The following is a 57,671-nucleotide window of genomic DNA, read 5'->3' as shown; positions in this document are numbered from 1 at the left end:
GGCGGTACGGCTGGCGATCAGTTTGTCCCAGTCGAAGTGGTTGATGGTGGTGTCAAAGCCGTAGTCCGGGCCATACATATGGATAGCTTCACGGATTTGCGCCGCATGCCACATCACCTTTTTCGGTACACAACCTACGTTCACGCAGGTGCCGCCCAGCGCTTTGGCTTCAATCAGCGCACACTTCTGGCCGTACATGGCCGCGCGGTTGATGGAGGCGATGCCGCCGCTGCCACCGCCGATGGCGATGTAGTCATAATGCTTAGTCATAGCTTTTGTCCTTAATCGTGAATTGCCGCGATTGTATACCTGAAATCAATAGTTTCCACCGATGGCTGCGATTACTCCGGCACGATCCAACTGACGGAGGTATGACCCGTACCGGCTGGCACCAGCGTTTTGTGCAGCCACGGCAGCACGTTGTTCATCTGCGCTTCGAGCTTCCACGGCGGGTTAATGACGATCATGCCCGAGGCGGTCATGCCGCGCTGGTCGCTGTCCGGACGCACGGCCAGCTCGATCTGCAGGATTTTGCGGATGCCGGTGGCTTCCAGCTCTTTGATCATGCGCTTGATTTGCGCGCGCAGCACCACCGGATACCACAGGGCGTATGTCCCGGTGGCGAAGCGTTTGTAGCCTTCGTGGATACCGGTTACCACCGCCTGATAGTCGGTTTTGATTTCGTACGGCGGGTCGATCAGCACCAGGCCGCGGCGGGAAACCGGCGGCAGCTTGGCTTTCAGCTGCTGATAGCCGTCGGCTTTTTCCACGCGGGCGCGGCTGTCTTTCTGGAATTCAGAACGCAGCAGCGGGAAGTCGCTCGGATGCAGCTCGGTCAGCTGGATGCTGTCCTGCTCGCGCAGCAGCTGGCGGGCAATCAGCGGGGATCCCGGGTAGTAACGCAGCTGGCCGTTGCGGTTGAAGTGGTTCACCACGCCGATGTACGGCTCCAGCTCGGCAGGCAGGTCGTCCTGCTGCCAGATGCGGGCGATCCCTTCCAGATATTCACCGGTACGCTCGGCATGCTCGCCGCTCAGCTGATAACGGCCCGCGCCCGCGTGCGTGTCCAGATAGAGAAACGGCTTTTCTTTCTCTTTGAGCGATTCGATGATCAGGCTCTGAACGGTGTGTTTAAGGACGTCGGCGTGGTTGCCTGCGTGGAAGCTGTGGCGATAACTGAGCATGGGTAATGATATTCCGCTGAATTGACGATTTGCCACAGTTTACAGCAGAACGGCGCAGATTACCCGCAGGCCCGGTAAGCGCAGCGCCACCGGGCTCTTTTCCGCCACGTCTGGCATTGAAATCCTCTACACTTAACCCCATTCTAGATCGCATATGCACAGCGCCGGATGCGCGCTTCATTCACCTCTTTCAACAGGACAGCGTTTATGACCAATCCATTACTGACGCCTTTTTCGTTGCCACCGTTTTCTAAAATCCTCCCCGAGCATGTGGTTCCAGCGGTTACGCAATCGCTGGACAACTGCCGCGCGGCGGTAGAAAGCGTGGTCGCGCAGGGCGGGCCGTACACCTGGGAAAATCTGTGTCAGCCGCTGGCCGAAGTGGACGACGTGCTGGGGCGTATCTTCTCCCCGGTGAGCCACCTGAACTCGGTAAAAAACAGCCCGGAACTGCGTGAAGCCTACGAGCAAACCCTGCCGCTGCTCTCTGAGTACAGCACCTGGGTCGGCCAGCACGAAGGGCTCTACAAAGCCTACCGCGACCTGCGCGACGGCGATCACTACGCCGAGCTGAACACCGCCCAGAAAAAATCGGTCGATAACGCCCTGCGTGATTTTGAGCTGTCCGGGATTGGCCTGCCAAAAGAGAAGCAGACCCGCTACGGTGAAATCGCCGCGCGCCTGTCCGAGCTGGGCAACCAGTACAGCAACAACGTGCTCGACGCCACCATGGGCTGGACGAAGCTGATTACCGACGAGGCTATGCTTTCCGGTATGCCGGAAAGCGCGCTGGCGGCGGCAAAAGCGCAGGCCGAAGCGAAAGAGCAGGACGGCTTCCTGTTAACGCTGGATATCCCGAGCTATCTGCCGGTGATGACCTACTGCGACAACCAGGCGCTTCGCGAAGAGATGTACCGCGCCTACAGCACCCGCGCTTCCGATCAGGGGCCGAATGCCGGTAAGTGGGACAACAGCCCGGTCATGGCGGAAATCCTCGCCCTGCGCCACGAGCTGGCCCAGCTGCTGGGCTTTGAAAACTACGCCGACAAATCTCTCGCCACCAAAATGGCGGAAAATCCGCAGCAGGTGCTCGACTTCCTGACCGATCTGGCGAAACGCGCCCGTCCGCAGGGTGAAAAAGAGCTGGCCCAGCTGCGCGCCTTCGCGAAAGCGGAGTTCGGCGTGGACGAGCTGCAGCCGTGGGACATCGCTTACTACAGCGAAAAACAGAAGCAGCACCTCTACAGCATCAGCGACGAGCAGCTGCGCCCGTACTTCCCGGAAAACAAAGCCGTTAACGGCCTGTTTGAAGTGGTGAAGCGCATCTATGGCATCACCGCCAAAGAGCGTACCGATATCGACGTCTGGCATCCGGACGTGCGCTTCTTCGAGCTGTATGACGAGAAAAACGAACTGCGCGGCAGCTTCTACCTCGATCTCTACGCGCGTGAGAACAAGCGCGGCGGGGCGTGGATGGACGACTGCGTGGGCCAGATGCGTAAAGCAGACGGTTCCCTGCAGAAGCCGGTCGCCTACCTGACCTGTAACTTCAACCGTCCGGTGAACGGCAAACCTGCGCTGTTCACCCACGATGAAGTGATCACCCTGTTCCACGAGTTCGGTCACGGCCTGCACCACATGCTGACCCGCATCGAAACCGCAGGCGTCGCCGGCATCAGCGGAGTGCCGTGGGATGCTGTCGAGCTGCCAAGCCAGTTTATGGAAAACTGGTGCTGGGAGCCGGACGCGCTGGCGTTTATCTCCGGCCACTACGAGACCGGCGAACCGCTGCCGAAGGAGCTGCTGGATAAAATGCTGGCGGCGAAGAACTACCAGGCGGCGATGTTTATCCTGCGCCAGCTGGAGTTCGGCCTGTTCGACTTCCGCCTGCACGCCGAGTTCAGCCCGGAGCAGGGGGCGAAAATCCTTGAAACCCTGGCCGAGATTAAAAAGCAGGTCGCGGTTATTCCAGGGCCAACCTGGGGCCGCTTCCCGCACGCGTTCAGCCACATCTTCGCGGGCGGCTATGCGGCAGGGTACTACAGCTACCTGTGGGCCGACGTGCTGGCGGCGGATGCCTTCTCTCGTTTCGAAGAAGAGGGGATTTTCAACCGCGAAACCGGCCAGTCGTTCCTCGATAACATCCTGACCCGCGGCGGTTCCGAAGAGCCAATGGTGCTGTTCAAACGCTTCCGCGGGCGCGAGCCGCAGCTGGACGCGATGCTTGAGCATTACGGGATCAAAGGCTGATTGTTACGTGAAGATCTGCTTAGTGGATGAAACAGGCGCCGGAGACGGCGCCTTATCTGTTCTGGCCGCCCGCTGGGGGCTGGAACATGATGAAGATAACCTGATGGCGCTGGTGATGACACCAGAACATCTCGAATTACGTAAGCGCGACGAACCGAAGCTCGGCGGGATTTTTGTCGATTTTGTCGGCGGGGCCATGGCGCACCGGCGCAAGTTCGGCGGCGGTCGCGGCGAAGCGGTGGCGAAAGCGGTTGGGATTAAAGGAAGCTATCTGCCGGACGTGGTGGATGCCACGGCGGGGCTGGGGCGCGATGCGTTTGTGCTGGCGTCTGTCGGCTGTCATGTACGGATGCTGGAGCGTAATCCGGTGGTGGCCGCGTTGCTGGACGATGGTCTGACGCGTGGCTACGCGGACCCGGAAATCGGGCCGTGGTTGCAGGAACGATTGCAGCTGATCCATGCCTCGAGCCTGACGGCGCTGACCGATATCACCCCGCGCCCGCAGGTCGTCTATCTCGACCCGATGTTCCCGCACAAGCAGAAAAGCGCGCTGGTGAAGAAAGAGATGCGGGTGTTTCAGTCTCTGGTGGGGCCTGATCTGGATGCGGATGGCCTGCTGGAACCGGCTCGTCAGCTGGCGACGAAGCGGGTGGTGGTGAAGCGCCCTGACTATGCGCCGCCCCTGGCGGACGTTGCCACGACCAACGCGGTGACCACCAAAGGGCACCGGTTTGATATTTATTCGGGGACACCGGAATAAAAAAAGCCGGGTGGCGGCTTCGCCTTACCCGGCCTACATTTCGTGCCGCCTGTAGGCCCGGTAAGCGTTAGCGCCACCGGGCTTTTTTGCACTTACTCGTCTTCTTCGTCACGCAGCGGAACAATCAGCATATCCACGTGAACGGTATTAATCAGCTGGCGAGCGGAAGACATCAGCTTGCTCCAGAAGTCCTGGTGGTGACCGCACACCACCAGGTCCATGTCGTATTTCTTGATCGCATCAACCAATACCTGGCCCAGGTCGCCGCTGCCGCTCAGGGTTTCGGTAATCGGGTAGCCCGCGTTGGTGGACAGTTCGCTCAGGGCGTGGTGCGTCTCTTCGGAGATACGCTTCTGCATATCGCCCAGATTGACGTCGATCAGACCGGTGTAGAGGTCGGAGTAATTCACATCAACGTGAATCAGCGAAACTTTCGCGTTGTAGGGACGTGCCATGGATACCGCTTTATCAACCAGCACTTTGCTCTCCGGGGAGAGGTCTACCGCGATGAGAATGTGTTTGTAAGCCATAGTGTTACTCCTTCCTTAAGTTATCGATGACTAAATGGGAAAGCCGTCGTCTGATGCTTTCATTACGGCCCAGTTAAACATATTTTTCAAGCTTTGGTGTTGATAACGATTAACCTTGTGGCAAAAAAATTAACGGATCTCCTACACTATTAAATGAGCCGTTCGGATATTAAAACGCGAACCGGATCGACTTTTGGTCATTCTTTCACTGAACTGTCTGTCAGGGCATTGGGGTGCGGTAGCTCAGAAGCCTTGCTTCGTGGGCGGACGCCGGGGAGGATGTATGATTAGCACCGTCGCATTGTTTTGGGCGTTATGCGTAGTTTGCATAGTGAATATGGCGCGCTACTTCTCATCGTTACGTGCGCTGTTAGTGGTACTTCGTGGTTGCGATCCGTTGCTTTATCAGTATGTGGACGGTGGAGGGTTCTTCACCTCGCATGGACAGCCCAGCAAACAGATGCGTCTGGTGGGATATATCTACTACCAGCGCTACCGCGATCATCACGATGAAGAATTTATCCGTCGCTGCGAGCGCCTGCGTCGTCAGTTCATTTTGACCAGTGCCCTGTGCGGGCTGGTCGTCGTCAGCATGATTGCATTGATGATTTGGCACTGAGCATAAAAAAAGCGGGTCAGTTTCCTGACCCGCTTTTTTGTCGCCTTTACCGATTAAATCAGCTTCAGCGAAATCCAGTACAACCCGCCAGACAGCAGGATGGACGCCGGAAGGGTGAACACCCAGGCCATCAGAATGTTGGTCACGGTTTTGCGCTGCAGGCCGCCACCGTCAACAATCATGGTACCTGCCACGGACGAGGAGAGTACGTGGGTGGTGGATACCGGCATACCGGTGTAGCTCGCCAGACCGATAGACACTGCCGCCGTCATCTGCGCGGACATACCCTGCGCATAGGTCATGCCTTTCTTACCGATCTTCTCGCCGATGGTGGTCGCCACGCGGCGCCAGCCAATCATCGTACCGATACCGAGTGCCAGCGCGACCGCCATGATGATCCAGATTGGCGCGTACTCGATGGTATTGAGCATATCGCCTTTCAGTTTCTTCAGGAGACGCTGGTCGTCGGCATTCACGTCTGGCAGCTTCGCCACTTTATCCGTCACATCAGAGATGCACAGCATAATGCGACGCAGCTGACCACGCTGCTCAACGGTCAGTTTGTCATAACTTTCGATATTGCCCAGCATGCCTTTGGCACGTTCCAGCGCGTTAATCGCGTTTGCCGGATGGCAGTGGAATTCGCCAGGCGCGGTGGTTGCACCGGCTTCCGGAGACGGGATCAGCTGGTCAACGCCGGTCGCTTTTTTCAGCAGCTCAGGGTGCTGCTGGAAGTAGGTTTCAACGTTGTTGACCGCATCACGGGTCCGGGTGATTTCGTAGCCGGAGGCGTTCATGTTAACCACGAAGCCTGCCGGAGCAACGCCGATCAGTACCAGCATCACCAGACCAATGCCTTTCTGACCATCGTTCGCGCCGTGTGAGAAAGCCACGCCGATAGCGGAAATGATCAGGGCAATACGCGTCCAGAATGGCGGCTTTTTCTTGCCGTCTTTCTTTTCACGCTCTGCCGGCGTCAGGTGTATACGGGAGCGTTTTTTGGTATTGCTCCAGTAACGACGCAGGATGAAGATCAGCCCGCCCGCCACCACCAGACCCACGATAGGGGAGACGATGAGAGAGGCAAAGATCCCCAGTACTTTCGGGATATTTAACGCATCAACAACCGATGTACCGGTCATGAGGGCGTTGGTTAACCCGATACCGATAATCGCGCCGATGAGGGTGTGAGAACTGGATGCAGGCAGGCCGAAATACCAGGTACCGAGGTTCCAGATAATTGCAGCAAGCAGCATTGAGAACACCATAGCGAGGCCATGGCCAGAACTTACGTTAAGCAGCAGATCTGTTGGCAGCATATGCACAATCGCATACGCAACGCTCAGTCCGCCCAGGAGGACACCAAAAAAGTTAAATACCGCCGCCATAACAACCGCAAGCTGCGATCGCATTGCGCGAGTGTAGATAACCGTCGCTACTGCGTTTGCAGTGTCGTGGAAGCCGTTGATCGCTTCGTAAAACAGTACAAAAACCAGAGCAAGCAAGAGTAAAAGCCCGGTATGTAAATCCAGGCCGGCAAACAAATGTAGCATAGGACGTTACGCCATTTTGAGGACATGAACGCGGCGCATTATCCAGGACAAATGCGCAACGGGCAAAGTGAAATATAGACTTTTTTTGACATACCACCTGAATTGAGAAAAGTGCCTGAAAGGATAATCGTTAAATTTCAATGGAATGGCTTTGTAATATCTTTTTACGCTGGTGTGACCACAGAGGAAACTTTACAATCCGCGGCAGTTAACAAAGAGGGTTTTGACGTGGAAAGGTTTGATGCCGTGGTAATTGGCGCCGGTGCGGCGGGTATGTTTTGTGCGGCAATGGCCGGACAGGCGGGTCGTCGCGTGCTGCTGCTGGATAACGGTAAAAAGCCAGGCCGTAAGATCCTGATGTCCGGCGGCGGGCGCTGCAACTTTACTAACCTGTATGTTGAACCCGCGGCCTATTTGAGCCAAAACCGTCATTTTTGTAAATCTGCGCTGGCGCGTTATACCCAGTGGGACTTTATCGACCTGGTGGGTAAGCACGGTATCGCATGGCATGAGAAGACGCTGGGCCAGCTGTTCTGCGACGACTCCGCCCAGCAGATTGTCGATATGCTGGTGGCCGAGTGCGAGAAGGGCGGCGTGGTCATGCGCCTTCGCACCGAAGTGCTGGACGTTTCCCGCGATGACCAGGGCTACACGCTGCAGCTCAACGGTGAAACCGTCAGCGCCGATAATCTGGTGATTGCCAGCGGCGGCCTGTCTATGCCGGGGCTGGGCGCTTCCCCGTTCGGCTATAAAATCGCCGAGCAGTTTGGCCTGAAAGTCCTGCCTACGCGCGCCGGGCTGGTGCCGTTCACGCTGCATAAACCGCTTCTGGAACAGCTTCAGACGCTGTCTGGCGTGTCCGTTCCCGCCGTTATCACCGCCGAAGACGGCACGGTGTTTCGCGAAAACCTGCTCTTTACCCATCGCGGCCTCTCCGGCCCGGCGGTCCTGCAAATCTCCAGCTACTGGCAGCCGGGGGAGTTTGTCACGGTTAACCTGCTCCCCGATTGCGATCTGGATGCCTTCCTCAACGAGCAGCGTGCGGCGCACCCGAATCAGAGCCTGAAAAACACCCTGGCAATGCAGCTGCCGAAGCGTCTGGTAGAATGTTTGCAGGTGCTGGGGCAGATCCCCGACGTGTCGCTCAAGCAGCTTAACAGCCGCGAGCAGGAAACGCTGGTCGAGACGCTAACAAACTGGCGCGTGCAGCCAAACGGCACGGAAGGCTACCGCACGGCGGAAGTCACGCTGGGCGGAGTCGACACGAATGAACTCTCTTCCCGTACCATGGAAGCGCGCAACGTGCCGGGGCTCTACTTCATCGGTGAAGTGATGGACGTCACCGGCTGGCTCGGCGGGTACAACTTCCAGTGGGCATGGGCAAGTGCCTGGGCGTGTGCTCAGGCGCTGGCAGATGTCCGAGGACAATAAAGTTGTACACAAAGCACTAAAGTTGTAACCATTCTCAAAAAACGACGCTAATGTTGTATACTTACTGAATGTGTGGTTATAGGGTTGGAGACTATAAAATGCACATATAGGTACGTATCAATGTCGTTTTTAGGGTACGATCATGGCTAGGGGTAGGCGTCTCAAATCCTATTTGGATTATGAAAATGCGCTAGGTGACGGCATAGGAGTGGGCTATGGCCAAAGTTATCAGCCCTGGCTTAGAGCTCAGGACGTTAAATCCCGTGGAAACCGTTCGATAGTCTTTGGCCTTAAGACGTTTCGAAACCATCATCTCCTTTCTTCTGTCGAAAGTAACTTTTTCTATCTGGCTGAGTTTAATGACTCGGTGATTGATATCCGGGAACAATTCCCACTCTTTCCTCTCCGGCTTACCCAACAAATAGCAAATCATCTACATTTTCAACATCCTATGGTGAGGGGAGTAAGAGGAGTACCTGTCGAAGTTCTGAATGTTATGACAACCGATTTTTTACTGACCTTGAGAACTCCTGAAGGCGGACTTCGATACAAAGCTATAGCAGTAAAACATAACGAGAGCATACCTGAACGCGAAGCCCAAAAACTTGAAATAGAGAGGATGTTTTGGCAGTTGATTGATGTTGAGTTTCAAATTTATGTTGGCTCGGAACTCAATAACGTCGTCGGTAAAAACATTTGCTGGGCTACTTCTGTATTAAGAGATGGTTCTGAATTTTATGATAAATATCCTCTTGATAAAATCCTATGGAAGCTTAAACCAGATGTTTATCCCATAGTAGGACTACGTGCAATGATTTCATCAATCTTTGGGGTAGATGCACAAGAAGCGATGATGTTATTGCAGGCAATGATTGGATTAAAAATGATAAATGTTGATTTATCATATCCAATACTCGAAACCGGTCTGATAAAGATAATTTCCAATGACCACTATATAGGACTGAACGCAAATGGATATTATTAGGAATTCAGTCTGGCTCTCTCAAGGCACTGATTTGCTTGCAGAGGGACTTTACCGTGTTTTGGATTTTGACAGAAAGGTCGATTTGTTAATTTTGTTTAAAATAAAATCAGAAAGAACGGGTAAGCCAATCCCTTTCTCATTTTCAATGTTTAAATATTATATTGAATCAAATAGCATAACTTGTAAAGATTATATATATCCTTCATATATGTTAGTAGATGAGAAAGAATTAACAGATAAAGACAGAGGAAGGCGAGATGAAAATTACAATATCATTAAAGATCTTGTAGATGACAGAATGTTTCTGTTCGACTATGCATTACATAAAAAGTCGCACCTTTTAATGGATTACTCAAGAAATAAAAAAATATCACAATATACTATCAGAACGCTTCTGGCGTTGTATTGGCGACATGGGCAGGATATTTATGCATTGCTACCCGCATTCTCGAACTGTGGCGCCGCTGGGAAAAGTAGAATCAAACATGAAATTAAACTTGGGAATTCCAAAAAAAACAGAGCATTACCTAATGAACGATCACGTGTTTTCATTCTTAATGAAAGAGATATAAATAATATTAGAAAATCTCTCATTACGTATCATTATAAAGTTAACGGAGATACGATAAAGAAAACATTAGAGAGACATATTGATTTGTATTTTAGGGATGAAATTAAAACAGCAAACCTAGAAAATAGAGCTCCATATGTTCCTTCTTTAAAACAATTTTCATACTGGAATAAAAAACTCTTCACTAAAGATTTCTCGATAAATAAGAAGAACACGAAAAAAGAAATAGACCTCAAAATGCGGGCGCTTTTAGGTAGTGTGGCTAATACAACTGTTTTGCCGGGTGATGTTTTCGAAATAGACTCAACTGTCGCTGATGTACATCTTATTTCGAGTTTAAACAGACGAAAAGTCATTGGGCGTCCTACTATTTATACAGTGGTGGATCGTGCAACAAGAATGATTGTTGGCCTTCATGTTTCTTTATACCATGCTTCATGGCGAGCCGCCCGACAAGCGTTAGCAAATTGCTTTATGCCAAAAAAAGAATATTGTAGATTATTTGGAATCTCTATTACTGATGATGATTGGCCTTGTTCTCACATTCCATTAACATTGATGTGTGACAACGGGGAGATGATTGGTCTTAAACCTCAGGAAGAGATGACCCCCCTGACAAAACTTGAGTTTGCGCCAGTCGGTAGAGGCGACAGAAAAAGCATTGTTGAACGCTGTTTCGGCATTCTGAATGATGAGGTTATTCATAGGCTTATTGGAACAACACGAAGGGGAAAGATTGTTAAAGGAGAGCCAACACCGCAATCCAGGGCTTGTTTAACGATTCAGGAGGTCACGTCTTTACTGATTCGGGAGATACTTGCACATAATCAGAGAACGTATGAGGAACTGGCTTATATCAATCCCTTACTGATTGAAAATGATCTCGTAATATCACCAAAAAATAGTTGGATGATAAGCTTAAAGCACGGGAGATTCAGCGCAAGAGCCGTTGGGGCCGACGAAGTGATCGCACGATTGTTAATCCCTGTGAACGCTAACATTACCGCCGGTGGGATTCAGTACAATAATCTTTTTTATGAATGTGATCCTGAAATTGCATCAGGTGTCAGAGTATTTGGAAGAACCACTTGTGAAGCAAGAATAGATGACAATTGCGTAGATTATATATATGTAAGATTTGACAAAAATAGCATTTTCAAAAAACATTACCTACTTAAGAAAAGAGATGTATTTAAAGGGAAAGCTCATCTTGATACAGATGTAATGGCTGATTGGGTAGATACTCAAAAAGAAATTAATTTATTTACTCTGGATTCGCTCAGCAATATCAATAATAAAGATGAATTTAACAGGAAAGGTAACGAAAGATTAAATGAAATATACGAATCTCGCCGGGTACATGGTAAAGATATTAAAAAGAACAGGAAAAATGAACTTGATTCATTAGGGCGAACTCATGTTGCTAATGGAAGATCTGAACCCCTACTTCCTTCATCCAGTAATGTTCTGCTTTTGCCTGGCCGGGAGGAGAAACAAAGATGGTTAAAAGGTAAGAAGAAGACTGAGGACGCAGAATAATGAATCTTATACGGCGCGTTTCAGCGATATATAAAGAACAGGAGTTACCTGAGTATCGTGGCAATCCCTTAATTGAAGCACTTCCTGAAGCGCTTACGGAAGATGAAGTACTTCTGGAAATGAGTTATTTCCCCGAAATTGACGAAAAAATCCGCTGGACTGCCCCGGCGAATGTTAGAGAGCAGTATGTCGAACGTATAAAGAAATTCCGTTGCCCTCAAACCAATCTTATCCAGGCTTATAAGATGATCTTACGGGCACTTAGGGAAAGCTATGCAGCTCGTAATCCTTTAAAAAGCGGAACAATTCAATATCTTCATTACTATGGAAATGAGCGTCCTGATATTGAGCCAGAAAGTGGATATTTTAAATCCCAGGCTGAAACTATTACGATAGTTGGAATGAGTGGTTCTGGAAAAACTACCATGATTGAGCAAGTCATGGATCATTTCCCTCAGATTATAGAACACAGCAGCTATAAAGGAGTTTTTCCCGGCTTCAGTAAGCAAATTGTATGGGTAAAGATTAATTGTCCATACAATTCAAGTGTGAGAGACCTTTGTGAAGAGATTTTACAAAAATTAGATGATGCAATTGGTATTGAACGAACTACACCTGAGATTAGAAATGGTGCTCTGGCTCGCCAGATTGCACAAAGAATTAAATCATCATTTTTGGGTATCCTTGTTATTGATGAAATGCAGAGGCTTAAATTTTCAAGAACCGGGGGTGAGAGTAAGTTGATTGATTTTTTACATGAAATTGTAGATTCCATGGGGGTATCTATGGTTTTTTGTGGAAATCATCCTTTTGACGAGACGCTGACAAAGAAAATGAGAATTGCCAGGCGGGCAGAGTCTGGTGGTTACATGAAAATTAAGAATGTTAGATACGATTCACAAGACTGGCAATCGTTTATTCATTATTTATGGCCATTACAATGGACAAATGTTGAAACTCCATTAAATGATGAGTTAAACGAAAAATTATTCATTTTATCTAAAGGCAATATTGGATTGGCTCAGATGATTTATCGGGGGGCACAATTAAAGGTTATCGGTAGCGGCAATGAAATCATCACTGGCGCAGTCTTGTCGGCCTCTGTACCGGTACTCGTGAGTCATACGGAGGAATATAAGGATACTCCACTCCCGGGGGCCGCGACTGAAGATGAGGAAGCTAAATGGCTCTCTGCATCTAATGAGGGTGATGCTTCGGCTAAAATCATGGCAGAGAAGTCCCTAAAGTCTTTGATCCCTGGGGATATAGACAGGCCGCAGCACAAGGAATTCGTAGGAAAAATAGACGAGGTTTTGCGCAATTTCGACGAGAAAATACTGTCTCTTGACCACGATCTTGTTATCAACAGAACAGCTGAAAAGAAAAATACCTACGATGCTCTTCAGCGTTGCGGGCTTATAAATATAGATCCACTTAATAAATTGTAATGAGGTAACAGTTCGTAACGGTCAAAGAGAGGTGTGGGAAATGAGAATGTTGCCTGTTTTGCCTGATGAATCCTTGTTCAGCCGGTTTTGTCGGACAACTACCGTGTACGGTATGTCCCCATCTTCTCTGTTAACGATCATTTTCAACAAACCTGATATGAACGTCCATCCAATTCTCAATTCAGGATTAAAGGCTATTTCTCTTCATACATCCGAAAGTGCAGATCAGCTCTGGCATGAACAGACTTTACTCCCTCTTTTTGCCTGGGCACTACCAATCAGTCGTAATGAAATTATGGATTTCAACACGACCCCTGCCAGGCTTAATCGATTGTGCCGCCTTAGTAATTTTTCACTAGGGCAGCGCACACTATTGAAGTTTTGCCCGGTTTGCGCTCGTGAAGATACTTTTCATTATGGTGTTACTTATTGGCATCTGGCGCATCAGCTTCATGGGGTTACAACCTGCCATCGGCATCCGGTAGCGCTTGAAAGCATCCATGTCCCTTCTTCACCGCACATACGTATTGGACTGATGCCTCCTGTTTCGTATACAGAACAACTTAGCAATGAGATAGACTTCGATTTTGCTAAGTTTTGTTATGAGTCCCTAAATATAATCAGAAGAAAAGATATTACACACCCCAATTACATGGATGTACTTAAAAAGTTGAATTTATTATCATTGGATGGAAATTTAAAGAAAAATGTATTCTACGCACATGTTTATGCTAAGTGCCAGTTATTTGGGGAGGGTTCATCGGGACTTATACCAACATCCCTAACTGATTATCATTACTGGGAGCCTATACTCAAAGACAAATGTTGTCAGCATCCCACAAAGCATCTTTTGCTTTGTTATTGTTTGTTAAATACTTGCTGGCCAACGTATGCAGGAAGTCGTACTAATAAAAAGAAAGAAATCTTTAAAAGTCATAAGAAATACAGTTTTCATATAGTTGAAAATAATACTAGTGTTAGCAACCTTGGGAAGGAATTTAGTCGCAGCAGATGTTACATTAAAACACTTATTTATAAAAAATACCTGAGGGCGTTTAAGCGAAACACAAAAATTAATATATTCACTGAATTGCTTATCAAGTCTATGGCTGTAAGGGGGTTTAGTCTGGCATCCATAGCTGAGAAAAACTCATTATCGGAAGGAGCTGTATCCTCTGTAATTTCATCTTGTTACGGTTTATGCTCATGGCGAAAAAAATGAAAAAAAGATTCTTTAAGACGGCGTCATAAGCAGAAAATATTAAGATTTATACATAATCAATCCGTTTCTATAACACGAAAGTTAGTCAAAGAAAGTTGTTATGCAAGTTTCTATTGGCTAAATAAACATGAATGTGACTGGCTTAATTCCTGTCTTCCTAAAACAATACGATGCTATAAAAATAAAAGAGTAGACTGGAGCGAGAGAGATATTATCTCATCATCATTAATAAATGATGTTTTATCTCAGGGGCAGTACTCGATGTCACTTACAAGTCTAGATGCTTTACTGGGAGGGCATGGCTGGCTTTTGAAATACAGAGATAAACTACCAATGACAATGATACTTCTCAGAAAAATGGAACTAATTAAATAAGAGGGAGTTATATGGTTTACGAAAATGAATTGTGGCACAGTTTTCTTCTGCGTTCACAGATAATGTATAACTTATCCAATTGCAGGAACATAATATCAAAGCATGGCGCACTAAGGTACGATGCCTTTCCTCGTTTCGAACTGATTGATATGTACAAATTGCATAGCTTGCAGGATATATATGACATTCTTGCCACTAGAAATGGTTATATACTAACTTCCAATATAGTGTCGTTATCTTCTGGTGTTTACGGGTATTTTAACGCTGTTGAAGATGCCTGTCGGAAAAATTTTCACATAACTAATTCATATCCATTGGTAAACATCTCAAACATTCGTTACTGTCACAAATGTATTGTTGAAGATATACACTCTAAAGGCATTGGTTATCTGCGTCATAGATGGTTGTTTGAATCTAAATGTGCAGTTCATAGTACCAGTTTATATGAGGTTTGTTTTGATAACTATTTGAATGCAGTGAAAGGACTTAGTGACTTAATTATAAGTGGAATAAATCCTCATGGTTATTGTTCCCTTGTGGTTGACGTTTCAAACCCTTTCAAAAATCCAGTGTATATATTACCATGTGCACGTAATAAAATTTTAAAATGGATTTCGGACAATAAAAATATGCTGATTTACTTTCTCTTTGATCTCTTCAAATGTAAGTCGCATTCAAGTTTATCTAAGGTTATCGAAGTCAAGATAATGCATGATAGATATATTTCTGCGGTGTTCAAGATGTTAAGTGAAGTTAATTTTTGTAATTTCAACTCATTTATTTCTGATATTTTTGAGGACGTAAGTTATGCCTCTATCGGACTTGATGATTATTCTGTTAATGTGCATTTTCTCAGGCTAAGGGCTGCAGATTGTAAATTTTGCCAGTTGAATGGTAAATATTTTTGCTCACTTTACAATGTAAAACTTCTTCGCTAATTTCACTTCATTTATAAAATACTAAGAAAGCTAGTTAGATAAGGTTTTATATTTTGACTGGGGCAGGAATAAATTATCACTCATAGAGTTTCCCTGGGGGTTACCACCTGTGTATGATGCCGGTTAGCAACAACGTCTAAAAGACCTGCGATCACGTGGGTCCCTCTCCAGCAAAGGGGCAAGGGGTGCTATATAACGGTGTACTGCTTACCCAATACGGCCTTGTATTTGAAAGATGCCGCATCTTGGCAGGATTCGTATTACAGCCTATAGTCTGTTAATGAGCATTACAGCCTATATGCTGTAAATCCCTGCGTTATGCTTGTTAACTCGTCGATACGGAAGGTCACTTATGAACACTCAATACGCTTTGAAGACTTTGAATCAGTTACGTCCTGTTTTAATCGGCTTTCGCAAAGCCAATGGACTGACGCAAAAAGATGTTTCTGAACGTTTGGGTATAACACAGCAAACTTATGCCCGACTAGAGGCCAACCCTGCAAGTGCGGGTTTTGAGCGTTTGTTTAGGGTGTTCAGCGTCCTTGGAGTGGAGATCGTACTTTCATCCAGGGAACCATTGTCAGATGCAAAGCCCGAATACGGAGCTATGCACAATTATTCTTCACTTCCAGCCAGGCGGGAGAAATGGTGACGCCTGGCGCTTCCCGGTCTAATTTTTCTTCAACAAGATTAACCCCTTAGCGGCCTGAAGTATCAGGTTGCGATAGAGCCTTTCATTTCTTCTGTTATGTTAAATACACCATTTTGAGCTATTTCGCTCGGCCTTAAATTATCTCTTCATTCTTCAGTGAAAATTTTATGTCGATCACATTATCGATGAATTTAGGAAATAATCCGTAAATGAAAATCTATCTTCTTTTAAATTCATCAGTGTCAGTAGCAAATATTACGCATAAAAGAATGGTTATTATTATCATTTAAATTATAAAGCTCATGAGTCAATTCCAAAAAATATAATAAGCATTGAAATCATTACCCGTGATTCTGGAGTTTTAACTTTGCCATGTAACCAACCACAAGTTAGTTTCCGGTGTTTTGAGGGGCAGTAAAGTTCTGAAAGCGCGACCAGATCATAATCCCGAAATGTCGTTAAGATATTCTGAATAACGGTTATCCCTGCTTGTTGGCAGGCATTTGAAAATATATTTTGTATTCAGGTTGCAGCAAAACGCTTTCTTACACACAGGACTTCATATGCGGCTCAGAAAATTAAAACTGAAAAACTTCAGAGGCTACAGAAACTCTACTGAAATCATTATTGATGAAAGCATGACGGGTATTGTCGGTCGTAATGACTTTGGGAAATCAACGCTTCTGGAAGCGCTGGCTATTTTTTTTGAAACAGAAGGAATGAAGGCTGACAAGAATGACATGAACTGTTTCAGCCTAAGAGAAGGGGACGGCCGTTTTGAAATAGCCTGTGAATTTGATGACCTGCCCGATTTTATCATGATCGACGACAGGGTGCAGACCACGCTCGCCTCAGAACATCTGCTGAATGAGGACGGCAATTTTGAAATCGTCAAAACGTTTAAAGCAACGACCTCAGGAAAACCGGAGCAGACCTGCATCCGCTGCATCCACCCGGATGAGGAGCCCCTGAGAAATTTACTGGGCATGAAAATTTCTGAGCTCAAGGCGGTGGGAAAAGAAGTTGAAAAAAATGTGGCGGATAAACGCACTGCATCGTTATGGCGTCAGGCCATCAGGGAAGCCGCAGCCCCCTATACCTGTTCGGAAATTATGCTGGATGTCGATAAAGAGTTCGGAACCGACACAAAATCATTATGGGGTAAGATCCTCGATTTGCTGCCCACGTATGCGATTTTCAAAGCCGACAGGGAAAGCAGCGACGGGGATTCCGAAGCTAAAAACCCCTTACAGCAGGCCGTAAAAGACGCTCAGGCTGCGCTGCAGGACAAAATTACAGCGCTGGAAAATGAGATTCAGGACAGCGTCCTGGATGTCGCACAGAGAACGCTGGATAAATTACGTGAAATGGCCCCCGAACTCGCCAGTGAACTGACTCCACGATTTAAGGAGAAACCCAAGTGGACCTTCAATTTCACCCTGGACGGGGAAAATGGCATCCCCATCAATAAGCGCGGCAGCGGGATAAGGAGGCTTATCCTGTTGAATTTTTTTCGGGCTGAGGCTGAAAAGAATGTCGCGGGGACGCCCAGAAATGTGATTTATGCCATAGAGGAGCCTGAAACGTCACAGCATCCGAACTATCAGATGATGCTGATGAAAGCGTTACTGGCACTGGCAGGCCAGCCGCACCGTCAGATTATCGTCACCACCCATGTCCCGGCGCTGGCCGGATTAATCCCTGTCGAAGGCGTACGTTATGTTACCCGAAATGAGGCGGGTGAACCCGTAGTAAAAATGCCGGATGACGCAGTGCTGAAGGAAGCCACTGAAAGCCTGGGGGTGCTGCCAGAGACCGGTATGGAAAGGGCGCAGGGGATTGTTCTGGTAGAGGGAAAGTCGGATGTTACTTTCCTGAGGCATGCGGCCAGTTCATTAAAACAGTCAGGTGCGCTGCCAGCCTCTCTGGAGGACGTGAAAATAGTGCCAGTCCTCATAGGAGGGTGTGGTAGCGTCAAACACTGGGTTACATTGAATCTGGCCAAAGATCTGGGGCTTCCCTGGTGCGTATTTCTGGACTCCGATATTGGGGGAGACCCTGCACAGGTTCTGTCCATCCAGAAGCGTAAAAAAGAAGTAGAGGAGGCCGGTAAGGTATTTTTCGCTACGCGCAAACGTGAGATAGAAAACTATCTGTGCCCGGATCTTATCGAGGAAATTACTGGTGTAGCCGTCACGTTTACGGACACCTGTGACGCTAAAAAAATAATCGGCCGGGCTGTGGGAATGAAACCCGATAATGTACTAGATAAATTCTGGCCTCAGATGACATCAGAAAGAATCATCTCAAGATCAACCTATCATGACGGAACGCAGGAGAGAAGCGAGCTGGTTGAGATCCTGAGCGACATTGTATCCATGACGAGATAATGTATTAAATAAGCATCTCAGGTGCATATATTCCGGTCCTCAACAAAGGACCGGAGTACAGAGTAGTAAAAACCCGAAATTAATCGGGTTTGAATTATATAAAGATTAACCGACTCCCGCGCCCAGGAACGATGTAAAATCACGCTTGTCGTGACATTTCTACAATGTTTACTTTTGACTATCAAGCCATTTATTCATCTGCTCAATTTCACCTTTTTGAGCTTTAATGATGTCCTGCGCGAGCTTTCTCATTTTCGGATCTTTTCCGTATTTGAGCTCGGTCTCAGCCATTGCTATTGCCCCTTCATGGTGCGCTACCATGCCTTTCGCAAAAGCCTTGTCGGGATCGGACTCATTTACGGCAGCCATCATTTTGTCATGCATGTCTTTCATGCCAGCCATATATTCCTGTGACGAAGCCGAGGTAGACATATCAGTCATTTTCATTTCTGAATGTTCTGCTGAAATCGCTGGCAGGGATAACATTAATACTGCAAATAAAGTGTTTCTGGCTTTCATAAAAAATATCCTTTTAGCGTTGATGCCCGTTAACTGTAGCAGAATCTGATAAAAATGCCCCCTGTAGGGGGCAAAGATGTTGCCATATATCCGGTTACGGAAAAATCTATCAAGGAAATAAGGACAGCACAGATACTTCCCTCGCCGTCAGCCTGCACTGAGCATGCGACGATGCGCTTCGGCCATGGCCTGATGTGGGCCAGACTGACCGTTATTCATAAATTCATGGGCAACTGCAGCTCTTTCATGCTCATTCATTGCCGCTAATGACTTCGACGGCCCGGTAGGGGAAACGGTCTGACTTCCCATCATCCTCTGATGACTTTCCACCATTTTCTGGTGCGCATCCGCCGACCCGTTCGTCATGGTTTCATGAGCAATAATGGCCTGTTCATGCTGGTCCATACCGGCCATACGAGGTGCAGTCCCCTGGATCCCGACAGGAGCCGCAGCAGACTGCATCTGGTGAGCAGGTGCCTGTGCATTGTTGACCCGCTCATGGATATTCACGGTTTCAGTGGCCCAGGCCGAAGAAATTAAGCCAAAGCCCAGCAAGGATGCTAATACGATATTTTTCATGATAACTCTCCATTTCTTAATTAGTGATGTCCGGGGGAGTACAACCGGTGTTTTCAGTTCCATAACTGAAACAGGTTCGGAAGTGTTTATTTCTCCGGGAGGGGACTGGATATTCATTTCCTGGCGTCCACTGACGCCGGATATTGATAAAGCAATCCAGCCTTCCTGATAAGTTGCACTAATTATATCGAATGGCTTCTGTTTGCTGCATGACAGGCTAATGACATCTTTGTCATTTAAATCTTTATTCCCAGCACTGGGTGTCCGGAATCATTTTCTCCAGTCTGGGCACGGATAAGATAAAACGCGTTGAGTGTACGTCCGATTCCACCTGCACTCTTCCGTGATGTGCTTCCACGATTGACTTCACAATCGCAAGGCCGATGCCGCTGCCTTCTCCTTTTCGTTGTCTGGACGGATCCACCCGATAAAAACGGTCAAACAACCTTGATAAATGCTCTTCAGGGATTGGTTTCCCCGGATTTTCAATCACAAGGTCAAAAAAGCTCTCCTGCTCTCTTATTGAGACGGTGATTGCCTGTCCCTCCGGGGTATAACGCAGGGCATTGGATAACAGATTATTGATCGCCCTTCTGAACATTTGTGGATCTCCCTCAACCAGGCAGGGCATCCCGTTAAATTTGAGCGTGATATTGCGTTCTTCGGCCCAGGCTTCGAAAAACTCGAAGACTTTCATGACTTCCGCTCTGAGGTCAAACATGACCCTGTCAGGTATCAGCTGATTATTATCTGCCTGTGCCAGGAACAGCATATCGCTGACCATTTTGGTCATCCGGTTATACTCTTCAAGACTGGAATAGAGGACATCCTCAAGTTCCCTCTGTGTTCGATCCTGACTCAGTGCGATTTCAGTCTGCGTCACCAGATTGGTGATGGGCGTTCTGATCTCATGCGCGATATCGGCAGAGAAATTGGCCTGGCGGGTAAAGACATCCTCAATCTTTCCAATCATATGATTGAACGAGATAACCAGTTGCTCCAGCTCAATGGGAACGCGTGTCGGTTCCAGTCGCGCATCAAGATTCTCGGAGGTGATGTTTTTAATGGCATTGCTGACATTACGAAGGGGCAGGTGCCCCTGACGGACAGCGATTCGAATGATCAGAACAATCAACAGGCTTATCACGACGGCAATCGCAATCAGGTTCTTTTTCAGCGCATCGAGGTAATGGAGATGGAAATTAATGGATAGGCCAGTCAGCATGACATAGTTCTGCTGTTTGCCCTGAAATATCGCCTGACCAGAGGAGGCGATAATCCTGTATGTTTCCATCTTCATTTCGGACCCGGTATCCATCGGTCCCGCAGGATCCTCCACCGTCCAGAGAAAGACATCCCGTGCGCGGCTGTGCTCGCTAAAATCTGCTGAATTCACTGCCGGGCGTAGTGCCGCCCCCTGAGCTGAGCTAAAGAGCACTTCCCCCCTGGGATTGAGGAGCAAAAGGGCAACGTTGCGGTAGCTGGCAATTGATTCCTTTATTTTGCTTATTTTTTTATCATCCGGATCCACCGGGGACTGCAGTATACGGTTCAGTGTGGTGCTGATTTGTTGAAGATCGCTGACATCCTGCTCGGCAAAATGATTTTCAACAGAATGCAGCATAAACCAGGTGAATGCGATAAAAGCCAGTATCGTGGACAGGCTGATAAAAAAGGTCAGCCGCAGAGCGAGTGAGAAAGGGCGTCTGGAAGGTTTGCTATGCATCCGGGACCTCCAGCATGTAGCCCACGCCCCGGACTGTCTGGATCAGCTTTGTCTCGTAATCGTTGTCTATTTTAGCGCGGAGTCGCTTTACTGCGACATCGATCGCATTAGTGTCGCTGTCAAAATTCATGTCCCAGACCTGAGAGGCAATCAGGGAGCGGGGAAGAACCTCTCCCTGATGGCGAATGAAGAATTCCAGCAGGCTGAACTCTTTACTGGTGAGCACAATGCGGTTTCCGGCGCGACTGACTTTTCTGGATACGAGATCAATCGAGAGGTCAGCCACCTTAAACTGGCTTTCCGTGATCATCGTGTTTCCCCGCCTCAGAAGGGTTCTCACCCGGGCGAGCAGTTCGGCAAACGCAAAGGGTTTAACCAGATAATCGTCCGCACCCAGTTCCAGTCCTTTGACCCTATGTTCGATCGTGCCGAGGGCTGTCAGCAGTAAGACCGGCATACCCTTTCCGGCAGTGCGCAGCATGCGGATGATATCCCAGCCGTTCACATCAGGTAGCATGATATCCAGAATGACTAAATCATACTCGGCTGTCATGGCGAGATGATATCCGGTAAGACCATTATCAGCGTGATCCACTACGAACCCTGCCTCTGTAAGCCCTTTGCTGAGATATTCACCTGTTTTAATTTCGTCTTCGACGATCAATATTTTCATCTTGCTCCCCGGCTGGCTGCTAATGTCATTCTATTGCGCCCACGATCGTTATCAACGGATTACAGCAAAAATGACAACATTGTCATTATCCTGTCACCCGGCAAACAGAGAGCGTTAGGTAAAGTACCCCTATCAATACTCTGGACTTCATTTGAACCATTTACCAGGTCTGCCTGGACGAGAAGCGTTATGTTCAAATTAAAATTACTCAGCATTAGCACGATATTCATCCTGGCAGGCTGCGTGTCGCTTGCGCCTGAATATCAGCGGCCCGCAGCACCGGTACCCCAGCAGTTTTCACTGTCCCATAACAGCCTGACGCCAGCGGTAAATGGCTATCAGGATACGGGCTGGCGTAACTTTTTTGTCGATCCCCAGGTTACCCGGTTGATCGGTGAAGCTCTGACTAATAACCGTGATTTGAGAATGGCTGCCCTGAAGGTTGAAGAGGCCCGAGCCCAGTTCAACGTCACGGATGCAGATCGTTATCCCCAGCTGAATGCCTCATCCGGGATAACATACAGCGGTGGTCTGAAAGGTGACAAGCCGACCACACAGGAGTACGACGCGAGACTGGAGCTCAGCTATGAGCTCGATTTTTTCGGCAAACTTAAGAACATGAGTGATGCTGATCGCCAGAACTACTTTGCCAGCGAAGAAGCCCGTCGGGCCGTACACATCCTGCTGGTATCCAACGTTTCACAAAGCTATTTCAGCCAGCAACTGGCGTACGAACAACTTCGTATTGCGCGGGAAACGCTGAAAAATTATCAACAGTCCTATGCTTTCGTTGAGCAGCAGCTCGTGACCGGGAGTACGAACGTTCTGGCACTTGAACAGGCGCGAGGACAAATCGAAAGTACCCGCGCCGAAATAGCCAAACGAGAAGGCGATCTGGCTCAGGCAAACAATGCCCTGCAACTGGTGCTGGGAACGTACCGCGCACTTCCGTCAGAAAAAGGGATGAAAGGCGGGGAGATAGCCCCAGTAAAATTGCCACCAAATCTGTCTTCACAAATTTTGCTGCAGCGACCGGATATTATGGAAGCGGAATATCAGCTGAAAGCGGCTGATGCCAATATTGGCGCAGCGCGAGCGGCCTTTTTCCCCTCAATTACCCTGACCAGTGGTCTTTCCGCAAGCAGTACGGAGCTGTCCAGCCTGTTTACGTCAGGAAGTGGAATGTGGAATTTTATCCCTAAAATTGAAATTCCTATATTTAATGCTGGCAGGAATAAAGCCAATCTGAAGCTGGCTGAAATTCGCCAGCAACAGTCGGTGGTTAATTACGAACAAAAAATTCAGTCAGCCTTTAAGGATGTTTCCGACACGCTTGCGCTGCGCGACAGCCTTAGCCAGCAACTTGAGTCACAGCAGCGTTATCTTGATTCACTTCAGATAACTCTCCAGCGTGCCAGAGGATTGTATGCAAGTGGTGCTGTCAGTTACATCGAAGTGCTGGATGCAGAACGTTCCCTCTTCGCTACCCAGCAAACCATTCTCGATCTTACCTATTCCCGGCAGGTTAACGAAATTAATCTGTTTACCGCGCTGGGTGGCGGTTGGGTAGAGTAAATTTATTTAATTAATCAGGAAATTAAAATGCGTAATTCACTTAAAGCCGTTTTATTTGGTGCCTTCTCTGTCATGTTTTCTGCCGGTCTTCATGCTGAAACACATCAGCATGGCGATATGAATACTGCCAGTGATGCTTCGGTACAGCAAGTTATCAAGGGCACCGGTGTCGTTAAAGACATTGATATGAATACTAAGAAAATCACCATTTCGCATGAAGCAATTCCAGCGGTGGGCTGGCCTGCAATGACCATGCGCTTTACTTTTGTTAATGCAGACGATGCTATTAATGCCCTGAAAACAGGCAACCATGTCGATTTCTCGTTTATTCAGCAGGGCAATATCTCCTTACTCAAAAGCATTAACGTGACGCAGTCCTGATTGGCTGTCCGGAGCGATTACATCCTGTGCGCCTGTACATTCACATAGGTATATGTGTGAGTTAACCGTCAGGCGCATATGCCAGGTGTTTTGATTTTTTAGCGGAAAATTGTATGGCTTCTTTAAAGATAAAATATGCTGCAATAATTATCAGCAGCCTCATAGCAGGGGGGCTGATATCGGTTACTGCCTGGCAGTATGTAAACTCAGCACAAAAGACAGAAAAAACAGAACAAAAGGCACCGGAACGAAAGGTGCTTTTCTGGTATGACCCAATGAAACCGGATACCAAATTTGATAAACCCGGAAAATCGCCCTTTATGGATATGGACCTGGTGCCAAAATATGCTGATGACAGTGGCGATAAAAGCAGTGGCGGGATCCGTATCGACCCAACCCAGGTTCAGAATCTGGGATTAAAAACGCAAAAAGTCACGCGAGGAATGCTGAATTATTCTCAGACAATCCCGGCTAATGTCAGCTATAACGAGTATCAGTTTGTTATTGTGCAGGCGCGTTCTGACGGGTTTGTCGAAAAAGTCTACCCCATGACGATTGGCGATCATGTGAAGAAGGGGACGCCACTTATCGATATTACCATTCCGGACTGGGTGGAAGCACAGAGTGAATTCCTTCTGTTATCCAGCACCGGTGGTACTTCCACGCAAATTAAAGGCGTTCTGGAACGGCTTCGCCTGGCAGGTATGCCGGAAGAGGATATTCAGAGACTGCGTTCTACCCGGAGCATTCAGACCCGTTTTACCATTAAAGCACCTATTGATGGTGTCATTACTGCATTTGACCTGCGCACCGGCATGAATATTTCGAAAGATAAGGTGGTGGCTCAGATTCAGGGAATGGACCCGGTCTGGATCAGCGCTGCAGTGCCAGAATCTATCGCCTATCTGCTGAAAGATACGTCGCAGTTTGAAATTTCGGTACCGGCTTATCCGGATAAAACATTCCATGTCGAAAAATGGAATATTCTTCCCAGCGTGGATCAGACAACCCGTACGCTTCAGGTCCGTCTCCAGGTTTCTAATAAGGATGAGTTTCTCAAGCCGGGCATGAATGCCTATCTGAAACTGAATACCAGAAGCCAGGAGATGCTGCTGATACCAAGCCAGGCCGTTATCGATACCGGCAAAGAACAGCGCGTGATTACTGTTGATGATGAAGGCAAGTTTGTGCCGAAACAGATCCACGTTCTGCATGAGTCACAGCAACAGTCCGGCATCGGCTCCGGCCTGAATGAAGGCGATACCGTGGTGGTCAGTGGCCTGTTCCTCATTGACTCTGAAGCCAATATTACGGGCGCACTGGAACGTATGCGCCACCCTGAAAAAACAGAAAGCAGTATGCCAGCAATGTCTGACCAGCCTGTAAATATGCATTCAGGGCACTGAGGAGACGACGATGATTGAATGGATTATCCGGCGCTCTGTCGCCAACCGTTTCCTGGTCATGATGGGGGCCCTGTTTCTCAGCATCTGGGGCACATGGACGATTATTAACACGCCTGTCGATGCCTTGCCTGACCTGTCAGATGTGCAGGTCATTATCAAAACCAGCTATCCCGGCCAGGCCCCGCAGATTGTAGAAAACCAGGTCACCTATCCACTTACCACCACCATGCTGTCCGTGCCTGGCGCAAAAACCGTGCGTGGTTTTTCACAGTTCGGTGATTCGTATGTGTATGTCATTTTTGAAGACGGCACCGATCTGTACTGGGCCCGTTCCCGCGTGCTGGAGTACCTGAACCAGGTACAGGGAAAACTGCCCGCCGGTGTGAGTTCTGAAATCGGTCCGGACGCCACGGGGGTGGGCTGGATATTTGAATATGCCCTTGTCGATCGCAGCGGAAAACACGACCTTTCAGAACTGCGTTCTCTGCAGGACTGGTTCCTGAAATTTGAGCTGAAAACCATCCCGAACGTGGCTGAGGTCGCTTCGGTTGGCGGCGTGGTGAAACAGTACCAGATTCAGGTCAATCCGGTAAAATTGTCTCAGTATGGTATCAGCCTGCCCGAAGTGAAACAGGCCCTTGAATCGTCTAACCAGGAGGCCGGTGGCTCATCCGTTGAAATGGCCGAAGCTGAGTATATGGTCCGTGCCAGCGGTTATCTTCAGAGCATTGATGATTTTAATAACATCGTCCTGAAAACAGGCGAGAACGGCGTGCCGGTTTATCTGCGGGATGTTGCCCGCGTGCAGACCGGGCCTGAAATGCGGCGTGGTATTGCCGAGCTGAACGGCCAGGGCGAAGTCGCTGGCGGCGTGGTGATCCTGCGGTCGGGTAAAAATGCACGCGACGTTATCACGGCAGTGAGGGATAAACTTGAGACGCTGAAGGCCAGCCTGCCGGAAGGCGTTGAAATCGTGACCACCTACGATCGCAGCCAGCTCATCGACCGGGCGATTGATAACCTCAGTTCCAAACTTCTGGAAGAGTTTATCGTGGTGGCCATCGTCTGTGCCCTGTTCCTGTGGCACGTACGTTCTGCCCTGGTGGCGATTATCTCTCTGCCGCTTGGTCTGTGTATCGCCTTTATCGTCATGCACTTCCAGGGACTGAACGCCAATATCATGTCGCTGGGAGGGATAGCGATTGCCGTCGGTGCGATGGTGGATGCCGCCATTGTGATGATTGAGAATGCGCATAAGCGGCTTGAGGAGTGGGATCATCAGCATCCGGGTGAGCAGATTGACAACGCCACCCGCTGGAAGGTGATTACCGATGCCTCCGTTGAAGTGGGACCCGCACTGTTTATCAGCCTGCTGATCATCACCCTGTCCTTTATTCCTATCTTTACCCTGGAAGGTCAGGAAGGACGTCTGTTTGGCCCGCTGGCATTCACGAAAACGTACTCCATGGCGGGCGCGGCCGCGCTGGCCATCATCGTCATTCCGATTCTGATGGGATTCTGGATCCGGGGGAAAATTCCTGCAGAGACCAGTAACCCCCTGAACCGGGTACTGATCAAAGCGTATCATCCATTGCTGTTGCGGGTTCTCCACTGGCCAAAAACAACCCTGCTGGTTGCGGCCTTGTCCATTTTCACCGTTATCTGGCCGCTGAGCCAGGTGGGCGGTGAGTTTCTGCCGAAGATTAACGAGGGCGACCTGTTGTATATGCCGTCGACCCTGCCGGGTGTCTCTCCGGCTGAAGCTGCAGCGCTCCTGCAGACGACGGACAAGTTAATCAAAAGCGTTCCTGAAGTGGCCTCTGTATTTGGCAAGACCGGTAAAGCAGAGACCGCCACGGATTCCGCACCGCTCGAAATGGTTGAAACCACGATCCAGCTCAAACCTGAGGATCAGTGGCGTCCAGGCATGACGATTGACAAGATTATTGAAGAACTCGACAGGACCGTCCGTTTACCGGGGCTGGCAAACCTCTGGGTGCCGCCAATCCGTAACCGTATTGATATGCTCTCAACCGGGATCAAAAGCCCGATAGGTATCAAGGTGTCCGGAACGGTTCTGTCCGATATCGATGCAACGGCGCAGAGTATCGAAGCGGTCGCCAAAACCGTACCCGGCGTAGTGTCTGCTCTCGCAGAGCGACTGGAAGGCGGGCGCTACATTGATGTGGATATCAACCGGGAAAAAGCCTCCCGCTACGGAATGACGGTGGGCGATGTGCAGCTGTTCATCTCATCAGCCATCGGCGGCGCGACGGTAGGGGAAACGGTTGAAGGCGTGGCCCGGTACCCGATTAATATCCGCTATCCGCAGGATTACCGGAACAGCCCGCAGGCCCTGAAACAGATGCCGATCCTGACCCCGATGAAGCAGCAGATCACGCTGGGCGATGTTGCGGATATTAAGGTCGTTTCCGGGCCGACTATGCTGAAAACGGAAAATGCCCGTCCAGCCAGCTGGATTTACATTGACGCGCGCGGCAGGGATATGGTGTCGGTGGTTAATGACATTAAAACGGCGATCAGTCAGAAAGTGAAACTGAGACCGGGTACCAGCGTGTCATTCTCCGGACAGTTTGAACTGCTTGAGCATGCCAACAAGAAACTGAAGCTGATGGTGCCGATGACGGTGATGATCATCTTCATCCTGTTGTATCTGGCATTCCGCCGGGTTGATGAAGCCCTGCTGATCCTGATGAGCCTGCCGTTCGCCCTGGTTGGCGGGATATGGTTCCTGTACTGGCAGGGCTTCCATATGTCTGTCGCAACCGGAACGGGGTTTATCGCTCTGGCCGGGGTGGCAGCAGAGTTTGGCGTGGTCATGCTGATGTATCTGCGTCATGCCATTGAAGCGCACCCGGAATTGTCCCGTAAAGAGACGTTCACACCGGAAGGCCTTGATGAAGCCCTCTATCATGGTGCCGTACTGCGTGTCCGGCCGAAAGCCATGACCGTGGCGGTGATCATTGCGGGTCTGCTGCCAATACTCTGGGGAACCGGTGCAGGTTCAGAAGTCATGAGCCGTATCGCGGCACCCATGATTGGTGGGATGATCACGGCTCCGCTGCTGTCCCTGTTCATTATTCCTGCCGCCTACAAATTAATCTGGCTGCGCAGACATAAAAAAAGCGTGTCCTGAACCTGAAAGGGCACCCCCTGTGGGTGTCCTTCTTTACTGATTCACCCTGACGTCAGGGTTTAAATCGATAATATACAGAGGTGAGTATGAAAAAAGTGGTTCTGATGGCGCTGGCTCTCGGCCTTTCACTGCCCGCGATGGCGAGTGAAAAAGTGATTGATATGTACAAATCTGAAAACTGTGGCTGTTGTTCCCTGTGGGGCAAGGCGATGGAAAAAGACGGGTTTGAAGTACGAACTCACGTCATGAATGATCAGGCGCTGTCAGCCCTGAAAGAAAAGCATGCTATTCCTGCAGGACTGCGAAGTTGTCATACCGCGGTTGCCGGTAATTTGATCATTGAAGGCCATGTGCCTGCGACAACGATACATAAGGCAATGCAGTCTGGTTCAGGTATATACGGTCTCGCCACCCCCGGTATGCCAGCAGGAAGTCCTGGAATGGAGATGGGAGCCCGAAAAGAGGCTTACGATGTTATCGCATTCTCACCGGATGGAAGTAAAAAAGTCTTCCAGCGAATCGAATAGTCAGCGGAACGGCTGATAACGGGACGCCGGTAGCAGGCACTCCTGTGCCGGCGATATTCGTGGTAATCGCATCCATGACATACCCTGAAGACAGAAGATGCTTCGGTATGCATAAGGAGAGTTACTGTGAAAAATGACAATGCAGTGCAACACAACAACCAGACTGCTTCTGAGCAGACATTATCCCCGGACGAGGGCCACGTATTGCATAAGGTGAGAGATCCCGTGTGCGGGATGGCCATCCTGCCCGACAGGGCGCACAGCAGCATTCGATACCAGGACCATCAACTTTATTTCTGCTCCGCCAGCTGTGAGAGTAAATTTAAAGCCCATCCCGATCGTTATCTTACCGAAGATGCCAGTGAACATTCCCATCACCATCACCACGATCATCACGAAGTCAGCCCTGATCAGATAAAACAGCCTCACCACCAGGCGGAAAAAGAGAATTCTGAAGGTGTGTGGACATGTCCGATGCACCCGGAGATACGCCGCAGTGGTCCCGGAAGCTGTCCTGTCTGTGGAATGGCACTGGAGCCGCTCGTAGCTACGGCATCCACGGGGCCGAGTGATGAACTTCACGACATGACAAGACGCTTCTGGCTGGGGTTGTTGCTGGCGTTTCCGGTTCTGGTACTCGAAATGGGATCTCATCTGTTTCCCGAGTTGAGGAATACAGTACCGCCACAGTACAACACATGGCTGCAGCTGCTTCTGGCCTCCCCTGTCGTGTTGTGGTGTGGCTGGCCATTCTTCGCCCGGGCCGGAATGTCGTTACGTAACCGCTCCCTGAATATGTTTACCCTTGTTGCAATGGGGACCGGCGTAGCCTGGGTTTACAGCGTCATTGCAACCGTCTTCCCCTCCTGGTTTCCTGCATCGTTCAGAAACATGGATGGCCTGGTGGCCGTTTATTTTGAAGCCGCAGCAGTTATTACGGTGCTTGTTCTGCTGGGACAGGTTCTTGAGCTGCGGGCACGGGAACAAACCTCAGGCGCCATTACTGCGCTTCTGAACCTTGCCCCCAAAACCGCCAGACGGCTGGATCATGACGGTCATGAAACGGATATTAATGCGGAAGATGTCCTGCCTGGCGATAAGCTCCGCATCAGACCTGGAGAGAGTATTCCGGTCGACGGTATCGTGATCGAAGGCAAAACAACCGTTGATGAATCGATGGTGACCGGGGAATCTATGCCGGTTACCAAAACGGAGGGTGACCCTGTCATCGGGGGGACCATTAATCAGACAGGGAGTCTCATCATCCGTGCAGAGAAAGTCGGTGATGAAACAATGCTCTCACGAATTGTTCAGATGGTCGCTGATGCACAGCGTTCGCGTGCCCCCATCCAGAGAATGGCTGACAGCGTTTCAGGCTGGTTTGTTCCTCTGGTGATACTTATCGCGGTTGTTGCTTTCGTGATCTGGTCTGTCTGGGGGCCCGAGCCCAGGATGGCGCACGGTCTCATTGCGGCTGTGTCGGTCCTGATTATTGCCTGTCCCTGCGCGCTGGGGCTGGCCACGCCGATGTCGATAATGGTGGGGGTGGGCAAAGGAGCCCAGGCCGGGGTGTTAATCAGGAATGCCGAAGCCCTTGAGCGTCTTGAAAAAGTGGACACGCTGGTTGTCGACAAAACAGGCACGCTCACGGAAGGTTCGCCTACGGTGACAGGGATTATCAGTCTCAATCCGGGTGGGGAAACATCTCTTTTGCGTGTAACAGCCGCAGTGGAAAAAGGCTCGCAGCATCCGCTGGGTATGGCAGTAGTTAAAGCAGCACAGGAAAAGGGGATCGCAATACCCGCAGTCACTCATTTCGATGCACCGTCGGGTAAAGGTGTCTCAGGCGATGTCGAAGGTCAACGGGTTGTTATTGGTAATGAACTGGCTATGCAGGAAAACAGTATAGTTATTGATAATCAAAAGGCCGTTGCGGATACGTTGCGGATGGAAGGCGCTACCGTTATCTATGTGGCCACAGACGGGGACCTTGCAGGCCTGATAGCTATCTCGGATCCCGTGAAAACAACCACGCCGGATGCGCTTAAAGCTTTGCGTCAGGCGGGGATCCGCATCGTTATGCTCACCGGGGATAACCAGCTTACTGCTGAAGCAGTCGCACGGAAACTGGGAATAGATGAGGTTGAAGCCGGAATTCTGCCGGATGGCAAAAAAGCAGTGATAACCCGACTGAAAGAGTCTGGCCATGTGGTTGCGATGGCCGGAGACGGTGTGAATGATGCCCCGGCGCTGGCAGCGGCTGACGTGGGTATAGCCATGGGAACGGGTACAGATGTGGCAATTGAAAGTGCCGGAGTCACCCTTCTCAAAGGCGACTTGATGATACTGAACAGGGCCCGTCATCTGTCAGAGATCACCATGAAAAATATCCGTCAGAATCTGTTTTTTGCATTTATCTACAACGCACTTGGCGTGCCTGTGGCTGCAGGTCTGCTTTATCCTGTGTATGGAATACTGCTGTCGCCAGTTATTGCGGCGGCGGCCATGGCTCTTTCCTCCGTCAGCGTCATTGTGAATGCGTTGCGTCTGAAAAGTGTCAGGCTCGGGAAATAACACTGAGTGAAGGGTCAGTTACGAACAGAAGGAGTCCAGTATGAAAAGTACCACCTATGCGCTTATTGCTGTCGCCGCGATCGCGGCATTTGCCCTCCTGCGCGAACACTGGTCACATGTGGCAGGTTACTGGCCATATCTGTTATTGCTGGTCTGCCCGCTAATGCATCTTTTCCACGGCCACGGAGGGCATGGAGATCATCAACATCACGGAAGTGAAAACGATAAAAAAAATTAATCCGGCAGACGGGGCCGCGTCGCGGTCCCGTTATCAGTCCAGGTATCGTTCGTAGTCTCTGGCATGCGCAAAGGCATGCTGTTCGAGTTTGTTATCAGCGGGTGCCGCTGCCCGGAACGCCAGAGAGTTAACAGGGTTGTTATTGATGACCAGCTCGTAATGCAGATGAGGACCGGATGAACGTCCGCTGTTACCGGATAACGCAATAGCACCTCCCCGTGTAACCCTGGCCCCTTTAGTAACGAGTATTTTATTGAGGTGGAGATAGCGAGTTTTAACACCGGCTTTTCCCGTTACTTCAACAAAATATCCCATGGTACTGTTGTATTCGGCCCGGGTGATTTTTCCGTCGATGACGCTGACTATTTTCGTGTTCATGGGCATGGAATAATCAATGCCATTATGGGGACTCACTTTTCCCGATACCGGGTTAAGTCTTGCAGGATTGAAAGGCGAACTGAGTCTTGCTGTGGCCGGTAACGGATAATCGAGACTGCCTTTCCCGGAAGTATCGGAAAGGTTATAGAACTTTTTATCTGATATACGATACGCCGTGTAATTAAATGAACCGGACGTAAATTTATAGGCCACGACACGTGATTTTCCCGCTTTCTTTTGCAGTACGAGTTTTAATGATTCATTTTTTTTCAAATGCCGCAGATTAAACCGGGAAGGCAAGGAGCGCTGAAGAGTAGCGATCTCGTTCGATTCCAGCCCCGAGCGGGTGGCTGAAAGGTAGGCATTTTCTTTTACGACATCGGTAGAATACATTTACTGGAATTCGCCGTTAGCATGAACACTGCGGCGTATGCTAGGGGTTTTCAGGAGGCGTGTCATCTGTCAGTTAATCGGGAGCACCGTTGATGGTCGTCATTTTTGTAACATATCTTGTTTCCCGTTTGCTCCTGAAGCTCTGGGAACTGTATGACCAGCCCGACGGTGATGATTAACGGGACTGAAACAGGTTACGGCAGAGCAATATGGGGCTCATGTCCTGCTACGTAACCCGTCAGTAAAGCCCTGCTGCGCACCTGACGCTAAGCACTAACCCGCCTGCAGTTACCTGGTCGAATACAGCCCGCGAAGCTTTCTTGCCTGCGTCTGATGTGCTTCCGCACCGGCATTATTGACCTGCTCATGCACGAGAGCGGCTTTTTCTCCGGCATTCAGTTCGTTAAAAGAAGAAGACGAGGTCTTTGAATTTGCATCACTGCCGGACAGCATTTTTTTATGTTCCTCAATCATTTTCTGATGCGCATAGGACGCGCTGTTGTTCATAAATGAATGAGCAACAATGGCCCTTTCATGTTCATTCATTTCAGAGAATGAGGGCGTGTTGTTTTTATTAACCCTGTCCGGTAAGTTTTCATGCGTCGAGGAATTCACATGACTGACGGCTGAGGCATTATTAACAAATCGATGTGCTTCATGGGCAATATCACTGGACTGAGCAAAAGCTGCCCCACAAAATAAAGCTGTAAACGCAGTGGTCGTGATTAATATATTCATGTGTAATTACCTTCTGAGGTACATAAAAGATGTCCTTATGATCATATATAAAAATAATCAACCTGTGGGGAAGATGACGTAAATGTAATACAGCTATGTACATTACACGATTGTAATGAATTTGTTTCTTAAGGTGTGCTAGATTCATTTCATTGTAAGTGGATGAACCAGTAATTTAATTTAAATCGGTTCTCGAATTCTGTCAGTAACCATACTTTAAATAAGGGAATGCGCATGCTGTTGAAAACGTCTCGACGAACTTTCCTGAAGGGGTTAACCCTCTCTGGCGTAGCCGGAAGTCTTGGCGTATGGAGTTTCAATGCGCGTTCCAGTCTGAGCCTGCCAGTTGCCGCATCCCTGCAGGGTACTCAGTTTGACCTGACCATTGGTGAAACGGCCGTCAATATCACGGGCAGTGAGCGTCAGGCCAAAACAATCAATGGAGGCCTGCCGGGGCCCGTTCTTCGCTGGAAAGAAGGTGACACCATTACCCTGAAGGTCAAAAACCGTCTTAATGAACAGACGTCCATTCACTGGCACGGCATTATTCTTCCGGCCAATATGGATGGTGTTCCGGGGCTGAGTTTTATGGGCATAGAGCCTGATGATACCTACGTTTACACCTTTAAGGTTAAGCAGAACGGGACTTACTGGTACCACAGCCATTCCGGTCTGCAGGAACAGGAGGGGGTATACGGTGCCATTATCATCGATGCCGGGGAGCCAGAACCGTTTACTTACGATCGTGAGCATGTGGTCATGTTGTCTGACTGGACCGATGAAAATCCTCACAGCCTGCTGAAAAAATTAAAAAAACAGTCGGATTACTACAATTTCAATAAACCAACCGTTGGCTCTTTTTTCCGCGACGTGAATACCAGGGGGCTGTCAGCCACCATTGCCGATCGGAAAATGTGGGCTGAAATGAAAATGAATCCGACTGACCTCGCGGATGTCAGTGGCTACACCTACACCTATCTCATGAACGGGCAGGCCCCGCTGAAAAACTGGACCGGACTGTTCCGTCCCGGTGAAAAGATACGCTTACGGTTTATCAACGGCTCGGCAATGACCTATTTCGATATCCGTATCCCCGGGCTGAAAATGACGGTCGTGGCTGCAGATGGCCAGTATGTAAACCCGGTTACCGTTGACGAATTCAGGATTGCCGTTGCCGAAACCTATGATGTCATTGTGGAGCCTCAGGGTGAGGCCTATACCATCTTCGCACAATCCATGGACAGGACCGGTTACGCTCGAGGGACACTGGCCACGAGAGAGGGGTTAAGTGCTGCCGTTCCCCCCCTCGATCCCCGTCCTCTGTTGACCATGGAAGATATGGGTATGGGGGGAATGGGACATGATATGGCAGGAATGGACCACAGCCAGATGGGAGGCATGGATAACAGCGGAGAGATGATGTCTATGGACGGTGCTGACCTTCCGGATAGCGGGACATCCTCCGCGCCCATGGATCACAGCAGCATGGCCGGTATGGATCATTCCCGGATGGCCGGAATGCCGGGTATGCAAAGTCATCCTGCGTCAGAAACGGATAACCCACTGGTTGATATGCAGGCGATGAGCGTCTCTCCGAAATTAAATGATCCGGGTATTGGTCTTCGAAATAACGGAAGAAAGGTTCTCACGTACGCGGATTTGAAAAGCCGCTTTGAGGATCCTGACGGACGTGAACCTGGCCGTACCATAGAACTGCATTTAACCGGCCACATGGAAAAGTTTGCCTGGTCATTTAACGGAATCAAGTTTTCAGATGCCGCACCGGTGCTGCTGAAATACGGTGAGCGGCTCAGGATCACGCTGATCAACGATACCATGATGACTCACCCCATTCACCTGCATGGTATGTGGAGCGATCTGGAAGATGAAAACGGTAATTTCATGGTTCGTAAACACACAATAGATGTTCCCCCTGGTACAAAACGCAGTTACAGAGTGACAGCAGATGCGCTTGGCCGCTGGGCGTATCACTGCCATTTGCTCTATCACATGGAAATGGGAATGTTTCGTGAAGTCCGGGTGGAGGAATGATGCGAATGAAGAGAAATTTGAAGGCCATACCTGTTCTGGTCGCCGGTTTGTTTACCTCACAGCTTTCTATTGCGGCGGGCTCCGTCTCTGCAGATCCCCACGCCGGGCACGACATGTCTGCCATGCAGATGCCAGCAGATGAGAATTTCACTGAGATGACGTCAATGGAGCCCATTGTAACTGAGAGCAGAACGCCAATTCCGCCTGTTACCGATGCCGACCGGAAGGCTGCATTCGGCAATTTACAGGGGCATGCGATTCACGACAGTGCGATTAATTATCTGGTTCTGCTGGATCAACTGGAATGGCAACGGTCGGATAACACCAACAATTTCAGCTGGAGTGTTAACAGCTGGATTGGAGGCGACACAGATCGGATTTGGCTAAAGAGTGAAGGTGAACGAAGCAATGGGGAAACGGAGGCGGCTGAAGCGCAGTTACTCTGGGGACATGCGGTTGGCCCATGGTGGGATTTGGTTGCGGGTGTCAGGCAGGATTTCAGACCTGCTTCTGCCCGGACCTGGGCTGCTGTCGGTTTTCAGGGGCTGGCACTCTATAATTTTGAGTCTGAAATTACGGGTTTTGTCAGTAATGGCGGAAAAGCAGCCCTTCGTCTGGGAGGAGAATACGACGTTTTACTGACTAACCGGCTCATACTCCAGCCATCCTATGAGGTGAATTTCTACAGTCAGGATGATGAATCGCGGGGTCGCGGCAGGGGACTGACTGACACAGAGCTGGGGCTCCGGCTGCGCTATGAAATACGCCGTGAGTTTGCACCCTATATAGGCGTTTCCTGGAATCAACTTTACGGGAAAACATCCGATATGGCGAAAAGAGAAGGTGAGAAAGACCATCAGGTAGTATTCCTGGCGGGAGCCAGAATCTGGTTTTAACGCACTGATATAAAACACTCAACTAAACAGGTAAATAAAATGTCGATTTTAAATAAAGCCATTCTTACAGGTGGCCTCGTTATGGGCGTTGCTTTCTCTGCTATGGCCCATCCGGAATTAAAAAGCTCTGTGCCACAGGCTGATTCAGCCGTAGCGGCCCCGGAAAAGATTCAGCTTAATTTCTCGGAAAATCTGACCGTGAAATTCTCAGGTGCAAAATTAACGATGACGGGTATGAAAGGCATGTCATCACATTCTCCGATGCCGGTCGCGGCAAAAGTGGCGCCAGGCGCTGACCCTAAATCGATGGTCATTATTCCGCGAGAGCCTTTACCCGCTGGCACTTATCGTGTTGACTGGCGCGCGGTTTCTTCAGATACGCACCCTATTACCGGTAATTACACCTTTACAGTGAAGTAATATTATGAACGACCTGATTATGATTGTTATTCGTTTTCTTCTTTATCTGGATTTGATGGTAATATTTGGATTGCCATTTTTTCAGATATATGGAATAAGCGGTGTCAGACATGAAACCTATAACCTGACTAATTTCAGGTCGTTTATAACTTTTGCTGTTGTTACAGGCATCATTCTTACTGGCATTAATATGCTCCTGGTATCTAATGCCATGAGTGGAGTAACTGACCTCAGAGAATTATCCATCCATGTTATCGAGATGGTGATAGAAGAAACTGATGTGGGTATTAGCTGGATTGTCAGGCTCTGTGCCCTGTTTACCACACTCGGTGCTTTGTTCCTTTACACTAATAAGAGAGTATTGTCCTGCCTGCTGATGACGATGAGTGGGGGCGTGGCGCTGGCTACACTTGCCTGGGGAGGACACGCCGTTATGCATGACGGTCTGCATTACTATCTCCATTTACTGAGCGATCTGACCCATCTCGGCGCTGCAGGTGCCTGGACAGGTGCTCTGGTTGCATTTGCTATCCTGCTGATGCGCAGAAACGAGCATAATGCACAGAGCGTCATTGTGATATCTGACTCCCTGGCAAAATTTGCCACGGCAGGAACGGTGATTGTTGTAGCCCTGATCCTGAGTGCGCTGGTCAACTATCTGTATATTGCTGAGGGTAACTTAACTCCCTTATTCAACAGTTCCTGGGGGAGGATATTGCTTGCCAAGACGGCTCTGTTTGTTCTGATGCTTCTTCTGGCTGCAGCAAACCGGTTTCACCTGGGTCCCCGGCTTGAAGTTATGGTCAGGGAAGGGAATTATGATCGCAGCGTTGCCCTGATGCGAAACAGCATCCTGACAGAATTCGTTGTTGCGATTATCATTCTGGGCGCCGTAGCGTGGCTCGGAATGCTTGCTCCGTCTCAGGTCAGCTAGGGGACAGCCAAAGCTCATGCGTGAGATTTTTACTTTCATATCAGCGAGTTGACCATGCAGCGTATTTTAATCGTTGAAGACGAACAAAAAACAGGTCGTTACCTGCAGCAGGGACTGGTTGAGGAAGGCTATCAGGCCGATCTCTTTAATAATGGCCGCGATGGTCTCGGGGCCGCGTCGAAGGGACAGTATGATTTGATAATACTGGACGTGATGCTGCCTTTCCTCGACGGGTGGCAAATCATCAGCGCACTGAGGGAGTCCGGGCACGAAGAACCGGTCCTGTTTTTAACCGCAAAGGACAACGTGCGGGACAAAGTGAAAGGACTGGAGCTTGGCGCAGATGACTACCTGATTAAGCCCTTTGATTTTACGGAGCTGGTTGCACGTGTAAGAACCCTACTGCGCCGGGCACGCTCGCAGGCCGCAACAGTCTGCACCATCGCCGATATGACCGTTGATATGGTGCGCCGGACCGTGATCCGTTCGGGGAAGAAGATCCATCTCACCGGTAAAGAATACGTTCTGCTTGAGTTGCTGCTGCAACGCACCGGAGAAGTGTTACCCAGGAGTCTTATCTCGTCCCTGGTCTGGAACATGAATTTTGACAGTGATACGAATGTGATTGATGTCGCCGTGAGACGTCTGAGAAGTAAAATTGATGATGACTTTGAGCCAAAACTGATCCATACCGTTCGCGGTGCCGGATATGTCCTGGAGATCAGAGAAGAGTGAGGTTCAAAATTTCCCTGACCACACGCCTGAGCCTGATTTTTTCTGTGGTGATGCTTACGGTATGGTGGTTATCAAGTTTTATCCTGATTAGCACCCTTAATGGCTATTTCGATAATCAGGACCGCGATTTTCTGACAGGTAAACTTCAGCTCACCGAAGAGTTTCTTAAAACAGAGACGTTCAGGAACAAAACGGATATTAAGTCATTATCAGAAAAAATAAACGATGCGATGGTGGGGCACAATGGCTTATTCATTTCTATAAAAAACATGGAAAATGAAAAAATTGTTGAACTCTATGCCAAAAATTCTGTTGTTCCAGCGATCCTGCTTAATAAGTCGGGTGATATTCTCGACTATATGATCCAGACGGAAGAAAATAACACCGTGTACCGCAGTATCTCGCGGCGGGTTGCCGTGACGCCGGAACAGGGTAAAAGCAAACATGTCATCATTACGGTTGCCACGGATACTGGGTATCACACCCTGTTTATGGACAAACTCAGTACCTGGCTGTTCTGGTTCAATATCGGTCTGGTCTTTATTTCTGTTTTTCTGGGCTGGCTGACCACACGTATTGGTCTGAAACCGCTACGGGAAATGACCAGTCTGGCTTCCTCCATGACCGTACACAGCCTGGATCAGCGTCTAAATCCCGATCTGGCTCCGCCGGAAATCTCTGAGACCATGCAGGAGTTCAATAATATGTTTGATCGCCTGGAGGGGGCATTCCGGAAACTGTCAGATTTCTCGTCTGACATCGCGCATGAGCTGCGCACACCAGTCAGTAATCTGATGATGCAGACGCAGTTTGCACTGGCTAAGGAAAGGGATGTTTCGCATTACCGCGAAATTTTATTCGCTAACCTGGAAGAACTGAAAAGGTTGTCACGAATGACCAGTGACATGCTTTTTCTGGCACGTTCAGAGCATGGTCTGCTGCGGCTGGATAAACATGATGTGGATCTGGCAGCCGAACTGAATGAATTACGTGAGTTGTTCGAGCCCCTGGCAGACGAAACAGGAAAGACAATCACGGTTGAAGGAGAGGGCGTTGTTGCCGGAGACAGCGATATGCTCCGACGTGCTTTCAGTAACCTGCTTTCCAATGCAATCAAGTATTCTCCCGATAACACCTGTACAGCGATACACCTTGAGCGTGACAGTGACTGTGTGAACGTGATGATTACGAATACGATGTCCGGCCAGGTTCCCGCTAATCTGGAACGTTTGTTTGACCGGTTCTATCGCGCAGACTCATCAAGGTTCTACAACACGGAAGGCGCGGGGCTGGGATTATCAATTACAAGGTCGATCATTCATGCTCACGGCGGCGAGCTGTCAGCAGAACAGCAGGGGCGTGAAATTGTGTTCAAAGTGCGCCTGTTAATGGATTAATCCCGTTGTTCAGGAGAAACCTGGAAGGTGACAAAATTGTCATCATTCAGTCACGCGATAAACAGAGGCGGTTTTTTATAATTATTCATAAATCAGGAGCAGCGTGATAACACAATCACCTGGTTCCTGGAGTGATGATTAACCCGCCCTGAGATCAACTGCTTTCTCTGTTATAAGCCATTGATTGTTTGGGTATGTAAACACCGGAGACCCAACCATGAAAAAGATTCTCGTATCATTTGTTGCCATTATGGCTGCCGCTTCATCTGCCATGGCTGCAGAGACAATGAACATGCATGACCAGGTAAATAATGCACAGGCACCTGCCCACCAGATGCAGTCATCTGCTGAAAAAAGTGCAATTCAGGGAGACAGCATGACAATGATGGATATGAGCAGTCACGATCAGGCCGCAATGTCCCATGACATGATGCAAAACAGCAATTCTGCTGCCCACCAGGACATGGCTGAAATGCATAAAAAAATGATGAAAGCTAAACCCGGAGCTACCAACGAAACAGCAAAGTCATTTTCTGAAATGAGCGAGCATGAGAAGGCCGCAGCTGTACATGAGAAGGCGAATAATGGTCAGTCTTCCGTTGTTCACCAGCAGCAGGCTGATAAGCATCGCAGTCAGATCACCCAGAATTAACCCGCAGCTCCACTTGTTAGACCCTCATTTGACGCCGAAGTCACTGGCTTACGCTCCCGTCCGGGAGCGTTTTTTTTCCCATATATCAAACTTTAACTCTGAAGAGGTGGAAGTATCTGACCAACACTGTCACGTAACGCCAGATAACTACAAAAACACCTTTTTCCTCCTGTAAATTGCAGTTCCTGCAAGAACATCAAGGCATAATGTTGGAACAGCGTGTGATACACACTTAGCATCATGTTTTGTATGTGTTTTTTTAAAACTTTACAACTTTAAAGTCTTTTTCAGGTTAAAGGATACAACTTTAATGTCTCTACACAGCAGAAGACAAGTGACATCAGCTCGCTGCCACTCGTCACGCTTGGCTTTACGAGCTGACGGTGGTGGCATCCGTCACGGCCAGAATATTGCCCGCGGCCACGGTCCCCATCTTGATGTATGACGCGGCGGTAACGCCGCCAATATGCGGTGAAATCACCACGTTTTCTACGGACTGCCAGAGGTGCGGCGCCGTCAGCGGCTCCTGGGTAAAGCTGTCCAGCGCTGCGCTGTGCAGCGTGCCATCCCGGAGCGCCGCCAGTAACGATTCACTGTGGATCAGTCCACCGCGTGCCGTATTGACCAGAATGGCGTTCCGCTTGCAGTGTGCGAGCGCCTCGCTATTGATCATGCCCCGATTCTCATCGGTTAGCGGACAGTGCAAAGAGATGACATCTGAACGGGAAAGAAGTCCGGTCAGCGTCTCTGCACGTTCGCACAGGGCAGGCATCGATTTAGCATAGGGATCGTAAGCCAGCACCTTCATGCCGAAGGCATGACCAATAGTTGCCACGCGCGAGCCGATAGCGCCCAATCCGATTAGCCCCAGGGTTAATCCCTCCAGCTCAATGGATTTATGCGTCGCCTTATCCCAGTGCCCGTCTCGTAACCGCTTGTCCAGAGGCACCACGGACTTTGCGCAGGCGAGGATCAGCGCCCAGGTATGTTCAGCCACTGCCGCCGCGTTTGCGCCTGGGGCCGCGCGGACGGCGATATTGCGCTCGGCCGCTGCCGTCTGGTCTATCACATCGATCCCGCTTCCGTGCTTGGAAATAACCTGCAGAGCCGGGGCGGCATCCATGACTTTCGCGGTGATCCGGCCGTAACGAACCAGAATCGCCACGGGATTGTGTCGTTTACACAGCGCGATCAGGTCATCTTCTGTCGGCTGGCGGCCCGCAAACACCACCTCAAAGCCCTGCAGCATCACCATGGCCTGCTCCGCCAGGTCGCTTCCGGTAACCAGAATTACGTCTTTGCCCCCCATCACAGCGTCTCCCCGTCAGCTAACATACCTGCCTTACGAAGCGCGTCATCAAGCCAGTGTGGACGCAAATCGCCTTCACGGATGGCGGCAAGACGCCGGGTCTCCATCTCCAGCTTTTCTTTTGCCAGCGCGATAACCTGCTGAACCTCATCGCGCGGGATGACGACCACGCCGTCGATATCCGCGACAACCAGATCCCCGGCCTGAACCGTCGCCCCGGCGACTGAAATGGGATGATTAACCCGGCCAGAAATTAACTTTGTCGGACCGCAGGGGTTCAGACCGGCAGAAAAGACAGGGTAGTGACCTTTGCTCAGGGAATCGGCGTCACGTACAGCACCGTCAATAATGATGCCCGCAATGCCGCTCGCCTGAGCCTGAGTGGCCATGATTTCGCCCAGCAGCGCGCAGCTCAGGTCGCCTTTGCCATCGACGATCAGGACATCGCCGGGTTGCGCAACCGCCATCGCGGCATGAATCGCCAGATTATCACCCGGACGGACTTCCACGGTGATGGCCGGACCCGCAACGGACATGTGAGGAGCCAGCGGTTTGATGCGGCCGTGAAGCGTACCGCGGCGACCGGCGACGTCGGCCAGAATGGCTGCCTGATACTCGGCAGCCCGACGAACGTCCTCGGCAGAAACGCGTTCGAACTGGCGATTAATCGCTTTTTTTTCAGAAACGGACATGAATGCCTCCATATTGTTTTACTAAGTACAACGCAGGTGTACAGAACAAAACAACTATAGCGGTGTTGCTTTCCTTTTAGCCAGACCCGAGGTGGCGTTTGTGATGTAAACACGAAGTGACTCACAAAATTTGAGGTACACTCACTGCCGGGCTAACAAGGAGATAATGATGGGGAATGAAGGCGTTGTAGCGGTTGAAAAAGCGCTGGCTTTACTGGATTGCTTCCGTCCTGGAGAGGAGAGCCTGACGCTGACCGCGCTGGCACAGCTGTCGGGTTATCACAAAACCACGGTTTACCGCTTGATGAATTCTCTTGAACGGATGAATTACGTCGTCAGGCATGAAGACGGCAATTATGCGCTTGGCCCACGTCTGCTTTACCTCGGCAAGCTGTATGAACAATCTTTCCATCTTTCGCGGGTGGTTCAGCCAGAGCTTCAGGCCTTATCCCTGGCGTCTCAGGAGAGCGCCAGCTGGTATGTGCTGGAGGGCGGGCAGCGCCTTTGCCTGTTTCGCGCGGAAGCGTCGCACGGCCTGCGACACAGCAATCTTCCCGGCAGCCAGTTCCCGCTCGATAATTCGGCCATCAGTAAGGTCTTGCGCCACTGGGGGCTCAATGAGAGCCTGCCGGAGGGCGACGCTGAACTCCCTTTCTACACGTCAGGCGCACGCGATCCCCACACCGCGGCGTTTGCGATGCCTGTCTTCGGCGTTCACGACAAGCTGGTTGCGGCGTTAGCCCTGACCGGCCCCATCTCACGGCTGACGGAAGATCGTCGTGAGAAGGAGATAGGCCCGTTGATGAAGGCGGCGGCCAGCCGTCTGTCGCAGAAAATGGGAGCCAGTAAGCCCTTCTGTCAGCAGTTCTTTGGTGAAACGAGCGACGCGGCGGAAGAAAATCTTTAAACGCAGAAGCGGGACATGTGTCCCGCTTCTGTCATCATGAATGTGTGACCTGTTTTTCGTGTAGCTGAGCGTTGCGGGCCTGCCGTCCCATAATGAGTACCGCGATACCCCCGGCCAGGCACAGCACGGCCAGCGGAAGCATAGCCAGCGTGTGGCTGCCCGTTTGCTCGCTGATCATGCCGTAGGCATTTACCATGACCGCCCCGCCAATCAGGTTCGCGATGGCGCCAATCGCGGCCAGCCCTGCCGCCGCCGAGGAGCTGCTCATCCAGCCGGACGCCAGCGCCCAGAAAGGCCCTTTCATCGAATACGCGCCCGTCAGGATAATGCTCAGGATCGCGAGAGTGGCAAAGAGCGAGACGCTGACAAAGGCAGCGAACACGCCGGCGGCAATCATGAACAGCGTCAGCGCAGTATGCCAGCGGCGTTCATTGGTGCGATCGGAGTGTCGTCCCCAGACAATCATCAGAACCGATGCCAGACCGTAAGGAATGGCGTTAAACAGACCGGTTTGCAGATTATCAAGATGGAAGGATTTCAGCAGCTGAGGAGACCAGACGCTAATAGTGGTGCCCGCGGACGATGCGCCCGCGTAAATCAGCGCCATCAGCCAGATTTGGCGATGCTTCAGCAGCTGCCACGTCGTCTGGTGTCCAATGTTCTTTTGCTGGCTACGCTCGGTCTCAAGGGTGGTTTCCAGCCACTTTTTCTGTTCATCGCTGAGCCATTTCGCCTGATGAGGGCGATCCCGGAGAATAAACCAGGCCGCAATACCCAGCAGCACCGCAGGTAAGCCTTCAATAATGAACAGCAGATGCCAGCCGCGAAGACCCAGCCAGCCATCCAGCGACAGTATCAATCCGGAAAGCGGGGAGCCGATGAAGTTAGCGAGCGGGATGGCAACCATAAAGGACGCAATAATGCGCGCGCGGTAGCGGGCAGGGATCCACCAGGTCAGATACAGCACGACGCCGGGGAAAAAGCCTGCTTCCGCTGCTCCGAGAAGAAAACGGACGATATAGAGCGACGTGGTATTTTGAACCAGCGCCATGCCCATGGAGACGATGCCCCAGCTGATCATAATGCGCGGGATCCACAGCCGGGCGCCGACTTTCTGCATGGCCAGGTTGCTCGGCACCTCAAACAGGAAATAGGCCACGAAGTAGAGGCTGCTGGCGAAGCCAAACGCCGCTTTGCTGAGGCCAAGGTCCTCATTCATCTGCAGCGAAGCCATGCCGATATTCCCGCGATCGATAATGGAGACCAGGTAACTGACAATCAGAAACGGAAGAATACGCCAGATCACCTTCCGCATCGTCTCTCTTTCTATGTCCTCGGTGGCGGTCGCGCCGTTACGTAAATGTTCTGTCATTGTATCCTCGCAGGGTGTGTTCTTTGTTTTATTAGGTACAACTTGGTTTTATTAAACAAAACCACTATAGCGACGGCGCGTTCTTTTTATCCAGTTAATGGAAGGTTTAAATTATGTAAATAAGAGGTGACTCACAGATAGTGCGCTGCGGATATCGCTCAAGGCTGCTGGCCAGCCGCAAGCAGGACGTGCTGGCAGAGAAATAATCACGTAGCGCAATTATTGCACCAACTTTTCCTCTCCATTCAACTAAGCTTCGACCAGATGCCCCGCCGCGCTCGCGGGGCCATATCCCTTTTGGTCAGAGCACGTACCATGCAGCTACTCAGCATTATTATTTTGCTTACCCTAACCGTGGTCATTCATTCGCTGTGGATGTTTGGCGTTTTAAAATTCATCACGTTAGACGTCGATTCTGCGGTACGCATTGTTTTACGCAATGTCGGTATCGTTATCTCTATGATTTTCGCCCATCTCCTGGAGGCCGGGCTGTTTGCAGCCTTTTATTTTGTCATCGACGCGTTTAATGACTGGAACACCAGCTTCTATTTTTCACTGGTCAGCTACGCGACGGTAGGGTACGGCGACGTCACGTTACCCCAGCACTGGCGGCTCATCGGCGGGGTGGAAGGACTGGTGGGCGCGTTGATGGTAGGCTGGTCTGTGGCGGTTCTGGTCGCAGTGCTGCAGCGTTTGCGTGGCATGAGCGCCTAAACGGTAGATGTGCAATCCCCATCTGGTAAGGTAAAGTACACCCCTTACGCGGCCGTCGCGCTGCGGTTTTGAGGGTGGATGTGATAAACAGCCCACCCTTTTTCTCTGCTGGTTTACGCCAGCCTGCATGGTGCTGTGCTTTGCCTCTATAAAAGGGTTTTGTATGTCTGCTGCTCATCTCGGTTTCCCGACGGAAACCGTTGTTGTCTTTGTAGTGATGGCCGTTGGGGCGATGTTTATCGACCTCTTTATGCACCGTCACGATAAACCGATCTCGCTGAAAAGCGCCGCAATGTGGTCCCTCTTCTGGGTCATGATGGCGATGGCCTTCGCCGGGTTCCTGTACGTTCACCACGGCGCCGAGATGGCGAGCCTGTTCCTCACCGGTTATGCGCTGGAGGAGGTGCTCTCCGTCGATAACCTGTTTGTGATGATGGCGATCTTCGCCTGGTTCGGCGTGCCGGATAAGTACCGTCACCGCGTGCTCTACTGGGGCGTGCTGGGGGCGATTGTCTTCCGCGGTATTTTCGTGGCTATCGGCACCAGCCTGCTAAGTCTGGGGCCTTACGTCGAGGTGATTTTCGCGCTGGTCGTCGGCTGGACGGCGGTAATGATGCTCCGACGCAATGAAGAGAGTGACGAAGTGGAAGATTACTCGGGTCATCTCGCCTATCGCCTGGTAAAACGCTTCTATCCGGTCTGGCCGAAAATCAGCAGCAACGCCTTTATTCTGACGCAGAAAGAGGTGGATGCGGAGCTTGAAAAGCCGGAAAACCAGGACGTGATGGTTGGGCGCGTGAAGAAGGCGAAGCGCTATGCAACCCCGCTGCTGCTCTGCGTGGCGGTGGTGGAACTCTCAGACGTGATGTTCGCGTTTGACTCCGTGCCGGCCATTATCGCCGTCAGCCGCGAGCCGCTGATTATCTACAGCGCCATGATGTTCGCTATTCTCGGCCTGCGTACCCTTTACTTCGTGCTGGAAGCGCTGAAGCAGTATCTGGTGCATCTCGAGAAAGCGGTGGTGCTGCTGCTGTTCTTCGTGGCGTTCAAGCTGGGGTTAAATGCCACCGATCACTTCTGGCATCACGGTTACAGCATTGGCGCGACGGCCAGCCTGTTTGTGGTATTGGGCGTGCTGGCGCTGGGAATTATTGCGAGCGTGATGTTCCCGGGGAAACGAGAAGCCTGATGTACCGCCCGGTGGCGCTTTCGAATGTAGGCCGGGTAAGGCGCAGCCGCCACCCGGCAAAAAGGCTACTTGATGGGTGAATTCCGGCGCTTGCGCGGCGGGTGGAAGTGCCGCCAGTGCGGATCCTGCGCCGCCGCCAGCAGCTCGTGGTCACCGCGGGTGTCCCCCCAGGCGCGCAGGTGATAGGCGTTCAGATCGCCATACACTTTTTCCAGCCTGGCCACCTTCTGGGCGCAGCGGCAGTTATGGCCCGTGATGCGCCCCGTCAGCTTGCCGTCTTTCACTTCCAGCTGCGTGCCAATCAGCTTAATGCCCAGTTTGTCAGCCCACGGCTGGAGCACCAGCGCCGGAGACGCGGAACAGATGGTCACCTCCGCACCGGAATTCACCTCTGCCGCCACGGCCAGAACCCCTTCGGGGCGCATCAGCTTGCTCCAGTATTTTTCGCAAAACGCTTCCGCCTGCTGGCGCAACCAGTGTTCATCCACGCCCGTCAGGAACGTTTTGATCAGCACTTCCTTTAGCTCATCGCGCGTCAGCTTGCGACGCACGCAGTGGAGCGTGGGCAGCGCCATACGCACCAGACGGCCCGCGAAGTAGCGTTTCCCGAAGGCAAAGCGCAGGAAAGGAATAAAGCTGTCGTGGTGTGTTAACGTCCCATCAAAGTCAAAGACAGAGAGCACGCTGGATTTCGCCACCGTCTCGTCGGCAATCATATTGGTCATAAATACGTCTTAGCTGAAATACACATTCTGTGGATCAGTTTACCTGCTTTACCAGGACAGTCCTTACATCACCACCATTTTTTTCTCGATCTTGCGATCTCAAAGTGAGTCCATTTTTGGCCTCGATAAGAATTGGTGAAAAAACGATCTGTCTATATTATCGCCACATCGCACGATATTCAGGGGAACCCTTTGGCCCCCACAGGTAAGGAAAAACTCACTCACTACTGCTTTCTTGATATGACTCTTAGATCGTTTATTTCAATCCTGACGTTAAGTTTTGCGTCGTTTTCTGCATTCAGTTTTCAACTCCCCGCGTCGATGCTATCGATGAACAGTGCCCTGGCCGTCTCGCCAGCGAAATCTGCGCTGATGCAACAGGATACGGGCCCGCTGCGCGCGCGCATCCTTGATCAATACCAAAAGTGGAAGGGGACCCAGTACCAGTGGGGTGGAACCACGCGCCGCGGGGTGGACTGCTCCGCGCTGATGCAGCACCTGTTCAGCGATGTGGCGCATCTTAATTTACCGCGCACGACCGGCGAGCAGATCCACCGCGGGGTGCAGGTGACGCAATACCGCCTGAGGCCCGGAGATCTGGTGTTCTTCCAGACGGGTCCGAACCGCAGGCATGTCGGCGTGTATATTGGCAATAGCCAGTTTATTCATGCCTCAAGCAGCCAGGGCGTCACGGTCTCAACCCTGACGGATGCTTACTGGCAGGCGCACTACATTACTGCCCGTCGGGTTGCAGGCAGTGCGGCCTGACAGCCTCAGATGATGTCATCTACCACGCCGCCATCGACGCGCAGCGCCGCGCCCGAGGTGGCGGAAGCCTGGGGCGAACAGACATAAATCACCATATTGGCCACCTCTTCTACCGTGGCCGCGCGCTGGATCACCGAGCTGGGGCGGTTGGCCATCACAAACTCTTTCGCCAGCTGCTCCAGCGATTTACCGGTTTTTTCGATTTCATCCTTCATCATCTCTGCGAAACCGTCCGACATCGTTGGCCCCGGCAAGACGCTGTTGACCGTCACGCCGCTTCCCGCCACGAACTTCGCCAGCCCGCGCGCCAGGGAGAGCTGCGCCGTTTTGGTCACGCCGTAGTGGATCATATCCGCCGGGATATTGCAGGCCGACTCGGAGGAGATAAACACCACCCGTCCCCAGCCCTTTTGCACCATGCCCGGCAGGAGGGCGCGGGAAAGACGCACGCCGGACATCACGTTGGTCTGCCAGTAACGCTCCCAGGTCTCATCGTCGGTGGCATAGAAATCCTGCGGGCCGTAAATCCCGGCGTTGTTAACCAGAATATCGACGTTATTCGCCACCTTCAGCAGCGACTCGACCCCTTCCGCCGTGCTGAGATCGGCAATCGCGGCGCGCACCTGCACGCCCGGCACCACCTGCTGCAGCTGCTGAATGCCTTTATTCACCGATTCCGTGCTGCGGCCATTAACGATCACCTCGGCACCGCTTTCTGCCAGCCCTCTGGCAATGGCGAACCCGATCCCGCCGGTTGAGGCGGTCACCAGCGCCACTTTCCCCGTAAAGTCGATTTTCATCATCCGCTCCTTATCGTTTTAACGTTCGGACCTTAAAGCGTAGCAGGTGAGGATGACGGCTCCTGGCTAAAAAGGCGCAGCAGCGTCTCCACCTGCTCGTCAAGCGGGGCGAGGGAGCGCTTAACAATCAGGTGAAGCGGCGTCGCTCTGCGTGCACCGTGGCTCAGCGGCAGGCGTTTCAGGATGCCTTGATCCAGCTGGGTCTGGATGCGTTCCTCCGGCAGCCAGCCATAGCCGACCTGAGAGAGGACGGCCTCAATGGCGGCATCGATGGTGGAGAAGGTCCATGACTCACCGGCCGCGCGCGCGGCGGGCTGACTGTCCGCAATCTGAATGAGCGGCCACGGGCGTAGCATGTCGTCGTTAAGCGGCGCGTCGAGGTGAAAGAGAGGATGCTGATGGTGGGCCACGGCAACAAAGTCGATATTCATCAGCCATTCGCCGAGCCCGGTCATGTCCTGGCGGCGGGTGAGGACCATCACATCGGCTTCGTCGTTAATGGCATCGTCCCGGGTGTTTTCCAGCACCTCGGTGAGGCGTACCTGGGTTTGCGGATACTGCTGCTGGAACTGGCGCAGAATGGCAAACAGGCGGCGGCGCGGGAAAATGGAGTCCACCACCAGATCCAGCCGCGTGCGCATCCCGTTGCGAAGGGTCGCTGCGCGCGTCTCAACGTACGAAAAGGCTTTCAGCAGCGGTTTCACCTGGTTGAGCAGCAGTTCTCCTGCCGGCGTTAACACCGCCCGTCGTCCTTCCGGCACCAGGAGGGCCACGCCCAGCCGCTCCTGCAGCAGCGACAGGTTATAGCTCACCGAAGACTGGCTGCGGTGGGTCTCTTCTGCGGCTTTGGCAAAGCTGCCCGCCTCGACCACTCTTTCCAGTAAAGACCATTGTTCCAGCGTCGTCTTATGCATAATTTATCTAAAATTTGGATGAATTTGATTAAAACATAGCGTTATTCATTCAATTTTTGAAGGGGTACGATCGTCTCATCAAAACAAAGGAGACATCTTATGAACACCTTCGACAAACACGACTTAAGCGGCTTCGTTGGCAAACACCTTGTTTATACCTATGACAACGGCTGGAACTACGAGATTTACGTCAAAAATGAGACGACCCTGGATTACCGTATTCACAGCGGTCTGGTGGCCAACCGTTGGGTGAAAGATCAGCAGGCTTACATCGTGCGGGTAGGGGAGAGCATCTATAAAATTTCCTGGACCGAGCCAACCGGCACCGACGTCAGCCTGATTGTGAACCTGGGCGACAAACTGTTCCACGGCACCATTTTCTTCCCGCGCTGGGTCATGAACAACCCGGAAAAAACCGTCTGCTTCCAGAACGATCATATTCCGCTGATGAACAGCTACCGTGATGCGGGCCCGGCGTATCCAACCGAAGTGATTGATGAATTTGCCACAATCACCTTTGTACGCGACTGTGGTGCCAATAATGAAAGCGTGATCGCCTGCGCGGCCAGTGAATTACCGAAAAACTTTCCAGATAACCTGTAATAAGCGCGACAATTAACTAAATAGAAAAGTTCCCGGCTATTTCATATTATTTTGAAATAGCCGGGATTTTTTTTGTTTGTTGAGGATTGGTTTAAATGTTTCCATTTCAAAATGTTGCGGAAGATCACATCAAAAATATTTAATATAAAATTAACTTGTTGTTTTTCAATTGGCTGCTAGTTGTCTTATAGCGTTGTAAACGCTGTCTTAATTTTTCCCTAAGGAAAGAGAGCTACTTTGATATGAGTTTATGGTTCGTTGAAATAAGCGGGCTGGCATTTGGTTAATATCAAAAACATGCCATTTTGATTGCAAGGAAATTAATAATGAGTGATTTTCTGCCTTTTTCGCGGCCGTCGATGGGCGCTGAGGAAATTGCGGCGCTTCAGGACGTTTTGATGTCGGGCTGGATCACCACGGGGCCTAAGAATCAGCAACTTGAAGAGGCATTCTGTCAACTTACCGGGAACCAGCATGCGATTGCCCTCTGTTCAGCCACCGCGGGCATGCACGTTACGCTGATGGCGCTGGATATTGGCCCGGGCGATGAAGTTATTACCCCTTCCCAGACCTGGGTCTCCACGCTGAATATGATCGTATTGCTGGGCGCCACGCCGGTCATGATTGATGTGGACAAAGATACATTAATGGTGACGCCAGAAGCCGTGGAAGCCGCTATTACCCCGCGCACTAAAGCCATTATTCCCGTTCACTATGCCGGCGCGCCGTGTGATATCGACGCAATTCATGCCATCGGTGAACGTCACGGTATTCCGGTGATTGAAGATGCGGCCCATGCCGCCGGAACGTATTACAAAAACCGTCACGTGGGCTGGAAAGGAACGGCAATTTTCTCCTTCCACGCCATTAAAAACATGACCTGCGCGGAAGGCGGCCTGGTGGTCACGGATAATGCCCAGCTGGCACAGCGGATCCGCAGTCTGAAATTCCATGGCCTCGGCGTAGACGCCTATGATCGCCAGACGCACGGTCGCGCGCCGCAGGCGGAAGTGATCGCGCCGGGCTATAAATACAACCTGGCGGACATCAACGCCGCGCTGGCGCTGGTGCAGCTAGGCAAACTGAAAGAGGCCAACAGGCGCCGTGAGGAAATAGCGCAACGCTACCTGCGGGAGCTTGCCGATACGCCGTTCCAGCCGCTCACCATTCCGTCATGGCCGCACGTGCACGCCTGGCACCTGTTTATTATTCGCGTGGATGAAGCGCGCTGCGGGATCTCACGCGACACCCTGATGGCGGCGCTGAAAGAGAAAGGCATCGGTACCGGTCTCCACTTCCGCGCGGCGCACACCCAAAAATACTACCGCGAGCGTTTTCCTGATGTATCGCTCCCGAATTCTGAATGGAATAGCGCGCGTATTTGTTCTCTCCCTCTTTTCCCGGACATGACTCATGACGACACAACCCGCGTCATTACCGCACTCCATCAGCTTGCAGGACATTGGTATGTTCAGTGCACCGCCTGTACAAAAAGTATCCGTGGTCATCCCGGTTTATAACGAGCAGGAGAGCCTGCCCGAACTGATCCGCCGTACAACGGCCGCCTGCGACACGATGGACAAGGCCTACGAAATTCTGCTGGTGGATGATGGCAGTAGCGATAATTCCGCGCTGATGATGACCGAAGCCGCGCAGGCTGAAGGCAGCCACATCGTTGCCGTGCTGCTCAACCGTAACTACGGCCAGCACTCGGCGATTATGGCGGGGTTTAGCCACGTCACGGGCGATCTGATTATCACCCTGGACGCGGACCTGCAAAACCCGCCGGAAGAGATCCCGCGCCTGGTGGCCAAAGCCGACGAAGGCTATGACGTGGTCGGCACGGTACGTCAGAACCGTCAGGACAGCCTGTTCCGCAAGCTGGCCTCGCGCACCATCAACCGTCTGATCCAGCGCACGACCGGTAAAGCGATGGGCGATTACGGCTGCATGCTGCGCGCCTACCGCCGCCATATTGTCGACGCCATGCTGCATTGCCACGAGCGCAGCACCTTCATTCCGATTCTGGCGAATACCTTTGCCCGTAAGGCAACGGAAATCCCGGTCCTGCACGCCGAGCGCGAGCACGGGGAGTCGAAGTACAGCTTTATGCGCCTCATCAACCTGATGTACGACCTCATCACCTGCCTGACCACCACGCCGCTGCGTCTGCTGAGCGTGTTCGGCAGCATCATCGCCGTGGCGGGTTTCGCGCTGTCCGTTCTGCTGGTGGTGCTGCGCCTGGTCTTTGGCCCGCAGTGGGCGGCGGAAGGGGTCTTCATGCTCTTTGCCGTGCTGTTTATGTTCATCGGCGCCCAGTTTGTCGGGATGGGGCTCCTCGGTGAATACATTGGCCGAATCTATAACGACGTTCGCGCGCGTCCGCGCTACTTTATTCAACGTGTTGTCCGTCAGGAACACAAAGCATCTCAAGAGGAAATTCACCCATGAAAGCTGTTGTATTTGCCTATCACGATATGGGGTGCACGGGCACGCAGGCCCTGCTGGAAGCGGGCTATGACATTGCGGCAATCTTTACCCATCCGGACACGGCTGGAGAGAATAACTTTTTCGGCTCCGTGGCGCGTATCGCCGCCGAGCGTGGTATTCCGGTTTATGCGCCAGACGACGTCAACCACCCGCTGTGGGTGGAGCGCATCCGCGCCCTCGCGCCTGACGTCATCTTCTCGTTTTACTATCGCAACCTGCTCTCCGACGAGATCTTAGGCCTGGCCGCGAAAGGCGCCTTTAATCTTCACGGTTCTCTGCTGCCTGCCTACCGTGGCCGCGCCCCGCTGAACTGGGTGCTGGTGAACGGTGAAACGGAAACGGGCGTGACGCTGCACCGCATGGTGCGCCGTGCGGATGCGGGCGCTATCGTGGCGCAGCAGAAGGTCGCTATTGATGCGGACGACACCGCGCTTCAGCTGCATCAAAAGCTGAACGCGACGGCACAGACGCTGCTGCGCGATGCGCTGCCGGGCATCCTTAACGGCACCTTCAGCGAAACCGCACAGGACGAGAGCAAGGCAAGCTGCTTTGGCCGTCGCGCGCCGGAAGATGGTCGTCTGGACTGGAACAAACCGGCCCGCCAGCTGCACAACCTGGTGCGCGCCGTGACCGACCCGTGGCCGGGCGCCTACAGCTTTGCGGGCGTCAGCAAGTTCATCGTCTGGAAATCCCGCGTGCGTGACGACATTCCGGCGGCAAAACCGGGCACCGTCGTCTCCGTCTCCCCGCTGATTGTGAGCTGCGGCGAGCAGGCCCTGGAGATCGTTACCGGCCAAACCGACAACGGCCTGTACGTTCAGGGCACCCAGCTGGCGCAGTCGCTGGGGCTGGTGGCCGGGGCGCTGATCACCAGCGCGCCGGTGGTGGCCATCAAACGCCGCACCCGCGTGCTGATCCTCGGCGTGAACGGTTTTATCGGTAACCACCTGACCGAACGTCTGCTCAAAGACGATAACTACGAAATCTACGGCCTGGATATTGGCGCGGATGCGATCAGCCGTTTCCTCGACAACCCGCGCTTCCACTTCGTGGAAGGGGACATCAGCATCCACTCCGAGTGGATTGAATACCACATTAAGAAATGCGACGTGGTGCTGCCGCTGGTCGCTATTGCCACGCCAATCGAGTACACCCGTAACCCGCTGCGCGTGTTCGAGCTGGACTTCGAAGAGAACCTGAAGATCATCCGCGACTGCGTGAAATACGACAAGCGCATCATCTTCCCGTCCACCTCTGAAGTGTACGGCATGTGTACCGATAAGAACTTCGATGAAGACACCTCCAACCTGGTGGTCGGGCCGATCAACAAGCAGCGCTGGATTTACTCCGTCTCCAAACAGCTGCTGGACCGCGTGATTTGGGCCTACGGTGAGAAAGAGGGCCTGCGCTTTACCCTGTTCCGTCCGTTCAACTGGATGGGGCCACGTCTGGATAACCTGAACGCAGCGCGTATCGGCAGCTCCCGTGCGATCACCCAGCTGATCCTGAACCTGGTGGAAGGCTCGCCAATCAAGCTTATCGAAGGCGGGAAACAGAAACGCTGCTTTACGGATATCAGCGACGGTATCGAAGCGCTGTTCCGCATCATCGAAAACAAAGATAATCGCTGCAACGGTGAAATCATTAACATCGGCAACCCGGACAACGAAGCGAGCATTCGCGAGCTGGCCGAGATGCTGCTGGCCAGCTTTGAGCGCCACCCGCTGCGCGATAAATTCCCGCCGTTTGCCGGTTTCCGCGAAGTGGAAAGCAGCAGCTACTACGGTAAAGGGTACCAGGACGTTGAGCACCGTAAGCCAAGCATTCGCAATGCGAAGCGCTGCCTGAACTGGACGCCGACGGTGAAGATGGAACAAACCATTGATGAAACGCTTGATTTCTTCCTGCGCACCGTGGAGCTGTCGGAACAGGTCTCATGAAAAAAGTCGGTTTACGCATTGATGTCGACACCTTCAGGGGAACGCGTGACGGCGTACCCAAACTGCTGGAACTGCTGAGCAAGCACGGCGTGCGCTCCAGCATTTTCTTCAGCGTGGGGCCTGACAACATGGGACGCCATTTATGGCGTCTGGTTAAACCGGCATTTCTGTTCAAAATGCTGCGCTCGCGCGCAGCATCCCTCTACGGCTGGGATATTTTGCTGGCCGGCACCGCCTGGCCCGGCAGACGCATCGGCGCGGGTAATGAAGCGGTTATCCGCGAGGCGGCGCAGCATCATGAGGTGGGTCTGCACGCCTGGGATCACCATGCCTGGCAGGCCTGGGCGGGCGTCTGGGATATCCCGCGCCTGTCCCGTGAGGTTGAGCGTGGGATGCTGGAGCTGGAGGCCATTATCGGTCAGCCCGTGTGCTGCTCCGCCGTGGCGGGATGGCGTGCGGATCAGCGCGTCGTGAAGGCCAAAGAAGCCTTTGCGTTTCGCTACAACAGCGATTGCCGCGGAACCGGGCCCTTTTTGCCGCTGTTGGGCGAAAATCGCTACGGTACGGTGCAAATTCCGGTCACGCTTCCCACCTGGGATGAAGTGGTCGGGCGCGAGGTGAAAGCTGATGAGTTCAATCGCTACATCCTGGACCGCATTCATCGTGACGCCGGTACGCCGGTGTATACCATCCATGCCGAAGTGGAAGGGATTGCGTATCAGCATGATTTCGACGAACTGCTGACGATGGCCGCTCAGGAAGGCATTGCGTTTTGCCCGTTAAGCGAGCTGCTGCCAGACGACCTCAGCACCCTGCCCGTGGGCAAAGTGGTCCGCAATGAACTGGCTGGCCGGGAAGGCTGGCTTGGCTATCAACAAACCGTGAGTCCGGTCCAATGAAAACAGCCCGTTATGGCTTAGCGCTTCTCGCACTGTTTATCGTTTACTACCTCATCCCGGTCGATATCCGCCTGCTTTGGCAGCCTGATGAAACGCGCTATGCGGAAATCAGCCGCGAAATGCTGGCATCGGGTGACTGGGGTGTCCCGCATTTCCTCGGGCTGCGTTACTTTGAAAAGCCGATTGCCGGCTACTGGATCAACAGCATCGGGCAGATGCTGTTCGGGCACACGAACCTCGCCGTGCGCGCCGGGTCTATCTTCTCCACCGGTTTAGCGGCGCTGCTGGTCATCTGGATGGCCTGGCGTCTCTGGCGGGATAAGCGGACAGCCATTTTCTCCGGCCTGATCTTCCTGACCCTGTTCCTGGTGTATGGCATCGGCACGTATGCGGTGCTGGATCCCATCATCACCCTGTGGCTGGTGGCGGCGATGTGCAGCTTCTGGCTGGCGTCACAGGCCCAAACCGTTGCCGGAAAAGCGGGCGGCTATGTGCTGCTTGGGCTGGCCTGCGGGATGGGGGTGATGACCAAAGGCTTCCTGGCGCTTGCGGTACCGGTGATTGGCGTGCTGCCGTGGGCGATCGTCCAGAAGCGCTGGAAAGAGGTGCTGATTTTTGGCTGGCTCGCGATCCTGAGCTGCGTGCTGATTGTTCTGCCATGGGGGCTGGCGATTGCGCAGCGTGAGCCTGACTTCTGGCGTTACTTCTTCTGGGTTGAGCATATTCAGCGTTTCGCCCAGAGCGACGCGCAGCACAAAGCCCCGTTCTGGTACTACGTGCCGTTCCTGATCGCGGGTAGCCTGCCGTGGCTGGCGCTGCTGCCCGGCGCGTTCCGTCTCGGCTGGCATGACCGACAAAACGCGGGCGGCGGGTTCTATCTGCTGGGATGGGTGATAATGCCGCTGCTGTTCTTTAGCATCGCCAAAGGCAAGCTGCCGACCTATATCCTGCCGTGCTTTGCCCCGCTGGCGATCCTGATGGCGCGCTATGCCTGCCTCGCGGCGGAGAAGGGCGCCAGAGCGTTACGCATTAACGGCGGGATCAACCTGGCGTTTGGCGTTATCGGCATGGTGGCGGCGCTGGTGGTCTCCCCGTGGGGACTGTCTAAGCATCCGGTCTGGTCCTCGGTTGAACTGTATAAAGTGTTCTGCGCGGTGGTCGCGTTCCTCATCTGGGCCGCGGTCGGCTGGTTTACGTTCAGGCAGAGTCAGCAGCGCTGGTGGCTTGCGGCGCTCTGCCCTGCGGGCCTGGCGCTGCTGATCGGTTTTGCCATTCCTAACCTGGTGGTGGATTCCAAACAGCCGCAGTCGCTGGTCGACACCGTGCGCGAGCCGCTTCAGGACAGCCGATTTGTCTTGGCCAATAACGTGGGCCTGGCTGCGGGCCTGGCGTGGGAGCTGAAGCGCAATGACATCACGCTGTTTGGTCAGAGTGGCGAACTGCGCTACGGGCTGGATTATCCTGATGTGAAAGATCGTTTTGTCGGTAAAGATGACTTCGCGCAGTGGCTGGCTGAGCACCGTCAGCAGGGACGCGTATCGCTGGTGATTCTGCTATCAAAACGCGATGACCTTTCGCGGGCGAATTTGCCAGAACCGGACAGCCTGTATATCCAGGGCCGTCTGGCCTACCTGCAGTATCTGCCGAAGTGATGACCTGGATCTGGCTGATACTGGCAAGCCTGCTCAGCTGTGCAGGACAGCTGTGCCAGAAACAGGCTACCCGTCCGGCGAAAGCCGGGCGGCGTGGCGTGCATATCGCGCTGTGGCTTGGCCTGGCTCTGCTGGCGCTGGGCAGCGGGATGCTGGTCTGGCTGGTGGTGCTGCAGCGCCTGCCTGTCGGCATTGCCTACCCTATGCTGAGCCTCAATTTTGTCTGGGTGACGCTGGCGGCGAAGGTATTCTGGCGTGAAAACGTCGCCTCGCATCACTGGCTAGGGGTGGGGTTGATCA

General features: G+C 51.6%; 51 protein-coding genes and 1 pseudogene (2 of these 52 running past the window's edge). 36 read left to right on the top strand and 16 right to left on the bottom strand.

Annotated elements, in window-relative coordinates:
- On the bottom strand, positions 1 to 270 hold the 5' end (the start) of the coding sequence (gene gorA / locus C6A40_RS12475; protein WP_008503120.1) for a glutathione-disulfide reductase. Its footprint begins 1,083 nt before the window's first position; 270 of the gene's 1,353 nt are visible here — the first part of the coding sequence; the start codon lies at positions 268 to 270; the stop codon falls past the left edge of the window.
- A 71-nt stretch (positions 271 to 341) separates the two neighbouring features.
- Positions 342 to 1,184, bottom strand: a complete 843-nt coding sequence (locus tag C6A40_RS12470; protein WP_045336752.1) for a 23S rRNA (adenine(2030)-N(6))-methyltransferase RlmJ — start codon at positions 1,182 to 1,184, stop codon at positions 342 to 344.
- Between the two features lie 207 nt (positions 1,185 to 1,391).
- Between C6A40_RS12470 and prlC the strand changes: the two genes are divergently transcribed.
- Together prlC and rsmJ are read left to right on the top strand one after the other, a co-directional pair.
- Positions 1,392 to 3,434 carry an oligopeptidase A gene (gene prlC, locus C6A40_RS12465; RefSeq protein ID WP_021242152.1) on the top strand — a complete coding sequence of 681 codons (2,043 nt, stop codon included), beginning with the start codon at positions 1,392 to 1,394 and terminating at the stop codon, positions 3,432 to 3,434.
- A 7-nt stretch (positions 3,435 to 3,441) separates the two neighbouring features.
- Positions 3,442 to 4,194: a 16S rRNA (guanine(1516)-N(2))-methyltransferase RsmJ gene (rsmJ, locus tag C6A40_RS12460; protein ID WP_021242153.1), complete on the top strand. Its 753-nt coding sequence runs from the start codon at positions 3,442 to 3,444 to the stop codon at positions 4,192 to 4,194.
- Positions 4,195 to 4,286: 92 nt separating this feature from the next.
- Here the strand turns inward: rsmJ and uspA are convergent, their stop codons facing one another.
- Positions 4,287 to 4,724: a universal stress protein UspA gene (uspA, locus tag C6A40_RS12455; protein ID WP_003861223.1), complete on the bottom strand. Its 438-nt coding sequence runs from the start codon at positions 4,722 to 4,724 to the stop codon at positions 4,287 to 4,289.
- Positions 4,725 to 5,007: 283 nt separating this feature from the next.
- Here uspA and uspB point away from each other — a divergent pair, with 283 nt between their 5' ends.
- Positions 5,008 to 5,343, top strand: a complete 336-nt coding sequence (gene uspB / locus C6A40_RS12450; RefSeq protein WP_003861224.1) for a universal stress protein UspB — start codon at positions 5,008 to 5,010, stop codon at positions 5,341 to 5,343.
- A gap of 53 nt (positions 5,344 to 5,396) precedes the next feature.
- Here uspB and pitA read toward each other — a convergent pair whose 3' ends face one another.
- Positions 5,397 to 6,896, bottom strand: a complete 1,500-nt coding sequence (gene pitA / locus C6A40_RS12445) for an inorganic phosphate transporter PitA (RefSeq protein WP_008503116.1) — start codon at positions 6,894 to 6,896, stop codon at positions 5,397 to 5,399.
- A gap of 228 nt (positions 6,897 to 7,124) precedes the next feature.
- Here pitA and C6A40_RS12440 point away from each other — a divergent pair, with 228 nt between their 5' ends.
- The 8 genes and pseudogenes from C6A40_RS12440 (at position 7,125) to C6A40_RS12405 (ending at position 18,447) form a co-directional block, all read left to right on the top strand.
- Positions 7,125 to 8,327: an NAD(P)/FAD-dependent oxidoreductase gene (locus C6A40_RS12440; RefSeq protein WP_023294754.1), complete on the top strand. Its 1,203-nt coding sequence runs from the start codon at positions 7,125 to 7,127 to the stop codon at positions 8,325 to 8,327.
- Between the two features lie 142 nt (positions 8,328 to 8,469).
- Complete coding sequence (locus C6A40_RS12435) at positions 8,470 to 9,312, top strand: TnsA endonuclease N-terminal domain-containing protein (RefSeq protein WP_000090707.1); 843 nt, start codon at positions 8,470 to 8,472, stop codon at positions 9,310 to 9,312.
- The gene (locus tag C6A40_RS12430) at positions 9,299 to 11,422 is read left to right on the top strand and encodes a transposase (protein ID WP_000351437.1); all 2,124 of its coding nucleotides are present in this window, start codon (positions 9,299 to 9,301) and stop codon (positions 11,420 to 11,422) included. Before C6A40_RS12435 ends, C6A40_RS12430 begins: the two co-directional genes overlap by 14 nt.
- Complete coding sequence (locus C6A40_RS12425; protein ID WP_001049180.1) at positions 11,422 to 12,870, top strand: ATP-binding protein; 1,449 nt, start codon at positions 11,422 to 11,424, stop codon at positions 12,868 to 12,870. Before C6A40_RS12430 ends, C6A40_RS12425 begins: the two co-directional genes overlap by 1 nt.
- A 40-nt stretch (positions 12,871 to 12,910) precedes the next feature.
- Positions 12,911 to 14,467: pseudogene (locus tag C6A40_RS12420) on the top strand (TnsD family Tn7-like transposition protein).
- Positions 14,468 to 14,478: 11 nt separating this feature from the next.
- Positions 14,479 to 15,405 (top strand): hypothetical protein, encoded by a 927-nt coding sequence (locus C6A40_RS12415; protein ID WP_000262423.1) that lies wholly within the window; start codon positions 14,479 to 14,481, stop codon positions 15,403 to 15,405.
- A gap of 352 nt (positions 15,406 to 15,757) precedes the next feature.
- Positions 15,758 to 16,057: a helix-turn-helix domain-containing protein gene (locus tag C6A40_RS12410; protein ID WP_001097216.1), complete on the top strand. Its 300-nt coding sequence runs from the start codon at positions 15,758 to 15,760 to the stop codon at positions 16,055 to 16,057.
- A gap of 563 nt (positions 16,058 to 16,620) precedes the next feature.
- On the top strand, positions 16,621 to 18,447 hold the full coding sequence (locus C6A40_RS12405) for an AAA family ATPase (protein ID WP_001239419.1): 1,827 nt from the start codon (positions 16,621 to 16,623) through the stop codon (positions 18,445 to 18,447).
- A gap of 168 nt (positions 18,448 to 18,615) precedes the next feature.
- On the opposite strand, the gene copM is transcribed toward C6A40_RS12405, so the two are convergent.
- From copM to silR, 4 genes are all read right to left on the bottom strand, one after another.
- Positions 18,616 to 18,966 (bottom strand): CopM family metallochaperone, encoded by a 351-nt coding sequence (gene copM, locus C6A40_RS12400; RefSeq protein WP_000647571.1) that lies wholly within the window; start codon positions 18,964 to 18,966, stop codon positions 18,616 to 18,618.
- A 147-nt stretch (positions 18,967 to 19,113) separates the two neighbouring features.
- Entirely contained in the window at positions 19,114 to 19,545 is a 432-nt protein-coding gene (gene silE, locus C6A40_RS12395) for a silver-binding protein SilE (protein WP_000790485.1), read from the bottom strand.
- Positions 19,546 to 19,789: 244 nt separating this feature from the next.
- A complete protein-coding gene (gene silS / locus C6A40_RS12390) occupies positions 19,790 to 21,271 on the bottom strand; it encodes a copper/silver sensor histidine kinase SilS (protein ID WP_000555736.1) in 1,482 nt (493 codons plus the stop codon).
- On the bottom strand, positions 21,264 to 21,944 hold the full coding sequence (gene silR, locus C6A40_RS12385; protein ID WP_000697968.1) for a copper/silver response regulator transcription factor SilR: 681 nt from the start codon (positions 21,942 to 21,944) through the stop codon (positions 21,264 to 21,266). Before silR ends, silS begins: the two co-directional genes overlap by 8 nt.
- A 189-nt stretch (positions 21,945 to 22,133) precedes the next feature.
- On the opposite strand from silR, the gene silC reads away from it, so the two are divergent.
- The 7 genes from silC (at position 22,134) to C6A40_RS12350 (ending at position 31,802) form a co-directional block, all read left to right on the top strand.
- Positions 22,134 to 23,519, top strand: a complete 1,386-nt coding sequence (silC, locus tag C6A40_RS12380) for a Cu(+)/Ag(+) efflux RND transporter outer membrane channel SilC (RefSeq protein WP_000475506.1) — start codon at positions 22,134 to 22,136, stop codon at positions 23,517 to 23,519.
- A gap of 27 nt (positions 23,520 to 23,546) precedes the next feature.
- Positions 23,547 to 23,900, top strand: coding sequence for a cation efflux system protein CusF (gene cusF / locus C6A40_RS12375; protein ID WP_001246155.1), 354 nt, complete (start codon positions 23,547 to 23,549; stop codon positions 23,898 to 23,900).
- Between the two features lie 113 nt (positions 23,901 to 24,013).
- A complete protein-coding gene (gene silB, locus C6A40_RS12370) occupies positions 24,014 to 25,306 on the top strand; it encodes a Cu(+)/Ag(+) efflux RND transporter periplasmic adaptor subunit SilB (protein ID WP_000157620.1) in 1,293 nt (430 codons plus the stop codon).
- Positions 25,307 to 25,316: 10 nt separating this feature from the next.
- The gene (gene silA, locus C6A40_RS12365; RefSeq protein ID WP_000574029.1) at positions 25,317 to 28,463 is read left to right on the top strand and encodes a Cu(+)/Ag(+) efflux RND transporter permease subunit SilA; all 3,147 of its coding nucleotides are present in this window, start codon (positions 25,317 to 25,319) and stop codon (positions 28,461 to 28,463) included.
- Between the two features lie 86 nt (positions 28,464 to 28,549).
- A complete protein-coding gene (locus C6A40_RS12360; protein WP_000758228.1) occupies positions 28,550 to 28,990 on the top strand; it encodes a DUF411 domain-containing protein in 441 nt (146 codons plus the stop codon).
- A gap of 126 nt (positions 28,991 to 29,116) precedes the next feature.
- Positions 29,117 to 31,564 carry an Ag(+)-translocating P-type ATPase SilP gene (silP, locus tag C6A40_RS12355; RefSeq protein ID WP_001353604.1) on the top strand — a complete coding sequence of 816 codons (2,448 nt, stop codon included), beginning with the start codon at positions 29,117 to 29,119 and terminating at the stop codon, positions 31,562 to 31,564.
- A gap of 40 nt (positions 31,565 to 31,604) precedes the next feature.
- Complete coding sequence (locus C6A40_RS12350) at positions 31,605 to 31,802, top strand: DUF2933 domain-containing protein (protein ID WP_000843494.1); 198 nt, start codon at positions 31,605 to 31,607, stop codon at positions 31,800 to 31,802.
- A 33-nt stretch (positions 31,803 to 31,835) separates the two neighbouring features.
- On the opposite strand, the gene C6A40_RS12345 is transcribed toward C6A40_RS12350, so the two are convergent.
- Both C6A40_RS12345 and C6A40_RS12340 read right to left on the bottom strand, forming a co-directional pair.
- A complete protein-coding gene (locus C6A40_RS12345) occupies positions 31,836 to 32,573 on the bottom strand; it encodes a peptidoglycan DD-metalloendopeptidase family protein (protein WP_000287501.1) in 738 nt (245 codons plus the stop codon).
- Positions 32,574 to 32,861: 288 nt separating this feature from the next.
- Positions 32,862 to 33,311, bottom strand: a complete 450-nt coding sequence (locus C6A40_RS12340) for a copper resistance protein (protein ID WP_001023257.1) — start codon at positions 33,309 to 33,311, stop codon at positions 32,862 to 32,864.
- Positions 33,312 to 33,545: 234 nt separating this feature from the next.
- Here C6A40_RS12340 and pcoA point away from each other — a divergent pair, with 234 nt between their 5' ends.
- From pcoA to pcoE, 7 genes are all read left to right on the top strand, one after another.
- Positions 33,546 to 35,363, top strand: a complete 1,818-nt coding sequence (gene pcoA, locus C6A40_RS12335) for a multicopper oxidase PcoA (RefSeq protein ID WP_000925240.1) — start codon at positions 33,546 to 33,548, stop codon at positions 35,361 to 35,363.
- Positions 35,364 to 35,368: 5 nt separating this feature from the next.
- Positions 35,369 to 36,259: a copper resistance outer membrane transporter PcoB gene (gene pcoB, locus C6A40_RS12330; RefSeq protein ID WP_001378118.1), complete on the top strand. Its 891-nt coding sequence runs from the start codon at positions 35,369 to 35,371 to the stop codon at positions 36,257 to 36,259.
- 39 nt (positions 36,260 to 36,298) lie between these two features.
- Entirely contained in the window at positions 36,299 to 36,679 is a 381-nt protein-coding gene (gene pcoC / locus C6A40_RS12325) for a copper resistance system metallochaperone PcoC (RefSeq protein ID WP_000025662.1), read from the top strand.
- A gap of 55 nt (positions 36,680 to 36,734) precedes the next feature.
- Positions 36,735 to 37,613, top strand: a complete 879-nt coding sequence (gene pcoD, locus C6A40_RS12320; protein WP_229692861.1) for a copper resistance inner membrane protein PcoD — start codon at positions 36,735 to 36,737, stop codon at positions 37,611 to 37,613.
- A 54-nt stretch (positions 37,614 to 37,667) separates the two neighbouring features.
- On the top strand, positions 37,668 to 38,348 hold the full coding sequence (gene pcoR, locus C6A40_RS12315; RefSeq protein WP_001188930.1) for a copper response regulator transcription factor PcoR: 681 nt from the start codon (positions 37,668 to 37,670) through the stop codon (positions 38,346 to 38,348).
- Entirely contained in the window at positions 38,345 to 39,745 is a 1,401-nt protein-coding gene (gene pcoS, locus C6A40_RS12310; protein WP_058657475.1) for a copper resistance membrane spanning protein PcoS, read from the top strand. Before pcoR ends, pcoS begins: the two co-directional genes overlap by 4 nt.
- Positions 39,746 to 39,962: 217 nt before the next feature.
- Complete coding sequence (gene pcoE, locus C6A40_RS12305) at positions 39,963 to 40,397, top strand: copper resistance system metallochaperone PcoE (RefSeq protein ID WP_000723069.1); 435 nt, start codon at positions 39,963 to 39,965, stop codon at positions 40,395 to 40,397.
- Between the two features lie 370 nt (positions 40,398 to 40,767).
- Here pcoE and C6A40_RS12300 read toward each other — a convergent pair whose 3' ends face one another.
- Entirely contained in the window at positions 40,768 to 41,706 is a 939-nt protein-coding gene (locus C6A40_RS12300) for an NAD(P)-dependent oxidoreductase (protein WP_045336749.1), read from the bottom strand.
- The gene (locus tag C6A40_RS12295) at positions 41,706 to 42,398 is read right to left on the bottom strand and encodes an RraA family protein (protein WP_039024262.1); all 693 of its coding nucleotides are present in this window, start codon (positions 42,396 to 42,398) and stop codon (positions 41,706 to 41,708) included. Before C6A40_RS12295 ends, C6A40_RS12300 begins: the two co-directional genes overlap by 1 nt.
- A gap of 169 nt (positions 42,399 to 42,567) precedes the next feature.
- On the opposite strand from C6A40_RS12295, the gene C6A40_RS12290 reads away from it, so the two are divergent.
- Entirely contained in the window at positions 42,568 to 43,305 is a 738-nt protein-coding gene (locus tag C6A40_RS12290; protein WP_039267175.1) for an IclR family transcriptional regulator, read from the top strand.
- Between the two features lie 34 nt (positions 43,306 to 43,339).
- Here the strand turns inward: C6A40_RS12290 and C6A40_RS12285 are convergent, their stop codons facing one another.
- The gene (locus C6A40_RS12285; protein ID WP_045336746.1) at positions 43,340 to 44,677 is read right to left on the bottom strand and encodes an MFS transporter; all 1,338 of its coding nucleotides are present in this window, start codon (positions 44,675 to 44,677) and stop codon (positions 43,340 to 43,342) included.
- Between the two features lie 315 nt (positions 44,678 to 44,992).
- On the opposite strand from C6A40_RS12285, the gene C6A40_RS12280 reads away from it, so the two are divergent.
- Positions 44,993 to 45,391, top strand: a complete 399-nt coding sequence (locus tag C6A40_RS12280; RefSeq protein ID WP_008503110.1) for a potassium channel family protein — start codon at positions 44,993 to 44,995, stop codon at positions 45,389 to 45,391.
- Between the two features lie 163 nt (positions 45,392 to 45,554).
- Positions 45,555 to 46,580: a TerC/Alx family metal homeostasis membrane protein gene (locus tag C6A40_RS12275; protein ID WP_008503109.1), complete on the top strand. Its 1,026-nt coding sequence runs from the start codon at positions 45,555 to 45,557 to the stop codon at positions 46,578 to 46,580.
- Positions 46,581 to 46,645: 65 nt separating this feature from the next.
- On the opposite strand, the gene C6A40_RS12270 is transcribed toward C6A40_RS12275, so the two are convergent.
- Positions 46,646 to 47,305, bottom strand: a complete 660-nt coding sequence (locus C6A40_RS12270; protein WP_008503107.1) for an HAD family hydrolase — start codon at positions 47,303 to 47,305, stop codon at positions 46,646 to 46,648.
- Between the two features lie 321 nt (positions 47,306 to 47,626).
- Between C6A40_RS12270 and C6A40_RS12265 the strand changes: the two genes are divergently transcribed.
- The gene (locus tag C6A40_RS12265; RefSeq protein ID WP_186436504.1) at positions 47,627 to 48,073 is read left to right on the top strand and encodes an NlpC/P60 family protein; all 447 of its coding nucleotides are present in this window, start codon (positions 47,627 to 47,629) and stop codon (positions 48,071 to 48,073) included.
- 5 nt (positions 48,074 to 48,078) lie between these two features.
- On the opposite strand, the gene C6A40_RS12260 is transcribed toward C6A40_RS12265, so the two are convergent.
- Together C6A40_RS12260 and C6A40_RS12255 are read right to left on the bottom strand one after the other, a co-directional pair.
- Positions 48,079 to 48,873, bottom strand: coding sequence for an SDR family NAD(P)-dependent oxidoreductase (locus C6A40_RS12260; RefSeq protein WP_021242161.1), 795 nt, complete (start codon positions 48,871 to 48,873; stop codon positions 48,079 to 48,081).
- Between the two features lie 32 nt (positions 48,874 to 48,905).
- Positions 48,906 to 49,787, bottom strand: coding sequence for a LysR family transcriptional regulator (locus tag C6A40_RS12255; RefSeq protein WP_023345056.1), 882 nt, complete (start codon positions 49,785 to 49,787; stop codon positions 48,906 to 48,908).
- A 99-nt stretch (positions 49,788 to 49,886) separates the two neighbouring features.
- Between C6A40_RS12255 and C6A40_RS12250 the strand changes: the two genes are divergently transcribed.
- The 7 genes from C6A40_RS12250 to arnE all read left to right on the top strand — a co-directional run.
- Positions 49,887 to 50,390 carry a phenolic acid decarboxylase gene (locus tag C6A40_RS12250; protein ID WP_008503103.1) on the top strand — a complete coding sequence of 168 codons (504 nt, stop codon included), beginning with the start codon at positions 49,887 to 49,889 and terminating at the stop codon, positions 50,388 to 50,390.
- 326 nt (positions 50,391 to 50,716) lie between these two features.
- A complete protein-coding gene (gene arnB / locus C6A40_RS12245) occupies positions 50,717 to 51,910 on the top strand; it encodes a UDP-4-amino-4-deoxy-L-arabinose aminotransferase (RefSeq protein ID WP_114191286.1) in 1,194 nt (397 codons plus the stop codon).
- Positions 51,858 to 52,841 carry an undecaprenyl-phosphate 4-deoxy-4-formamido-L-arabinose transferase gene (gene arnC, locus C6A40_RS12240; protein ID WP_045336738.1) on the top strand — a complete coding sequence of 328 codons (984 nt, stop codon included), beginning with the start codon at positions 51,858 to 51,860 and terminating at the stop codon, positions 52,839 to 52,841. Before arnB ends, arnC begins: the two co-directional genes overlap by 53 nt.
- Positions 52,838 to 54,820 (top strand): bifunctional UDP-4-amino-4-deoxy-L-arabinose formyltransferase/UDP-glucuronic acid oxidase ArnA, encoded by a 1,983-nt coding sequence (arnA, locus tag C6A40_RS12235; RefSeq protein WP_008503100.1) that lies wholly within the window; start codon positions 52,838 to 52,840, stop codon positions 54,818 to 54,820. Before arnC ends, arnA begins: the two co-directional genes overlap by 4 nt.
- Entirely contained in the window at positions 54,817 to 55,719 is a 903-nt protein-coding gene (gene arnD, locus C6A40_RS12230) for a 4-deoxy-4-formamido-L-arabinose-phosphoundecaprenol deformylase (protein ID WP_008503099.1), read from the top strand. Before arnA ends, arnD begins: the two co-directional genes overlap by 4 nt.
- Positions 55,716 to 57,371, top strand: coding sequence for a lipid IV(A) 4-amino-4-deoxy-L-arabinosyltransferase (arnT, locus tag C6A40_RS12225; RefSeq protein ID WP_045336736.1), 1,656 nt, complete (start codon positions 55,716 to 55,718; stop codon positions 57,369 to 57,371). The genes arnD and arnT overlap by 4 nt, the downstream gene beginning before the upstream one ends.
- A protein-coding gene (arnE, locus tag C6A40_RS12220) for a 4-amino-4-deoxy-L-arabinose-phosphoundecaprenol flippase subunit ArnE (protein WP_023326251.1) crosses the window boundary here: on the top strand, positions 57,371 to 57,671 show its 5' portion. It continues 35 nt past the right edge of the window; 301 of the gene's 336 nt are visible here — the first part of the coding sequence; it begins with the start codon at positions 57,371 to 57,373; its stop codon lies off the right edge, out of view. Before arnT ends, arnE begins: the two co-directional genes overlap by 1 nt.

The organism is Enterobacter sp. GER_MD16_1505_Eko_090 (genome assembly GCF_003331015.1).
GTDB classification, from domain to species: domain Bacteria; phylum Pseudomonadota; class Gammaproteobacteria; order Enterobacterales; family Enterobacteriaceae; genus Enterobacter; species Enterobacter roggenkampii.
Note: the sequence above shows the minus strand (reverse complement) of the source record. Positions and strands in the feature narration are given on the sequence as shown.

Coding starts and splice junctions, on each gene's coding strand:
- silE (WP_000790485.1), bottom strand. CDS start 19,545: ATGAAAAATATCGTATTAGCATCCTTGCTGGGCTTTGGCTTAATTTCT.
- C6A40_RS12285 (WP_045336746.1), bottom strand. CDS start 44,677: ATGACAGAACATTTACGTAACGGCGCGACCGCCACCGAGGACATAGAA.
- pcoD (WP_229692861.1), top strand. CDS start 36,735: ATGGTAATATTTGGATTGCCATTTTTTCAGATATATGGAATAAGCGGT.
- C6A40_RS12415 (WP_000262423.1), top strand. CDS start 14,479: ATGGTTTACGAAAATGAATTGTGGCACAGTTTTCTTCTGCGTTCACAG.
- C6A40_RS12260 (WP_021242161.1), bottom strand. CDS start 48,873: ATGAAAATCGACTTTACGGGGAAAGTGGCGCTGGTGACCGCCTCAACC.
- C6A40_RS12280 (WP_008503110.1), top strand. CDS start 44,993: ATGCAGCTACTCAGCATTATTATTTTGCTTACCCTAACCGTGGTCATT.
- silS (WP_000555736.1), bottom strand. CDS start 21,271: ATGCATAGCAAACCTTCCAGACGCCCTTTCTCACTCGCTCTGCGGCTG.
- C6A40_RS12405 (WP_001239419.1), top strand. CDS start 16,621: ATGCGGCTCAGAAAATTAAAACTGAAAAACTTCAGAGGCTACAGAAAC.
- silB (WP_000157620.1), top strand. CDS start 24,014: ATGGCTTCTTTAAAGATAAAATATGCTGCAATAATTATCAGCAGCCTC.
- C6A40_RS12360 (WP_000758228.1), top strand. CDS start 28,550: ATGAAAAAAGTGGTTCTGATGGCGCTGGCTCTCGGCCTTTCACTGCCC.
- C6A40_RS12435 (WP_000090707.1), top strand. CDS start 8,470: ATGGCTAGGGGTAGGCGTCTCAAATCCTATTTGGATTATGAAAATGCG.
- C6A40_RS12430 (WP_000351437.1), top strand. CDS start 9,299: ATGGATATTATTAGGAATTCAGTCTGGCTCTCTCAAGGCACTGATTTG.
- C6A40_RS12410 (WP_001097216.1), top strand. CDS start 15,758: ATGAACACTCAATACGCTTTGAAGACTTTGAATCAGTTACGTCCTGTT.
- arnD (WP_008503099.1), top strand. CDS start 54,817: ATGAAAAAAGTCGGTTTACGCATTGATGTCGACACCTTCAGGGGAACG.
- pcoB (WP_001378118.1), top strand. CDS start 35,369: ATGAAGAGAAATTTGAAGGCCATACCTGTTCTGGTCGCCGGTTTGTTT.
- C6A40_RS12250 (WP_008503103.1), top strand. CDS start 49,887: ATGAACACCTTCGACAAACACGACTTAAGCGGCTTCGTTGGCAAACAC.
- pcoR (WP_001188930.1), top strand. CDS start 37,668: ATGCAGCGTATTTTAATCGTTGAAGACGAACAAAAAACAGGTCGTTAC.
- arnA (WP_008503100.1), top strand. CDS start 52,838: ATGAAAGCTGTTGTATTTGCCTATCACGATATGGGGTGCACGGGCACG.
- C6A40_RS12345 (WP_000287501.1), bottom strand. CDS start 32,573: ATGTATTCTACCGATGTCGTAAAAGAAAATGCCTACCTTTCAGCCACC.
- C6A40_RS12290 (WP_039267175.1), top strand. CDS start 42,568: ATGGGGAATGAAGGCGTTGTAGCGGTTGAAAAAGCGCTGGCTTTACTG.
- cusF (WP_001246155.1), top strand. CDS start 23,547: ATGCGTAATTCACTTAAAGCCGTTTTATTTGGTGCCTTCTCTGTCATG.
- silR (WP_000697968.1), bottom strand. CDS start 21,944: ATGAAAATATTGATCGTCGAAGACGAAATTAAAACAGGTGAATATCTC.
- C6A40_RS12265 (WP_186436504.1), top strand. CDS start 47,627: ATGCTATCGATGAACAGTGCCCTGGCCGTCTCGCCAGCGAAATCTGCG.
- C6A40_RS12300 (WP_045336749.1), bottom strand. CDS start 41,706: ATGGGGGGCAAAGACGTAATTCTGGTTACCGGAAGCGACCTGGCGGAG.
- copM (WP_000647571.1), bottom strand. CDS start 18,966: ATGAAAGCCAGAAACACTTTATTTGCAGTATTAATGTTATCCCTGCCA.
- uspB (WP_003861224.1), top strand. CDS start 5,008: ATGATTAGCACCGTCGCATTGTTTTGGGCGTTATGCGTAGTTTGCATA.
- uspA (WP_003861223.1), bottom strand. CDS start 4,724: ATGGCTTACAAACACATTCTCATCGCGGTAGACCTCTCCCCGGAGAGC.
- pcoC (WP_000025662.1), top strand. CDS start 36,299: ATGTCGATTTTAAATAAAGCCATTCTTACAGGTGGCCTCGTTATGGGC.
- pcoA (WP_000925240.1), top strand. CDS start 33,546: ATGCTGTTGAAAACGTCTCGACGAACTTTCCTGAAGGGGTTAACCCTC.
- C6A40_RS12255 (WP_023345056.1), bottom strand. CDS start 49,787: ATGCATAAGACGACGCTGGAACAATGGTCTTTACTGGAAAGAGTGGTC.
- C6A40_RS12275 (WP_008503109.1), top strand. CDS start 45,555: ATGTCTGCTGCTCATCTCGGTTTCCCGACGGAAACCGTTGTTGTCTTT.
- C6A40_RS12425 (WP_001049180.1), top strand. CDS start 11,422: ATGAATCTTATACGGCGCGTTTCAGCGATATATAAAGAACAGGAGTTA.
- arnC (WP_045336738.1), top strand. CDS start 51,858: ATGTTCAGTGCACCGCCTGTACAAAAAGTATCCGTGGTCATCCCGGTT.
- pcoE (WP_000723069.1), top strand. CDS start 39,963: ATGAAAAAGATTCTCGTATCATTTGTTGCCATTATGGCTGCCGCTTCA.
- C6A40_RS12295 (WP_039024262.1), bottom strand. CDS start 42,398: ATGTCCGTTTCTGAAAAAAAAGCGATTAATCGCCAGTTCGAACGCGTT.
- prlC (WP_021242152.1), top strand. CDS start 1,392: ATGACCAATCCATTACTGACGCCTTTTTCGTTGCCACCGTTTTCTAAA.
- silA (WP_000574029.1), top strand. CDS start 25,317: ATGATTGAATGGATTATCCGGCGCTCTGTCGCCAACCGTTTCCTGGTC.
- arnT (WP_045336736.1), top strand. CDS start 55,716: ATGAAAACAGCCCGTTATGGCTTAGCGCTTCTCGCACTGTTTATCGTT.
- C6A40_RS12350 (WP_000843494.1), top strand. CDS start 31,605: ATGAAAAGTACCACCTATGCGCTTATTGCTGTCGCCGCGATCGCGGCA.
- arnB (WP_114191286.1), top strand. CDS start 50,717: ATGAGTGATTTTCTGCCTTTTTCGCGGCCGTCGATGGGCGCTGAGGAA.
- C6A40_RS12340 (WP_001023257.1), bottom strand. CDS start 33,311: ATGAATATATTAATCACGACCACTGCGTTTACAGCTTTATTTTGTGGG.
- C6A40_RS12270 (WP_008503107.1), bottom strand. CDS start 47,305: ATGACCAATATGATTGCCGACGAGACGGTGGCGAAATCCAGCGTGCTC.
- pitA (WP_008503116.1), bottom strand. CDS start 6,896: ATGCTACATTTGTTTGCCGGCCTGGATTTACATACCGGGCTTTTACTC.
- C6A40_RS12470 (WP_045336752.1), bottom strand. CDS start 1,184: ATGCTCAGTTATCGCCACAGCTTCCACGCAGGCAACCACGCCGACGTC.
- silC (WP_000475506.1), top strand. CDS start 22,134: ATGTTCAAATTAAAATTACTCAGCATTAGCACGATATTCATCCTGGCA.